The organism is Micromonospora sp. Utrum1 (genome assembly GCF_057197805.1).
Genome location: NZ_CM170071.1, coordinates 5,031,237 through 5,088,056, shown reverse-complemented (window position 1 = coordinate 5,088,056; position 56,820 = coordinate 5,031,237). Strand labels below are relative to the sequence as shown.

General features: G+C 70.2%; 51 protein-coding genes and 2 pseudogenes (1 of these 53 cut by a window edge). 28 read left to right on the top strand and 25 right to left on the bottom strand.

The features are described from left to right. Positions 1–86: 86 nt before the first annotated feature. Together AC0OLQ_RS23925 and AC0OLQ_RS23920 are read left to right on the top strand one after the other, a co-directional pair. Positions 87–239: a hypothetical protein gene (locus AC0OLQ_RS23925; RefSeq protein ID WP_484528138.1), complete on the top strand. Its 153-nt coding sequence runs from the start codon at positions 87–89 to the stop codon at positions 237–239. 777 nt (positions 240–1,016) lie between these two features. Further along, entirely contained in the window at positions 1,017–1,412 is a 396-nt protein-coding gene (locus AC0OLQ_RS23920) for a hypothetical protein (protein ID WP_484528137.1), read from the top strand. 163 nt (positions 1,413–1,575) lie between these two features. Here the strand turns inward: AC0OLQ_RS23920 and AC0OLQ_RS23915 are convergent, their stop codons facing one another. Both AC0OLQ_RS23915 and recD2 read right to left on the bottom strand, forming a co-directional pair. Next, a complete protein-coding gene (locus tag AC0OLQ_RS23915; protein WP_484528136.1) occupies positions 1,576–1,899 on the bottom strand; it encodes a hypothetical protein in 324 nt (107 codons plus the stop codon). Positions 1,900–2,459: 560 nt separating this feature from the next. Next, on the bottom strand, positions 2,460–4,679 hold the full coding sequence (gene recD2 / locus AC0OLQ_RS23910) for an SF1B family DNA helicase RecD2 (protein ID WP_484532413.1): 2,220 nt from the start codon (positions 4,677–4,679) through the stop codon (positions 2,460–2,462). Between the two features lie 160 nt (positions 4,680–4,839). Between recD2 and AC0OLQ_RS23905 the strand changes: the two genes are divergently transcribed. The 4 genes and pseudogenes from AC0OLQ_RS23905 to AC0OLQ_RS23890 all read left to right on the top strand — a co-directional run. Next, complete coding sequence (locus AC0OLQ_RS23905; protein WP_484528135.1) at positions 4,840–6,480, top strand: RecQ family ATP-dependent DNA helicase; 1,641 nt, start codon at positions 4,840–4,842, stop codon at positions 6,478–6,480. Positions 6,481–6,961: 481 nt separating this feature from the next. After that, on the top strand, positions 6,962–7,987 hold the full coding sequence (locus tag AC0OLQ_RS23900) for a hypothetical protein (RefSeq protein ID WP_484528134.1): 1,026 nt from the start codon (positions 6,962–6,964) through the stop codon (positions 7,985–7,987). Positions 7,988–8,380: 393 nt separating this feature from the next. Next, a complete protein-coding gene (locus tag AC0OLQ_RS23895; RefSeq protein WP_484528133.1) occupies positions 8,381–9,073 on the top strand; it encodes a hypothetical protein in 693 nt (230 codons plus the stop codon). Continuing rightward, a pseudogene (locus AC0OLQ_RS23890) lies at positions 9,033–9,272 on the top strand (nucleotidyl transferase AbiEii/AbiGii toxin family protein); the annotation flags it as partial. The gene AC0OLQ_RS23895 and the pseudogene AC0OLQ_RS23890, both read left to right, overlap by 41 nt. A 9-nt stretch (positions 9,273–9,281) precedes the next feature. On the opposite strand, the gene AC0OLQ_RS23885 reads toward AC0OLQ_RS23890, so the two are convergent. Then, positions 9,282–9,407, bottom strand: coding sequence for a hypothetical protein (locus AC0OLQ_RS23885; protein WP_484532532.1), 126 nt, complete (start codon positions 9,405–9,407; stop codon positions 9,282–9,284). Here AC0OLQ_RS23885 and AC0OLQ_RS23880 point away from each other — a divergent pair. Further along, positions 9,385–9,558 (top strand): annotated as a pseudogene (locus AC0OLQ_RS23880) (nucleotidyl transferase AbiEii/AbiGii toxin family protein); the annotation flags it as partial. The gene AC0OLQ_RS23885 and the pseudogene AC0OLQ_RS23880 overlap by 23 nt on opposite strands. A 205-nt stretch (positions 9,559–9,763) precedes the next feature. Here AC0OLQ_RS23880 and AC0OLQ_RS23875 read toward each other — a convergent pair. The 4 genes from AC0OLQ_RS23875 to AC0OLQ_RS23860 all read right to left on the bottom strand — a co-directional run bounded on the left by AC0OLQ_RS23875 (position 9,764) and on the right by AC0OLQ_RS23860 (position 13,783). Beyond that, on the bottom strand, positions 9,764–10,180 hold the full coding sequence (locus AC0OLQ_RS23875) for a hypothetical protein (protein ID WP_484532531.1): 417 nt from the start codon (positions 10,178–10,180) through the stop codon (positions 9,764–9,766). 537 nt (positions 10,181–10,717) lie between these two features. Continuing rightward, positions 10,718–11,320 carry a cysteine hydrolase family protein gene (locus tag AC0OLQ_RS23870; protein WP_484528132.1) on the bottom strand — a complete coding sequence of 201 codons (603 nt, stop codon included), beginning with the start codon at positions 11,318–11,320 and terminating at the stop codon, positions 10,718–10,720. A gap of 11 nt (positions 11,321–11,331) precedes the next feature. After that, positions 11,332–13,419, bottom strand: a complete 2,088-nt coding sequence (locus AC0OLQ_RS23865) for an amylo-alpha-1,6-glucosidase (RefSeq protein WP_484528131.1) — start codon at positions 13,417–13,419, stop codon at positions 11,332–11,334. Next, a complete protein-coding gene (locus tag AC0OLQ_RS23860; RefSeq protein WP_484528130.1) occupies positions 13,412–13,783 on the bottom strand; it encodes an SCP2 sterol-binding domain-containing protein in 372 nt (123 codons plus the stop codon). The genes AC0OLQ_RS23865 and AC0OLQ_RS23860 overlap by 8 nt, the downstream gene beginning before the upstream one ends. A 172-nt stretch (positions 13,784–13,955) precedes the next feature. Here AC0OLQ_RS23860 and AC0OLQ_RS23855 point away from each other — a divergent pair, with 172 nt between their 5' ends. Then, positions 13,956–14,078 carry a hypothetical protein gene (locus tag AC0OLQ_RS23855; protein WP_484528129.1) on the top strand — a complete coding sequence of 41 codons (123 nt, stop codon included), beginning with the start codon at positions 13,956–13,958 and terminating at the stop codon, positions 14,076–14,078. 43 nt (positions 14,079–14,121) lie between these two features. Here the strand turns inward: AC0OLQ_RS23855 and AC0OLQ_RS23850 are convergent, their stop codons facing one another. After that, positions 14,122–14,298 (bottom strand): hypothetical protein, encoded by a 177-nt coding sequence (locus AC0OLQ_RS23850; RefSeq protein WP_484528128.1) that lies wholly within the window; start codon positions 14,296–14,298, stop codon positions 14,122–14,124. After that, entirely contained in the window at positions 14,292–15,056 is a 765-nt protein-coding gene (locus AC0OLQ_RS23845) for a hypothetical protein (RefSeq protein ID WP_484528127.1), read from the bottom strand. Before AC0OLQ_RS23845 ends, AC0OLQ_RS23850 begins: the two co-directional genes overlap by 7 nt. 114 nt (positions 15,057–15,170) lie before the next feature. Here AC0OLQ_RS23845 and AC0OLQ_RS23840 point away from each other — a divergent pair, with 114 nt between their 5' ends. The 7 genes from AC0OLQ_RS23840 to AC0OLQ_RS23810 all read left to right on the top strand — a co-directional run bounded on the left by AC0OLQ_RS23840 (position 15,171) and on the right by AC0OLQ_RS23810 (position 20,403). Further along, positions 15,171–15,293 carry a hypothetical protein gene (locus AC0OLQ_RS23840; RefSeq protein ID WP_484528126.1) on the top strand — a complete coding sequence of 41 codons (123 nt, stop codon included), beginning with the start codon at positions 15,171–15,173 and terminating at the stop codon, positions 15,291–15,293. Positions 15,294–15,371: 78 nt separating this feature from the next. Beyond that, positions 15,372–15,635: a hypothetical protein gene (locus AC0OLQ_RS23835; protein ID WP_484528125.1), complete on the top strand. Its 264-nt coding sequence runs from the start codon at positions 15,372–15,374 to the stop codon at positions 15,633–15,635. 645 nt (positions 15,636–16,280) lie between these two features. After that, a complete protein-coding gene (locus tag AC0OLQ_RS23830; RefSeq protein ID WP_484528124.1) occupies positions 16,281–17,027 on the top strand; it encodes a DUF2306 domain-containing protein in 747 nt (248 codons plus the stop codon). A 53-nt stretch (positions 17,028–17,080) separates the two neighbouring features. Further along, positions 17,081–17,734 (top strand): GntR family transcriptional regulator, encoded by a 654-nt coding sequence (locus AC0OLQ_RS23825; protein ID WP_484528123.1) that lies wholly within the window; start codon positions 17,081–17,083, stop codon positions 17,732–17,734. A gap of 28 nt (positions 17,735–17,762) precedes the next feature. Further along, positions 17,763–18,467, top strand: a complete 705-nt coding sequence (locus AC0OLQ_RS23820) for a 4-carboxy-4-hydroxy-2-oxoadipate aldolase/oxaloacetate decarboxylase (protein ID WP_484528122.1) — start codon at positions 17,763–17,765, stop codon at positions 18,465–18,467. Further along, on the top strand, positions 18,464–19,543 hold the full coding sequence (locus tag AC0OLQ_RS23815) for a 4-oxalomesaconate tautomerase (RefSeq protein ID WP_484528121.1): 1,080 nt from the start codon (positions 18,464–18,466) through the stop codon (positions 19,541–19,543). The genes AC0OLQ_RS23820 and AC0OLQ_RS23815 overlap by 4 nt, the downstream gene beginning before the upstream one ends. Before the next feature lie 47 nt (positions 19,544–19,590). Then, entirely contained in the window at positions 19,591–20,403 is an 813-nt protein-coding gene (locus tag AC0OLQ_RS23810) for a DUF1932 domain-containing protein (protein WP_484528120.1), read from the top strand. 40 nt (positions 20,404–20,443) lie between these two features. Here AC0OLQ_RS23810 and AC0OLQ_RS23805 read toward each other — a convergent pair whose 3' ends face one another. Beyond that, positions 20,444–21,100, bottom strand: a complete 657-nt coding sequence (locus AC0OLQ_RS23805; protein WP_357336352.1) for a GntR family transcriptional regulator — start codon at positions 21,098–21,100, stop codon at positions 20,444–20,446. A gap of 230 nt (positions 21,101–21,330) precedes the next feature. Between AC0OLQ_RS23805 and AC0OLQ_RS23800 the strand changes: the two genes are divergently transcribed. The 7 genes from AC0OLQ_RS23800 (at position 21,331) to AC0OLQ_RS23770 (ending at position 30,020) form a co-directional block, all read left to right on the top strand. Continuing rightward, entirely contained in the window at positions 21,331–22,350 is a 1,020-nt protein-coding gene (locus tag AC0OLQ_RS23800; RefSeq protein WP_484528119.1) for an amidohydrolase family protein, read from the top strand. 19 nt (positions 22,351–22,369) lie between these two features. Then, positions 22,370–23,104: a GntR family transcriptional regulator gene (locus AC0OLQ_RS23795; RefSeq protein WP_484528118.1), complete on the top strand. Its 735-nt coding sequence runs from the start codon at positions 22,370–22,372 to the stop codon at positions 23,102–23,104. Positions 23,105–23,188: 84 nt separating this feature from the next. Beyond that, positions 23,189–24,124, top strand: coding sequence for a DUF6282 family protein (locus AC0OLQ_RS23790; protein WP_484528117.1), 936 nt, complete (start codon positions 23,189–23,191; stop codon positions 24,122–24,124). Further along, entirely contained in the window at positions 24,121–24,891 is a 771-nt protein-coding gene (locus tag AC0OLQ_RS23785; protein WP_484528116.1) for an ABC transporter ATP-binding protein, read from the top strand. The genes AC0OLQ_RS23790 and AC0OLQ_RS23785 overlap by 4 nt, the downstream gene beginning before the upstream one ends. Next, positions 24,888–25,745, top strand: a complete 858-nt coding sequence (locus AC0OLQ_RS23780; RefSeq protein ID WP_484528115.1) for an ABC transporter permease — start codon at positions 24,888–24,890, stop codon at positions 25,743–25,745. Before AC0OLQ_RS23785 ends, AC0OLQ_RS23780 begins: the two co-directional genes overlap by 4 nt. 66 nt (positions 25,746–25,811) lie before the next feature. Continuing rightward, positions 25,812–26,876 (top strand): ABC transporter substrate-binding protein, encoded by a 1,065-nt coding sequence (locus tag AC0OLQ_RS23775; protein ID WP_484528114.1) that lies wholly within the window; start codon positions 25,812–25,814, stop codon positions 26,874–26,876. A 225-nt stretch (positions 26,877–27,101) separates the two neighbouring features. After that, entirely contained in the window at positions 27,102–30,020 is a 2,919-nt protein-coding gene (locus AC0OLQ_RS23770; protein WP_484528113.1) for an FAD-binding and (Fe-S)-binding domain-containing protein, read from the top strand. A 621-nt stretch (positions 30,021–30,641) separates the two neighbouring features. On the opposite strand, the gene AC0OLQ_RS23765 is transcribed toward AC0OLQ_RS23770, so the two are convergent. Further along, complete coding sequence (locus AC0OLQ_RS23765; RefSeq protein ID WP_484528112.1) at positions 30,642–31,274, bottom strand: HAD-IA family hydrolase; 633 nt, start codon at positions 31,272–31,274, stop codon at positions 30,642–30,644. Positions 31,275–31,329: 55 nt separating this feature from the next. Between AC0OLQ_RS23765 and AC0OLQ_RS23760 the strand changes: the two genes are divergently transcribed. From AC0OLQ_RS23760 to AC0OLQ_RS23750, 3 genes are all read left to right on the top strand, one after another. Then, positions 31,330–32,544, top strand: coding sequence for an ROK family transcriptional regulator (locus AC0OLQ_RS23760; protein ID WP_484528111.1), 1,215 nt, complete (start codon positions 31,330–31,332; stop codon positions 32,542–32,544). An 828-nt stretch (positions 32,545–33,372) separates the two neighbouring features. Then, on the top strand, positions 33,373–33,891 hold the full coding sequence (locus tag AC0OLQ_RS23755; RefSeq protein ID WP_484528110.1) for a hypothetical protein: 519 nt from the start codon (positions 33,373–33,375) through the stop codon (positions 33,889–33,891). Positions 33,892–34,096: 205 nt separating this feature from the next. Continuing rightward, complete coding sequence (locus AC0OLQ_RS23750; RefSeq protein ID WP_484528109.1) at positions 34,097–35,074, top strand: hypothetical protein; 978 nt, start codon at positions 34,097–34,099, stop codon at positions 35,072–35,074. Between the two features lie 659 nt (positions 35,075–35,733). Here the strand turns inward: AC0OLQ_RS23750 and AC0OLQ_RS23745 are convergent. The 3 genes from AC0OLQ_RS23745 to AC0OLQ_RS23735 all read right to left on the bottom strand — a co-directional run bounded on the left by AC0OLQ_RS23745 (position 35,734) and on the right by AC0OLQ_RS23735 (position 38,302). Then, positions 35,734–37,194 (bottom strand): S8 family serine peptidase, encoded by a 1,461-nt coding sequence (locus tag AC0OLQ_RS23745; RefSeq protein ID WP_484528108.1) that lies wholly within the window; start codon positions 37,192–37,194, stop codon positions 35,734–35,736. A gap of 536 nt (positions 37,195–37,730) precedes the next feature. Further along, entirely contained in the window at positions 37,731–38,048 is a 318-nt protein-coding gene (locus AC0OLQ_RS23740) for a hypothetical protein (RefSeq protein WP_484528107.1), read from the bottom strand. Continuing rightward, positions 38,042–38,302, bottom strand: a complete 261-nt coding sequence (locus AC0OLQ_RS23735; RefSeq protein WP_484528106.1) for a hypothetical protein — start codon at positions 38,300–38,302, stop codon at positions 38,042–38,044. Before AC0OLQ_RS23735 ends, AC0OLQ_RS23740 begins: the two co-directional genes overlap by 7 nt. 206 nt (positions 38,303–38,508) lie before the next feature. On the opposite strand from AC0OLQ_RS23735, the gene AC0OLQ_RS23730 reads away from it, so the two are divergent. Both AC0OLQ_RS23730 and AC0OLQ_RS23725 read left to right on the top strand, forming a co-directional pair. Beyond that, positions 38,509–38,712 carry a cold-shock protein gene (locus AC0OLQ_RS23730; protein ID WP_007074326.1) on the top strand — a complete coding sequence of 68 codons (204 nt, stop codon included), beginning with the start codon at positions 38,509–38,511 and terminating at the stop codon, positions 38,710–38,712. A 237-nt stretch (positions 38,713–38,949) separates the two neighbouring features. Then, positions 38,950–39,231 (top strand): hypothetical protein, encoded by a 282-nt coding sequence (locus AC0OLQ_RS23725; RefSeq protein WP_484528105.1) that lies wholly within the window; start codon positions 38,950–38,952, stop codon positions 39,229–39,231. A gap of 314 nt (positions 39,232–39,545) precedes the next feature. On the opposite strand, the gene AC0OLQ_RS23720 is transcribed toward AC0OLQ_RS23725, so the two are convergent. From AC0OLQ_RS23720 to AC0OLQ_RS23680, 9 genes are all read right to left on the bottom strand, one after another. After that, on the bottom strand, positions 39,546–40,763 hold the full coding sequence (locus AC0OLQ_RS23720) for a TIGR02679 family protein (protein WP_484528104.1): 1,218 nt from the start codon (positions 40,761–40,763) through the stop codon (positions 39,546–39,548). A gap of 47 nt (positions 40,764–40,810) precedes the next feature. Next, positions 40,811–44,944, bottom strand: a complete 4,134-nt coding sequence (locus AC0OLQ_RS23715) for a TIGR02680 family protein (RefSeq protein ID WP_484528103.1) — start codon at positions 44,942–44,944, stop codon at positions 40,811–40,813. A gap of 16 nt (positions 44,945–44,960) precedes the next feature. Next, a complete protein-coding gene (locus AC0OLQ_RS23710) occupies positions 44,961–46,352 on the bottom strand; it encodes a TIGR02678 family protein (protein WP_484528102.1) in 1,392 nt (463 codons plus the stop codon). Beyond that, the gene (locus tag AC0OLQ_RS23705) at positions 46,349–47,917 is read right to left on the bottom strand and encodes a TIGR02677 family protein (protein WP_484528101.1); all 1,569 of its coding nucleotides are present in this window, start codon (positions 47,915–47,917) and stop codon (positions 46,349–46,351) included. The genes AC0OLQ_RS23710 and AC0OLQ_RS23705 overlap by 4 nt, the downstream gene beginning before the upstream one ends. 273 nt (positions 47,918–48,190) lie before the next feature. Further along, positions 48,191–48,748: a hypothetical protein gene (locus AC0OLQ_RS23700; RefSeq protein ID WP_484528100.1), complete on the bottom strand. Its 558-nt coding sequence runs from the start codon at positions 48,746–48,748 to the stop codon at positions 48,191–48,193. A 775-nt stretch (positions 48,749–49,523) separates the two neighbouring features. After that, the gene (locus AC0OLQ_RS23695) at positions 49,524–50,387 is read right to left on the bottom strand and encodes a hypothetical protein (protein ID WP_484528099.1); all 864 of its coding nucleotides are present in this window, start codon (positions 50,385–50,387) and stop codon (positions 49,524–49,526) included. Beyond that, complete coding sequence (gene shbA / locus AC0OLQ_RS23690) at positions 50,384–50,962, bottom strand: RNA polymerase sigma factor ShbA (RefSeq protein WP_484528098.1); 579 nt, start codon at positions 50,960–50,962, stop codon at positions 50,384–50,386. The genes AC0OLQ_RS23695 and shbA overlap by 4 nt, the downstream gene beginning before the upstream one ends. A 457-nt stretch (positions 50,963–51,419) precedes the next feature. Continuing rightward, positions 51,420–52,640, bottom strand: coding sequence for a M23 family metallopeptidase (locus tag AC0OLQ_RS23685; protein WP_484528097.1), 1,221 nt, complete (start codon positions 52,638–52,640; stop codon positions 51,420–51,422). A gap of 38 nt (positions 52,641–52,678) precedes the next feature. Further along, positions 52,679–53,362, bottom strand: coding sequence for a hypothetical protein (locus tag AC0OLQ_RS23680; protein ID WP_484528096.1), 684 nt, complete (start codon positions 53,360–53,362; stop codon positions 52,679–52,681). A 499-nt stretch (positions 53,363–53,861) separates the two neighbouring features. Here AC0OLQ_RS23680 and AC0OLQ_RS23675 point away from each other — a divergent pair, with 499 nt between their 5' ends. Beyond that, positions 53,862–54,365 carry a hypothetical protein gene (locus tag AC0OLQ_RS23675; protein ID WP_484528095.1) on the top strand — a complete coding sequence of 168 codons (504 nt, stop codon included), beginning with the start codon at positions 53,862–53,864 and terminating at the stop codon, positions 54,363–54,365. Between the two features lie 260 nt (positions 54,366–54,625). Here the strand turns inward: AC0OLQ_RS23675 and AC0OLQ_RS23670 are convergent, their stop codons facing one another. Together AC0OLQ_RS23670 and AC0OLQ_RS23665 are read right to left on the bottom strand one after the other, a co-directional pair. Then, positions 54,626–56,311 (bottom strand): ABC transporter ATP-binding protein, encoded by a 1,686-nt coding sequence (locus AC0OLQ_RS23670; RefSeq protein WP_484532412.1) that lies wholly within the window; start codon positions 56,309–56,311, stop codon positions 54,626–54,628. Between the two features lie 41 nt (positions 56,312–56,352). Next, positions 56,353–56,820 carry the end of an ABC transporter ATP-binding protein gene (locus AC0OLQ_RS23665; protein ID WP_484528094.1) on the bottom strand. It continues 1,356 nt past the right edge of the window, so only the last 468 of its 1,824 coding nucleotides appear in the window; its start codon lies off the right edge, out of view — the gene reads right to left on this strand; the stop codon is at positions 56,353–56,355.

Genomic DNA, 56,820 nt, shown 5'->3' with positions numbered 1-56,820 from the left:
GCTGCCCGGCCCGCCGGGGGTCTGGGCGATGTGTTCGTCCAGCACCGACAGGGCCAGGTTGGCCAGCAGCCGCTGATCGGCTGTGCTTGCCGGAGGTCGACGAGAAGGCGCTGGTCGGACTCAAATTCAACGCCGCCGTGCCGACACGGCTTGCCACGGCGACCCTGGCAGCCCGACTGGCGGACCTGGACCGGGCGGCCATGGTGCTGGGCGAGCCGACCCGATTCCTGGTTGCCTGAGCTGTTTCGCCCCGGGTTGACCCAGCCCGGGCGAATGTCGGCACAGCACGACCGGTCACCGGCGCCAGTGGCATGGCAGGACGGCGGTCCAACCCTTACCGCTGAGGTGGATCAGTAGCTATATCGAGTTCATGGACTCGGCTGGCCCGCCGCAGTAGGCGTTCGACGGACGCGCGTGCCGTTGTGGGGCTGATGGTTCCGCTGTTCGACGGAGCGCGCGGGGCCGCGGCGGCGGCGACAATCGCGGTACGCCCTCTCACTGGAGATGCCGTGCCGCAGATGCCCGGTCCGCCTGAGCCCTCAGCGCAACAGCCGCCTGGACCCGATGGACTGTCGGCCGTAGAGCCCTCACTGGTACCAGCCGTGGCCGCAGGGACCCCATCTCGAAATGCAAGGGTGGGCCTCGTCCTGCTGGTGGTGGTCGTGGGTGGGCTGTTCATGTGTTGCGTAGGTGGAACGGGCCTGGCCACTCTTGGTCTGATCATCGGCGACCCCACGCTCCCTCGCCCTGCTCCGGCCAGCCCTGCTACCGAACCGGCACCCTCACCGAGCGCCCGCACGCCGGAGCCCGCCTCCACCTCCACTGTGCGTACCTCACCTACCGCTACGGCTACCACGCCCCCGGCAGCGGCAACTCGCGAAGCGAGGCCTGAACATCCCGCAGCTGCCTACGAAGTCTTTGAACGACGAGACGTCGGCGCCGGCTCCGGAGCTCGTCGTCTCGCCCTCCGGGTGGAACTACGCGTCTATCCCGTTACCGGCCGGCAGGTCACTGACGTGGCGTCGCAGATTGTTGAGAGCCATCGAGGTCAGGGATGGCAGGCGCTGTCGATCGTGGTCACCTATGACCGGCGTGAGGTCGTGCCGAGCTACGCGGTCTACGAATGGGCGCCAGAGGGGCGCTGGTCGGACGCCGCCAAGGGAGACGCCGCGTCCTGGCGAGGCTACCGGCTCAATCAAACCGTCGTCCGGGACAAGCTGACGCAGCCCAACACCTGCAAGGTCCCGACGGAGCAGGCATACGTGCTCAACACTGAGTTGAACCAGGCAACCGAGAGCGACGTCGAAATCAATGAGGAAGCGGTACTGACGGAGATCGCCAAACGGCACAACATCCCGACCAGCCGCGCCGAGGAATTAGTTTTGAGCGTCGAGGACTGGACGATGTGCTGAGCCGCTGGGCGCGACACGCAGCAGCGGATGTCGGAACCGCAACATACTTGTCATTACGTTCGGCCCGTGTTCCCTGTAAAGCCCGGAGCGTGCCGACTTCGCCAGTCTGCTGGCCAGGGTTGCCGCCGCTGCCCGCCAGCGCGCCCCGTCCCCAGGGAGGTCCTCAGGCACGCAGCCCCTCTCCAGTTGCGCTGATCGCCTTCTCGAACCAGGCTGCGGTGTTCTCTGTCGAGCGAGTCCAGACCGCGACGCACTGCACCACGCGACCGTGGTGCAGGCAGCGGTAGCGGTGGGGGAAGGGCGTGCCGTCAGGAAGTTTCATGGTGGCGGTCACCGCTCGGCCGGGCACGCCGACCGCGGCCGGCTGGTCGGCAGCGGCCTGCCCGTCGGTCACCTGGCCCGCCTCTACGTCCCGGTCGCAGGTCTCCAACAGATCGAATAGTTGCCGTACGGCCTCGGCCGCCACCGGGTCGGTCGGGTAGACCACGGTCTCCTGGGTGACCTCAACGAACTCCTCGACGCGGTGCCGTCTGGAGTGCCGAAGACGTGCGCCACTGCGACCAGGCGTCGGCTCAGCAGGGGTCGCGGTCGGCCGCAGGCCACCCCGTCGGAGTCGAGCTTTTCGTCCTTGCAGGCGGGCTTTTCGGCCAGTCCGGCCAGGCGCTGGGTGGCGGCGTACCGGTCTCGTAGCTTTCGGGCGGCGCCGCCATCGGTGGGCGCGGGAGCGACCAGGGCCGTGGCGGGCGGTGTCGGCGTCGATTCGCCTGTGGCGGGCGCCGGGTCGCAGGCGGCGGTTGGGGCGAGCCCGGCGAGGAGAGCCACCGAAGCGGCGAGACGTCGGGCCATGGCGGCGAGCATAGGTGGCGGCCAACTTCCGCCTCTCGCCGCCTCCACACAAGGCCAACAACGGCGAAACCACGGTCGGGTGGCGTCAGGAACACGTGCCGGTCGGCGGTGGCCAAAGCCGGCGGGGCGCTCGGCGTTCCGTCGCCCACAACTCTTGTGACCCCCGGCCGCGCCCTGCTCAACCGATCCCACCGGCAGGTGTCACAGGCGGGTGAGTCGGTGGTCAAGGGCAGTGTGGCGGCGTCCGGCGCTGACGGTGCGGATCGCGGCGGCGAGGGCTCGGCGGGAGCCGACGAGCACCACCAGTTGTTTGGCGCGGGTGACGGCGGTGTAGAGCAGGTTCCGTTGCAGCATCATCCACGCGCTGGTCGTCAGGGGGATGACCACCGCGGGGTATTCCGAGCCCTGAGAGCGGTGGATGGTCATGGCGTAGGCGTGCGCCAGCTCGTCGAGTTCGTCGAAGTCGTAGTCGATGCTCTCGTCCTCGTCAGTGCGCACCGTGAGGGTCTGCTCCTCCGTGGAGAGGGCGGTGACGATGCCGAGGGTGCCGTTGAAGACGCCGGCCTGACCCTTGTCGTAGTTGTTGCGGATCTGGGTGACCTTGTCGCCGATGCGGAACACCCGCCCGCCCATCCGCCGCTCCGGCTGCCCTTCGCGGTGCGGGGTCAGATGCTGCTGCAGCAGGGTGTTGAGGGCTCCGGCTCCGGCGGGGCCGCGGTGCATGGGGGTGAGGACCTGCACGTCCCGGCGCGGATCGAGGCCGAAGCGCGCCGGGATGCGGGCGCAGGCGACGTCAACGGTGAGGGCGGCGGTGGCGTCGGTGTCGTCGCAGGCGAACAGGTAGAAGTCCGACAGGCCTTGAAGCAGGGGCGGGCGGCCGGCGTTGATGCGGTGGGCGTTGGTGACGACGCCGGACTGGGCGGCCTGGCGGAAGATCTGCGTCAGCCGCACCCGCGGCACAGCCGCGGCGGCGAGCAGGTCGCGCAGGACCTCCCCGGCACCGACGGAGGGGAGTTGATCGACGTCGCCGACCAGGAGCAGGTGCGCGCCGGGTGGGACGGCTTTGACGAGCTTGTTGGCCAGGATCAGGTCGAGCATGGAGGCCTCGTCGACGACGAGCAGGTCCACGTCCAGAGGATGGTCCCGGTCGTAGGAGGTGTCCCCGCCGGGACGTAGTTGCAGCAGGCGGTGCACGGTGGCGGCGGGATGTCCGGTGAGCTCGGACAGGCGCTTGGCGGCGCGGCCGGTCGGGGCGACAAGGGTGACCTTGGCCTTCTTGGCGGCGGCGAGCTCGACGATCGAGCGGACCGTGAAGCTCTTGCCGCAGCCCGGCCCGCCCGTCAGCACCGCCACCTTCGACGTCAGCGCCAGGCGGACGGCCTGTTCCTGCTCCGGGGCCAGGTCGGCGCCGGTGCGCGCCTTCAACCAGGCCAGGGCCTTGCCCCAGTCGACGTTCGTGAAGTGGGGCAGGCGGTCGGGCTTGTCGTTGAGCAGGCGCAACAGAGAGCCGGCGAGGGACTGCTCGGCGCGGTGGAACGGCACCAGGTACACCGCCTGCACCGGCTCCCCGTCGGAGCCCGGTAGGACCTCGCGGACGACGCCCTCGTCAGCGGCGAGGTCGTCGAGGCAATGGGCCACGAGGTCGCCGGGCACGTCGAGGATCTTCGCGGCGTCGGCGACGAGCTGCTCAGCCGGCAGATAGCAGTGGCCGTTGTCCGTGGCCTCGGACAGGGTGTACTGCAGGCCGGCCATGACCCGCTGGGCACTGTCGTGGGGGATACCGACGGCCTGGGCGATGGTGTCGGCGGTCTTGAACCCAATGCCCCACACGTCCGCGGCCAGCCGATACGGCTCCTTCGTGACCACGTCGATGGACGCGTCGCCGTACTGCTTGAAGATCCGCACCGCAAGCGACGTCGACACCCCGACGCCTTGCAGGAAGACCATCACCTCCTTGATGGCCTTCTGCTCCTCCCACGCCGCGGTGATCTTCGCCGTGCGCTTCGGCCCCAGCCCGGGCACCTCCACCAGCCGAGCAGGCTCATCCTCGATCACCCGCAACGTGTCCAAGCCGAAGTGAGCCACAATGCGTTCGGCGAAGACCGGGCCGATGCCCTTGACCAGACCCGAGCCGAGATAGCGCTGGATGCCCTGGATCGTCGCCGGCAACACGGTGGTGTAGGAGTCGACCTCGAACTGGCGGCCGTACTTCGGATGTGACGACCACCGCCCGGACAGGCGCAGGCTCTCCCCGGGCTGCGCGCCCAACAGCGCACCCACCACCGTCAGCAGATCGGTGCTCCGGTCGGTAGCCACGCGGGCGACGGTGTAGCCGGTCTCCTCGTTGACATAGGTCAACCGCTCCAGCACCGCCTCCAGCACAGCCAGCGGCGGACGGGCAGAGGCGGTCACGGCGACTATCGTGCCGCCTCGCGATGGGCAGCTGCCACCCGGTTCGCCGCTGGCGGCCCGCATGCCCTCGCCAAACGCAGGCGAGGTGGCACGCTCGCCGAGGACGAGACGTACAACGGACCCTGGGATGACCCAGGCCCGTGTGTGTGATTGGTTAGCATGCCCGGTGATGATCTTTCTTCTTCGCTCCGTGCGGCTACGCCGCGCCGCCCGTAGGCGCTTCGGCTGGCAGAAGCTGCGCCCCACCCAGATGCGCGCGATGCGCACGCTACTGGCCGGCCGCGACGCGCTGGTCGTGCTGCCCACCGGCGGCGGGAAGTCTGCTGTGTATCAGGTTCCCGCCACGCTGCTGCCCGGCCCGACGGTGGTGATCTCACCGCTGCTGGCATTGCAGCAGGACCAAATCGCCAACCTCAACGAGCGGGGCGATCCGGCGCTGCGGGCGGTTCGGATCAGCTCCGCGGAGAGCCCGAGCAAGCAGGAGGCGGCGCTGGCCGAGCTGCGCTCGGGTGCCGCGAAGTTCCTATTCATCACGCCGGAGCAGCTCAGTTCGCCGCAGCGGCTGGCCGAGGTCCGCGCGCTGCGCCCGGCGCTGGTGGCGGTAGACGAGGCGCACTGCATCTCGTCGTGGGGGCACGATTTCCGCCCCGACTACCTGACGATCGGCCACCTCATCCGTGACCTCGGCCGCCCGCCCATCGTGGCGCTGACCGCCACGGCATCGCCGCCGGTGCAGGACGCCATCATCGCGCGGCTCGGCATGCGCAAGCCGCGGCTGGTGCTCTCCGGACTGGACCGACCGAATCTTTTTGTGGCGGCGTTGCACTGCCCCAGTGAGGATTACCGCTGGCGCAGACTGCTCACCCTGCTCAGGCAGGCCGATTCACCCGGCATCGTGTACGTGCCGACCCGCCGTGGCGCCGAGGAACTCGCGCAACGGCTGTCCGATGCGGGTTATCCCGCGCAGGCCTACCACGGGGGCATGGCCGCCGGGGTGCGTCAGCGCCGCCACGAGGACTTCCTCGCCGACCGGGTACCGATCATGGTCGCCACGTCGGCGTTCGGCATGGGCATCGACAAGCAGAACATCCGCTGGGTGGCACATGTGGCGCTGCCCGACTCACCCGACAGCTACCTGCAGGAGATCGGGCGGGCAGGGCGCGACGGTGAGCCGGCCCGGGCGTTGCTGCTCTACCGCGCCGAGGACGTCGCCCTGCAACGCTTCTTCGCTGGCGGTGCGCCCGACCTGCAAGAGCTGCGCGCGGTCGCCGCCGCCCTGCATACCGGCCCGATGACGCGCACGGCGCTGGCGAAGGCCACCGGCCTGAGCCCGCGCAAGATCGCCAGCCACATCAGCCTGTTCGAGCAGGCCGGTGCGGTGGCGACGGGCTCCAGGGGTGAGCTCAGAGTCGTTCCGTATGCGCCTCTACCGGATCAGGCGGCTCGGGAGGCGCTGGCGGAGTACGCCCGCTATCAGGCCGGGCAGCGTTCCCGCACCGACATGATGCGGCGCTTCGCCGAGAGCCGGGGCTGCCGGATGCAGTCGCTGCTGGGCTACTTCGGTGAGCAGGTGAGCCACCCCTGCGGGCACTGCGACAACTGCCACGGCGGCAGCTCCGAGACGCTCCCCGACAACGGGCCGTACCCACTGCACAGCACCGTACGGCACCCCAAATGGGGATCAGGCATGGTCCTCGGATACGAGAAAGACCGGATGACCGTGCTCTTCGACGATGTCGGCTACAAGACCCTGTCAGTCTCCGTCGTGCAGGCGCAAGGCCTGCTGGCACTCGAGGCGAATCGCCGCTGACCGGCTAACCTTCTCGCCCGCCGCCGATGCTGCAGTCATCAGTACGTGAAGTAGGTGCCCTGCCGCAGTATCGGCATCGTGCGCACAACGCCTGGCGGGGATCGCGGCCAGCAGCGGGTGCAGTGGGAAGCCCAGGCGCTGTTCGGCCTTGGCGATCCCGATGGCGAGACAGTGGTGCGGGCAGGGCGCCCGGAAGCTGTAGCGCCGGTGCGTCCTCGCGAGCCCGGTGGGTGAGGCGCGCCAGCAGCCGTGGGTAATTCGTCACGGTGGCAGATCATGTCGTGGCGGTCCAACAGCTCCTCGCGGGAATCTGCCGGCTCACCCTCGCGGGGTTCGTTGCGTTCGTGACTGGCTGTGCTGTGTCTGTCAGTCACGCTGGTCATGCCCTGGAGCCGATTCACGCTCGCGCATCCACCGCTGTGGGCGGCGTCAAGACCGGCAGGGGAGGCCGAAGCCTGGCGGGTCCGTAGACTGCCGCGCCATGGGAGAGATCGTCACGCTCGGCGAAGTCCGGTGCCCGTCTGGCCAACTGGTCATCATCGACGGGGGAATGCTCGGCATGTGGTCCGGAAGCAGACCTCCGAACGAGCTGGATCCGCGCGGTCTTGGGATCGAGGATCCCGACCTGCTGGCTGAGGTTGCCGGGGCAGCGGACTACATGGTGGTCGGCCCGGACGCCGAGCGCGCGGGGGCGTCGTTCCAGGTTCGGCCCGGGCGGTATCACTACGACATTCCCGCCTCGCGTCGCGACGACTGGGTGGATCGGTTCGCCGGTCACTGCCGGGAACACGGGTGGACGGCTGCGTTAGAGCGCTCCGAGACACAGGTGCCGCACCGGGAGCGGGCCCGCCGGTGTGCGGTCGAACGCCAGCCGGGGTTCAGAGTCTTCGGTCTGCCCGCGGTGGCGGTGGACGGTCTTCCCTGCAAGGCCGTCATGGTGGAAGCGGAACGCTCGGACGGGCCGTGGGATGGCTGGTCCCAGATGATTCTTCGGGTAGGTGACGCGCCGGTTGCATCCACGGTCGACGTGGGCGTGGTCGGTGTCGACGCGGCCCGGCTGGCCTTCGCCGACGGGGACGCCCTCGATCTGTGGCGCCACGAGGAGCCGTTGGACGGCCTCGCCGATGTGGCGTTCTGGGGTGTCGACGCGCCGGCGGCGGCGCAGGAATTCACCGCTGCGCCGCTGACCACGCCGGGTGATGAGGGCAGCTACGGCTGGACGGACCTGCCGATCCGTTCCGCCGTCCGACGAGCGATGACGGTGCAGGCGTGGCGGGACGCCGAGCCCGGCCGGGGGTTGGCGGTGGACTTCCGGCCGCACTCCCACCACTGGCAGGTGATGCGCCAGGTACGGGCCAGCGAAACGGAGAGCGGCGCCCTGCGCCTCGGCGACGCGCAGATCTTCTTCGCCATGACCAGCTGGGGCGATGGGATATTCCCGGTCCAGGTCGACCGCGATGCTGCCGGCCACCTGCTCGCAGTCCGGATCACCCTCGCCGAGAGCTGAACCGCGCCAACCACAGCGCTGCCGCTGCGAAGCTTACACCAGCCAGCGATCCCGCATGGCATGGTGTATGGGACTGAATCCTGGTCGCAGCCGTCACGTACCGTGGCGGCGTGTCCGAAGCGGGTCTCACAAACGATGTCAGCGGGGACTTCGAGGTCCACATCACCGCCCACCAGCGGGACGCCGGCAAGCTGGCGGACTTCGCCGAGGAGCACGGGCTGAAGTACACCCATGTGCTGCTGGACCGGGGCCACACAGCGTCCCAGCCGATGCTGACCTTCGTGGGGTCGGGCTCTTTGAAACAGCAGCGTGATGCTGCCGAGCGGTGGAGGAAACGGCTGCGGGCGGCCGGTCTGCCCAGTGCCCGGATGAAGATCGAGGCTGCGCCGTGGTGTGCCGGTCACCGACGAGGAGGCGGTCGCACAACCTGCCGGCCGGTACTTCGAGCACCATGTCAAGCTTCTGCTTCCCGCAGGGGTTCCTAGGCAGGTGGCGGTGACCGCGGTGGCCGAGCGGCACGGCGCGCGGTTGTCCCGCAACGCCCGGCGCACACGCGGTGACGGGCGCCAGGAGCGGTTCGTCACTCAGCGGCGCCACCGGGTCGGGCGCGATGCCGCCCGGGCTCGGCTCGACGCCCTCGTCGCGGCCCTGCGGGACTCCGGCTGGGAGATCCTCGCCGTCGAGCAGGAGTACGTCGTGTTCGACGACCGGATCGAGCTCGACGCGGGCTGGCTGGCCCAGTCCGGGCCGGACGTATGGCATCTGGCCAGGGAGGAGAAGATGCGCTCGGCATCCGCCGGCACCCCTGGCTACCCCAACACCTACCAGCCACTGCCCGCCCAGCCCGGCGTACGGCAGCGGGCCGCGTTCGACCCCGCCCTGAAGCAGTACGACAACGCCTACCGTGCCGGTGAACCAGTGTTCTCCGATCCCGATACCGGTCGACGGTGGCTTACCGCCCGTCGTGCCGCGATGCGACACATGATCACCGTCATCGCTGACACACCCTGGGCTGGCCATCTGGTCCTGCCGGGGCAGCGTCACGATGTCCGCGTGGTTCGGAGCCGCCGCCCGGGAGCCCGGTGACGTCGACTTCGTCGTGACCCCATTCTCGATGGGCATCCACAGCGAGGAGGCGAAGGCCATGCTCGCCGGCATCCTGGCCGCCCTGCGTGACCGGCCAGGCGCCGGCCTCGACCCCGACCGCGTGGAGACGACCGGCATCTGGACCTACGAACGCGCCGACGGACGGCGCCTGGTCCTCCCATTCACCACCGACGAAGGGCTGACCGCATCAGTCCAGGCCGACTTCGTCTTCAACGAACACCTTCCCCTGGAACCGCACCACGATCCGGCTCGACGGCGTCGACCGCCCCGTGCGGGCAGCGAGTGCCGAGATGTCGCTGGCGTGGAAACTCATGTGGCTCGCCACAGACATGTACCCGCAGGGCAAGGACCTCTACGACGCTGTTCTGCTCGCCGAGCACACCACAGTGAGCCTCCGACTCGTACGGGACCTGCTCCGGCCAGAATTGGGTGCCGAAGCCGACGATTTCACCGCCGAATCCGTGCTCGCCTGGGACGTCGACTGGGACAACTTCATCGACGAGTACCCCGACATCCCCAGCGACGCCGAGACCTCGCTTCCTCACCCTCGCCTGCGCCATCATCTGCTGGCGACGACTCCAACGCTCAAAGAGTCAGGAGCTCTTAGAGGCAGAGACCAGCACGTCGCTGACGCGGCTGAGGGAACTTTTTGCACCCTGGCTCCGGCACCTAGGCAGCAACGACCGGCCGATGAGACCCCACGGCCTTTGCGGTCTGTCTCGGCGCGGCGAAGCCGTTCGCGCGGTGCGCGGCGTGCCGCATCCAGGTACGCCGGCGCGGCCCCCACCCGGCTGGCACCACCAGCCGCACATCCTCGATCGGGAAACCCGCCGTCCGCTGCGCCTCCTCGGCGACCCGACGTAACGTCGCCGCGATGAGGTCCAGCGCCTCGACCTCGGTGCCTGCGACGGTCAGATGCTGTTCGGGAGACCGGCGGGGCGCCGGAATGAACCGGCCCGGTTGCGCGGCGGCGCCCTGCCAGGCCCGCTGGCCTGTCAGCAGGGTTCCTTCGGCAGCCAGAAACACCGCGCTGGGCAGCGCTGGTTGGCCGTCGAACATCAGCGGCGCGACCTGCCGTCGGGCCATGCCACCATCGCCACGGTGCTGGCGCTGCCGCAGTCGATCGCCAGGCGCGCCACCGCCAAACAATGGCAGGGCTGATGCGCCTGGGAGGTCTCGGGGTCATTTCCTGGCGGTGGTCCGGCAAGCTTCGCCGCGAGGCGGCGTCGACCACGACGTGCCGGCCTAGTCGAGCATGATTCACCGCCTGGGTCCCTGCTGGCTGTGCAGCGCCATCACCCTCCTGCCTGCCCACCGCGAGGCGCTTCTACTACTGGTCGCAGTCGAGGCGGCGCGGCGCCAGAATGGGACCGCGGCGATCCTTCGCTGACCGCTACGCCCGCGGCGAGATCGGCGAACAGGAGTACCAACAGCGTTTGGCAACCCTTCACGGCCACACATGACCGGCGCGCCACTCGGCCTCTACGTCATGGGCAACGTCGCGCGAGCTGACGAGGGTTTTGATGCGGGTCCGGGCCGATCGGGTAACCTAGCGAAGATCATGGCGGTTACCGCCTGTCGCGAGCGAGGCCGGGGCCGTTTGGGCTTCGTCAGGCAGTGGGGTTAGCCCGCCAGGCTGCGGATGACGTCGTCGGTGGTGGCGACTTGGCCGAGTTGGCCGAGCGTCGCCAGGCTTGCCTGGTGCGCGTCGTCGGTCGCCCCGGTGCACGCGTCGGAGACGATCAGCGTGCGGTATCCGTGGTTGATCGCCTCGAACGCGGTGCCGGTCACGGATAGGTTGGTGGCCACACCCGTGAACAGGATCGTGTTCACGCCCCTGAGGCGCAGGATCGTGTCCAGTTCGGTGCCGAAGAAGCCGGTGAGCCGGACGTGGGTGATGACGACGTCGCCGTCCTGGGGGGCGATCTCGTCGATGATCCGGGTCTTCGGCGTGCCTTCGAGGAACGCCTGCTTCTGGCGGATGAGCGCGAAGCTTGGGGTGTTGGGGATGAGGTCGGGGTAGCCGGGCCGGTGGGCGACACGCGTGTAGGCGACCAGGCCGCCGCGGGATCGCAGGGCATCGGCGACCTGCGCCGCGTGCGTCGCGACGCGGTGCCGGGTGACCTGTTCGGCGAAGAACGGGCCGAATATCCCGTCGGGGCTGACGACCTCGTGCTGCCAGTGGACGCCCAGGACGGCGGTGCACGCCGGGTCGATCTCCTGCATTGTCCCTCCCGTCATGGGGCGGAGAGCTGTTGCGGCCCCGGCTGGTACCCGCGTCGGTCGGTGGCCGCCGGTCCTCGGCCGTAGGCGTCGAGGCGCCCCCACCGGCCGGGGATGTCCAGCAGCGCCACGAAGTCGAGATTAGCGGGCAGGGCCGGCCTGATCACCAGATCGTCGCCGACCGGCCGGAGGTCGAGCATTGCTCGCAGCAGCAGGAGCGGGGCACCGGCGGACCATGCCTGGGGGCTGCAGGCCGTGGGGTAGTTGACGGGAAATCGGGTTTCTGTGCGGGCGGTGCCGGCGAACGCCTCGGGCAGCCGGCCGTCGTAGAAGGCCGCCGCGTCGAGGATCCCGGCCGCGATCCGGGCTGCCTCGTCGGCGTACCCGTAGCGCCGCAGCCCCCAGGCGATGAACGAGTTGTCGAAGGGCCAGATGGTGCCCACGTGGTACCCGATCGGGTTGTAGCGGGCTTCGCTGTCGGCCAAGGTGCGGACGCCCCAGCCGCTGAAGAGCGCGGGTGACATCAGGTGCCGCATTACGGCCGTGGCCTTCTGCTCCTCGAGGATGCCGCTCCACAGCAGGTGGCCCATGTTCGACGACAGGGCATCCACCTGGCGGCCGTCGCCGTCGAGGGCGAGGGCGATGTACTCGCCGTCGGTGACCCAGAAGTCGCGGTTGAAGCGTTGCTTGAGGTCGGCGGCTTCCCGCTCCAGCCGGTCGGCGTACGCGGGGTCGTTCCAGACGGTGCGGGCGAGGCGGGCGGTGCGCATTTTCGCGTCGTACGCGTAGCCCTGCAGCTCGCAGGTGGCGCGGGGGAAGGTTGGCAGCCGGCCGTCGCGGTAGGAGATGCCGTCCCAGGAGTCCTTCCAGCACTGGTTCTCCAGCCCGTTCTTGGTGTTGCGGCGCTGGTAGGAGATGTAGCCGGTGCCGGTCAGGTCGGCGTAGTGGTTGATCCAGTCTATCGCCGCGCGAGCTTCCTGCTCCACCGAGCGGACGAGGTCGGTGTCGCCGGTCCACCGTTCGTACTCGTCGAGCAGCACGAGGAACAGCGGGGTGGCGTCCGCGCTGCCGAAGTAGGGGCTGTGCGGGGTCTCCTCGAAGACGCTCATCTCGCCGTAGCGCATCTCGTGCAGGATCCGGCCGGGTTCCTCCTCCCGGAAGTCGTCGACCCGGCTGCCCTGGCGAAACGCAAGTACCCGCAGCGTGGTGGCGGCAAGCTCGGGTGCGATCGGCAACGCCTGGAAGCTGGTGAGGATGCTGTCCCGGCCGAACAGGCTCATGAACCAGGGCAGGCCGGCCGCCGGCACACTCTTGTCGTCGGCGAGGAACGGGCTGAACCGCAGCGCGGCCAGGTCCATGAGGCTCTGCCGGTACGTGATGCGCAGTGGATCCCAGCCGCACTCCAGGCGTGGTGCCTGGTTCAACCATTCCCGGAGATCGCGCTGCTTGTCCCGGCCCGTTCGTGCTGCCCGCCCGGGGATCGTGAGCCTCTCCAGCCCTCGCGGCATGGGAAGGTCCGGCAGGGCGCTGAGTCGGGCAGACCATCGGCTGTGCGGCTCGATGTGAACCTCGAGTGTCAAGCCGTTATCGTCCACCGCCGCCGGCGCGGACACAGAAACGATCGTTTCCCGCCGGAAACGCTCCCGTTCGTAGCCGAGCACCAGTTGCCCGTCGTCGACCCGCCGGTAGTGCCGGCCCTTCTTCCGCGCCGTCGCGTCCTTGACTTCGAAAAGGTCAGCGAAGTCGGCGTCCGCCTCAACTCTGAGGGTCAGGTCGACCGGTCGCCGGTCATTATTAATGACGATCAGTTCCTCGTGCAGGCCCGTGTCCAGGGTGTGCCTTCGACGCACCGCCAGGGTGCTGTTGACGTAGACGTCCTGGCCGCCCGGGACCAGGTAGAAACGGTTCTCGAAGTAATGGACGTCGTCGATGGACAGGGTGCTCAGCCGCTCCCCGTTGATTGTCAGCACCCACTTCGACAACAAACGGGTGTCGTGCGCGAAAAGGCCGTGCGGGGCGTCCGGTGACGAAACGATGTCGCCCGTCCGATCGCAAACCATGAAGGTGGTTCCGTCGAGGATGCCGACCTGGTCCTCACTCATGGCCACCTCCTCGACTCTCGCGTCCTGCCGAAGCAGGCGGCGGCGGAAACAACCTCCGGACGGTCGCGAATAGTCGTGGGCTGCCCTCCACGGTCGCCTCCCCGCGCAGCACGCTGGTCAGGAAGTACGCCTCCCCGCTCGCGATCCGGTCGAACATGGCCCGATCCGCCCGGACGACCGCGTCCCCGCCCGTCTCCTGCTCCGACACCGTGATGTCGCCGTTGGCGATGGAGACCAGCCAATGGTCGACCTGCCCGTCCTGGCTGATGTCGAACCGAACACTGCCCTCGTGGATGGCCGTCAGCCGGCGATCGTGCCCCCGCTGCGCAAGGCCCCGGAAGAAATCCTGGGTGACGTCAGCCATCGTGTCCCCTCCTCAGAGCCCACGATGCCCCTGACACCCGGCCCCCGCCTCACCCTGAAAAGGTTAAGTTCGCTAGCCAGTTGCCCTGCCAGCGTTTGCCGTCCGCCCCGATCTGCGCCTGCCCGCGGATGGGCGGCTTCGTGCAGCGGCCAACCTACTAGCGTGAGACTCGATGGATCCTCTGCAGGCAACGCTGCTCTTTGCCGCCGGTCTGCTCACGGGCGCCTTCAACGCGGTCGCCGGCGGCGGCTTTCTGATCGGATTCTTCGCACCCTTGTCACTCACAGAGCTATAGCTCGAACTCGGTACGGGGCTACGGCCAGCCGCCCGGCGCGTGGTCATATTGCGATGATGCGCACGCCTCCCGTCGGGCCCGGATACTGGCCAGGCTCCTCGGTCAACAGGGTGTAGTGGTTGTCGACGGCAGCGAGCAGCGCGCTTGCCGTGTCGAGGCGGCCCACCCGCTGGTAGGTGACGGAAAGAGACTTCCACTTCAGCGGATCGACCGTCAGCACCGCCGCGGCCGGATGGTTGACCAGCCGGTCGAACGGTTGGTGTCGACGACTGAGCGGGAGGCCTCAGCCAGGCACATCAGGGGCAGCCCAAAGAGGCAGCCCTCATCGGCGACCTCGGCGACCACTTCCCCTACGGCGAGCGAGCCTCTGGTGAAGGCGAGGATCGTCGACGTGTCGAGGATGACGCGGATCTTGAGGTCGTTCGCCTGGCGGCTGGGGCGCCGCTGATCCGGGTGGGCGCCGGGGGTGGATGAGTGGCTCCGGGGTTTTCGCCGTCCCGGGCTCCGCCACATCGGGTATGCGGTGCTGCCATCGGGGAGAGTGAACGGTTCGTGGGGGACGTATCCGTGCCGGGCGTAGAGATCTCGCTCGGCGACGCTGGTTGCTTCCGTGTAGGTGGGAAGCAGGCCTTGGCCCATCCGGGCGTTGCTGGCGACGAGCAGGGTGGTGGCCCGCTGGCGGCGGTGGATGGTCGGTGCGACCGCGAAAAACGCCAGGTGGTTGTGGGGGCCAGCGGGTCGGTGTTTGTGCAGGATGTCGTCGAGGCACAGGAACCGGTCAAGGTAGTCACCGCAGGCGACAGCGAGCCGCTCGCCGTACCCGGGCGAGGGTGGGATGGGACCGTACCGGTGAAGCCACACGGCGGCCGCCGATCGATCCTCTAGCAGATAGGCCTCACCGAAGAGCAGAGCATGTTCGGCCCAGATCCGGATGACGGCCCGGAGCACGTCCCCCGCCCGACGGCGTTCGTCGGGCACCAGCCACACGCCAACGGGGCGGCTGGCGAACGCGTCGACGACGAGGTCGACGATGTCGGGGATGTCTCGCCACCGGGCCCGGCAGACGGGCAGGGTGTTAAATGGGGATCAGGCATGGTCCTCGGATACGAGAAAGACCGGATGACCGTGCTCTTCGGCGATGTCGGCTACAAGACCCTGTCAGTCTCCGTCGTGCGGGCGCAAGGCCTGCTGGCACTCGAGGCGAATCGCCGCTGACCGGCTAACCTCTTCGCCCGCCGCCGATGCCGCAGCCATCAGTACGTGAAGTAGGTGCCCTGCCGCAGTATCGGCATCGTGCGCAACAACGCCTGGCGGCAATCCCTGCCCGAAATCCGCCTGGCAGGGGTGGTCGACCTCATCCGTCTGCCGGCCAGAGGACCGGTGGACCCGCCGATCAGGATCGTGCTGGCCGTGGTGGTCGTGCGCCAATGTGCGGTCTGCGGCGTCCGCCCACCCCCACCCCGCTTTCACAGCGTGAGCGCGGCGGTGTCGGCAGGCGATGCCGATCAGCGAAATCTCGGATCTGCGGTGACGCCCGTTAGCGTCGAAGAGATGTAGGTAGGCATACCACCGGATGCGTTCCCGGCCCATGTCAGGCTCGTGATCGTCATCGCGGCGGACGCCGTGCACCGCCGCGTAAAACTGGCCGTCGGCATACCGTCCGATCATGTCGGTGCGGTAGCCGGGTCTGCACGCTCCTCGGCACGGCATGTACCTGAGCCAGACCCGCCGGAGCGGACTCCTCGGACTCATCGGCTACCTGCTGCTCGCCACCGGCTACCTCCACATCATGAGCACCTCCTTCGTCGCCGCTTTCGTCCTGCGAACCATCGCTGGGACGGACCCCTCCTGCGTCAAGGACGTCATCGCCGCGGCCACTGGCGGCACCCCACCGGGGACATCGGAACGCTGGGCACGCGATCCAGGTCCAGGGCCTCACGTACCTGACCGGCGGCCTCATCTTCGGCACCGCCCTGTACCGGGCACGGGTCCTCGCCCGCTGGGCGAGCGCACTTCTCGCAATCGGTGGAGTCTTCACCGTCGTGCTCTCGGTGACGCCCGACGCCTTCTTCCGGCTGCTGGCCTTCCCCAACGGCATCGCCATGATCGGCCTCGGCTACTCGCTGTGAGCACAGCCCGCAGGAACATCACCACGCAGCCCGCCGCGGTCCACAGCCCGCGGTTCACGACGGCGGGTGCGGAATGACCCAGGACACTGCCCGGGACAGATCGACCTGGCGGATTCCGCTCGGACTGGTCGCTTTCTCCACCATCCCGCTGATTGCCGGGTCGCTGTGGGTGCTCGCGGTCGCCGGCGGCCCGGAACTGTCGCCCACGAACCCACGGATCGACGCCTCACCCACGCCTCTCGTACTGCACGTGGTCGCCGCCGCGGTGTACGTCGTTGGCGGCGCGTTCCAGTTCCCCGCCCGGCTGCGCCGAGGGCATCCTGCCTGGCACCGCCGTGCCGGCCGCGTGCTCATCGGAGCCGGTCTGGTGGTCGCCGGTTCCGGGCTGTGGATGACCTTGTTCTGCCCCGACGCACCCAGTGGTTACCTCCTCTGGACCGTCCGGCTCGTCGTGGGTTCGGCGATGGCAACCAGCATCGTGCTCGGGTTCACTGCCATCCGCCGCCGCGACATCGCCGCGCACCGCGCTTGGATGGTCCGCGCCTACGCCCTCGCCGTGGCCGCTGGCACCCAGGCGTTCACCCAGGGCATCGGCGAAGGTGCCGCTCCTCCTCGGCGAGGGCGACGACCCGTTTGGGATGCTGGCCGGCTGACCGGCGGACGCTGCCACATTGAGGGCGGCAACGTGCTGCGCTACTGGCTGGGGAATTCGGCGAAGACCATGCCTCCCGATCGCACACCTTTGACGCCCGGTCCAGGCCGCCGCTGGGCGACGTTGGTGCTAGCACAGCGGGTTGCAGTTTTCCAACAGGAATGTTGACAATCCTGTTGCCGATCGCTTAGCGTCGGCGCAAGATCTGCTGGGGGAGGGCCGTGGAGAGGACCATCAGCGACGAGGCCGCCGGCCAGCAGGCCGCCCAGGCGTGGTTGCGCGAAGCAATCAAAAGCGGCGAGTTCGTCCCGGGCCAGCGGCTGATCGAGGCTGACCTGGTGAGCCTGCTCGGTGCCTCCCGCAACGCCGTCCGGCTCGCCCTGGACGCCCTGGTGGCCGAAGGGCTGGTCGAGCGGATCCCCAATCGCGGCGCCCGCGTGCGGGCGGTCTCGACCGCAGAGGCGGTGGCGATCACCGAGTGCCGCATGGCGCTTGAGGGCCTGATCGCGGCGAAGGCCGCTCAGTACGCCACGGACGCCGAGGTAGCCGAACTGTGCGCCAGGGTCGGGCGGATGCGGGAGGCCGTGCAGGCGGGTGAACTGATGCGGTATTCAGCGCTCATCCATGAGTTGCACCAGCTGATTCGTCAGGCCGCGCGCCAGCCCACGGCGGCCGCACTCATCGAGCGCCTCCAGGCGCAGATCGTCCGCCACCAGTTCCGGCTGTCGCTGCGGCCCGGGCGGCCGCAGGTCTCACTGGCCGGCCTCACGGCCGTCGTGGAGGCGATCACGGCGGGCGATCCGGAGGCAGCGGAGGCGGCGGCCCGGACCCACCTGAACAGCGTGATCGCCGCCCTGAGCGAGACGAGCGCCTGATGTTGCTACTGGAGAAGGAGACCCTCGCATGAGGACTGTTGTCGTCACCGATCCACCACGCGCCGACGTCGGCGACGCGGAGCATCTCGGCGGGTACGGTGTCGCCACCGTGCACGAGGCGCTCGGCCGCGTCGGCTACCTGGGCCCCGAGTTCCGGCCCGCGTGGCCGGGCGCGCGCATCGGTGGCACCGCCATCACCGTCCTATGCTGGCCCGGGGACAACCTGATGATCCACGTCGCGGTGGAGCAGTGCCGGCCCGGTGACGTTCTGGTGGTCGCGACCAACTCGCCCTCGACGGACGGACTGTTCGGTGAGCTGTTCGCCACCGCGCTTGCCAAGCGCGGCGTCCGTGCAGTGGTGCTCGCCAGCGGTGTGCGCGACGTCGCGGAGCTGCGGGAGATGGGCTTCCCGGCGTGGTCGCGGGCGGTCAGCGCGCAGGGCTCGGTCAAGGCCACGGCCGGCTCGGTGAACGTACCGATCGTCCTCGGAGGACAGACCGTGCACCCCGGCGACGTGATCGTCGCCGACGACGACGGCGTCATGGTCGTACCCAGGACCGACGTGCCCCGGGCGCTGGCCGCCGCCCAGGCCCGCGTGGACAAGGAGGTCGCCAGCCGCGCCGCCTTCGAGCAGGGCCAGCTGGGCCTGGACCGCTACGGGCTACGCGACAAGCTCAAGGACTTCGGCATCGAGTACGTCTCCTACGACGAGTACGTCCAGGGCGAGCGGTGAACTACGACGACACCGGAGTGCGCTGCACCATGCTGCGCGGCGGCACATCCCGTGGTCTGTACTTCGAGGCCGCTGACCTGCCGGCCGACCCGGCCGCGCGCGACGACCTGCTGCTACGGCTGATGGGCACCCCCGATCCGCGCCAGATCGACGGCCTCGGCGGCAGCACCTCGCTCACGAGCAAGGTCGCCGTCGTGAGCCGGTCGGCGCACCCGGACGCGGACGTCGACTACCTGTTCCTCCAACTCGGCGTCGACACCGCGACGGTCAGCGACCGGCAGAACTGCGGCAACATTCTGGCCGGCGTAGGGCCCTTCGCCGTCGAGCGCGGACTGGTTCCGGCCGGACCGCACGAGACCAGCGTGCGGATCCGGATGGTCAACTCCGACAGCACCGCGGTGGCCACCTTCCCGACCCCGGGTGGACGCCCCGAGTACCGTGGCGACGTTGCGATCGCCGGGGTTCCGGCCACCGCGGCGCCGATCGTTCTCGCCTTCACCGACACGGCAGGGTCAGCGACGGGCAGCCTGCTGCCGACCGGCAACGTTCGGGACTCGATCGACGGCGTCGACGTGACCTGCGTCGACAACGGCATGCCGGTGGTCGTGGCGCTGGCCGAGTCGTTCGTCCTGACCGGCCATGAGACGCACGAGCAGTTGGCTGCCGACGCCGCGCTGCTCGAGCGCATCGACGCTCTCCGTATCAAAGCCGGTGCCCTCATGGGGCTCGGGAACGTGAGCCGATCCTCCGTACCGAAGACGATGCTGGTCGCCGCCGCACGCGACGGCGGCCAGGTCTGCACCCGGTCGTTCATCCCCGTACAGCCGCACACCTCGATCGGCGTACTGGCCGCGGTCAGCGTGGTCACCGGCATGCTGTTGCCAGGCGCGGTCGGCCACGAGCTCACCGCGGACTGGCCGGCCGACCGCTCGCAGGTCGACGTGGAGCACCCGACCGGCCACCTGCTGGTGGACGTGACAGTCGACGCTGCGGCCTCCCCACCGCGGGTCGTCCGCTCAGGCGTCGTACGCACCGCCCGCAAGCTCTTCGACGGCACCGCCTTCCCCCGCGCCTGAGTCTCCCCACCCGTGATCCCTGTGTTCATCGACCATATGGAGACAGCATGCCCCCGCTGCACGAGACCGCTCACCCCGAGGCCTACACGGCCGTCCGCATCGCCGTTCTCGGTCTGGGGGAGGCCGGCTCGGAGATCGCCCGCGATCTGGTGGCCGCCGGCGCCGACGTCCGGGGCTACGACCCTAAGGTGACGCCGGCCGACGGCGTCGACCCCCGGGTCAACGAGGCCGACGCGGTGCGCGACGCCGATCTTGTGCTCAGTGTCAACAGCTCTCACGACGCGATGGAGGCGCTGCTCAACGCGTTGCCTTCGGTGCGGCCGGGGACGATCTGGGCAGACCTCAACACCGCTTCGCCGGGTCTCAAGGCGGCGCTGGCGGAGGCGGCCGGGGCGCCCATCCCGGTCGTCGACGTCGCGCTGATGGCGCCGGTACCCGGCAAGGGGCTGCGTACTCCCATGCTGGTGTCCGGCGGCGCCGCCGACCGGTACGCGGCCATCCTGTCCGGCTTCGGCGCGCAGGTGGCGATCCAGCCGGGGGCTGTGGGCGCGGCCATCTCGCGCAAGCTGCTCCGCAGCGTCTTCTACAAGGGGCTGGCCGCGGCGGTGGTGGAAGCGCTGGCCGCCGCGGAGGCAGCAGGCTGCGCGGACTGGCTGCGCGACAACATCAGCACCGAGCTGGCCGGCTTCGACCAGCGCACCATCGACAGGCTGGTCGACGGGACCCACCAGCACGCCCGCCGGCGCGCGGACGAGATGACCGCCGCCACCGAGCAGCTCGAGGAGCTGGGCGTCCCTTCGCGGATCAGTGCGGCAGCACGTGACCTGCTCATCGACCTGCGCGACAACGGCGGGCGATAGCCCGCCGACGACGGCCAGGCGAATGGTCGCCCGCCCGGCTCTACTCGGCGTCGGCCTGCTGCAGCGCCGCGATGACGCTGGCCAGGTGCGTCCGCGCGGCGACCTCCGCGTCGGCGGGTTCGCGGCGTGCGATCGCGTCGATGATCGCGAGGTGCTCCCGGAGGGAGACCTGCGGGCGACCGGCGCGCAGCGCGAGCCGGAACTGGTGTCGAACCAGCTGACCGTTGAGCCGGTCGAGCAGCCCCGAGGCCGCCGGCTGCGCCGCGTACTCGCGTACGAGGCGGTGGAGTTCCCGGTTGAGCGCCGAGTACTTCATCGGATCGCCGTCCGCCACCGCACGCTGCATCCGGTCGCCGAGATCGGTCAGTACGGCGATCTGCTCGTCGGTGACCCGCTCCGCCGCCTTGGCGGCACACAGGCCCTCGAGGACCATGCGGCACTCGGTGATCGCCACCGCCTCGGCCACGGAGACGACCCGCACGCGGGCGCCCCGGTTCGGGATGCGCTCGACCAGTCCCTCGGCGGTCAGGTCGAACAGGGCCGCGCGGAGACTGGCCCGGCTGACGTTGAACGACTCGGCGAGCTCTGCCTCCACCAGCCGCTGTCCGGGCGCGAGATCGCCGTTCATGAGCGCGGCGCGCAGTGCGTCGGCCGCCAGCCTCGTGGCGACGGCGCCCTCACGCGGAGTCTTGGCCAATCCGGACCTCCTCAGTCGCGGTTGAGTATAGGGCCTATGTGGAGACTGCTCAAAAAATTGTCGACAATCCTCTCGACAGGTATTGCGACAATGTTGCGTGGTGTTTACGCTCACAGCTACCGCGCAGCCAGTGCGAGACGTGATACGGGCCCCCGAGGCGCATCACGTCGTCATGCCCGTGAACGGTGCCGGTCCTGCCGACCGGCCCGACCCGAGGAGCCTGGAAACACGTGATCATCGACTGCCATGGCCACTACACGACCGCGCCCCAGGCGCACACGTCGTGGCGAGAGGCGCAGCGGGCGGCCTTCGATGCCGGCGAGGAGCCGCCGGCCTACCCGGGCATCTCCGATGACGAGATCCGCGAGACGATCGAGGGGAGCCAGCTGCGGCTGATGGCCGAGCGCGGGATCGACCTGACCATCTTCTCGCCGCGGGCCTCGGCGATGGGCCATCACATCGGTGACGAGGCCACCAGCAGCCGCTGGGCGCAGGTCTCCAACGACCTCATCGCACGGGTGGTCGAGTTGTACCCGGACAACTTCATCGGGGTCTGCCAGCTGCCCCAGTCGCCCGGAGCCCCCATCTCACAATCGGTAGCGGAGCTGCGGCGCTGCGTGCTGGAGTTCGGGTTCGTGGGATGCAACCTCAACCCCGACCCCAGTGGCGGCCACTGGACCTCCCCGCCGCTGACCGACCGCAGCTGGTACCCGTTCTACGAGGCGATGGTGGAGCTGCAGGTGCCGGCGATGGTGCACGTGTCGGCGGTGACCAACAGGAACTTCCACGCCACCGGTTCGCACTACCTCAACGCCGACACCACCGCCTTCATGCAGTTCCTGCAGTCGGACCTGTTCAAAGACTTCCCAGACCTGCGGTTCGTCATCCCGCACGGTGGGGGAGCAGTGCCCTACCACTGGGGCCGCTTCCGAGGACTCGCGGACATGCTCGACCGGCCCGCACTGGACGAGTCGGTCATGAACAACGTCTTCTTCGACACCTGCGTGTACCACCAGCCCGGCATCGACCTGCTCTTCAGCGTCATCGACGTCGACAACATCCTGTTCGGCTCGGAGATGGTCGGCGCGGTCCGGGGGATCGATCCGCAGACCGGCCACTACTTCGATGACACCCGCCGGTACGTGGACGCCCTGGAGCTGGCGCCGGGCGACCGCGAAAAGGTCTACGAGCGCAACGCCCGCCGGGTCTACCCACGACTGGATGCGGCGCTGAAGGCCAGGAGCCGCTGAGCTGATGGAAGGAGCAGCCGTGGACGTCGTGCCACCGCCGCAGCCGGTGCGGGCCACCATCGGCCGAGACGGCCGGGGGCGAATGGCCGCCGACGAGGCGTACGCGCGACTGCGCGACGACATCGTCAAGGGGCGGCTGATGCCCAACGAGCGGCTGGTCGAGGTCGACCTGGCCGTCGCGCTCGGGGTGGGCCGCACCGCCGTCCGCACCATGCTCGCCCGGCTGGAGCAGGAGGGGCTCGTGGTCCACGAGCCGAACCGCGGGGCCCGCGTGCGGATGGTGACCGAGGCCGAGGCCCTGGAGATCACCCAGGCGCGCGGCGCGCTCGAGGCACTCGCTGCCCGCGAGGCCGCTCTGCATGGCACGCCGGTAGAGGTCGCGTTCATGCGCGAGACGCTCACGCAGATGTCGGTCAGCCTGAAGGCGGGCGACCTGCTGGCGTACTCGGACGGCAACGCCCGGTTGCACGCGAAGATCATCGAGGCGTCCCGGCATCAGACGGCTGCTCGGCTCATCGCCGGGCTGAAGGCGCAGATGGTGCGCTTTCAGTACCGCACGGTGCTGGTTCCCGGACGGTCCGCCCGGTCCTTCGCCGAGCACACCCGGATCGTCGATGCCATCGAGATGGCTGACGCGGACGCGGCCGAGGCCGCGATGCGCTACCACCTGTCCCACGTCGCCGACACCCTGCGCGAGATGACCTCCGCCCGGGCCCAACACCGCGCGCTCTCACCCGACTTCGTCCACTTCTGAATCGCGATTCCACATCACCACAGCTCGATAAGCCACCGCAACGCGGACGTCGCGGAGCGATGTCCTGATGCCCTTGGAGGCTCCGTGACTGACCATCCCACCCCCTCGGCCCGAGCCCGCGAACTCGTCACCGGGGCGTACGACACGCACATCCACGTCGCGCCGGACGTGATGCGCCGGCGCATCGACGACGTCTCGTTGGCGCACCGGTTCGCCGAGGTCGGCCTGGCGGGCTTCGTACTGAAATCCCATTACGTGCCGACTGCCGAGCGGGCCGAAGTGGTACGTAACGCCGTACCCGGCGTGGACGTGCTCGGCGCACTGACCCTGAACGGCTCGGTCGGCGGGCTCAATCCGGTGGCGGTGGAGATCGCCGGCCGGCAGGGCGCGCGGATTGTTTGGCTGCCCACGGTGGACTGCGCCAATCAGCGGGAGTGCCAGGCCTGCGAGCCGGAGGGCGCCACCCCGCCGATGTGGGCGCAACTGCAGGCCGACCTGGCCGAGCAGGGCATCATGGCCCCGGCGATCGACGTCGTCGACGCCGACGGCGCGATCGTGCCGGCGCTGCGCGAGGTGCTGAGCGTGATCGCCAAGCACGACATGGTGCTGGCGACCGGGCACCTGTCCGGTGACGAGATCACCACCGTCGTGGACGCGGCCGCCGACCTCGGGGTGCGGCGCATCATCGTCACGCACCCGGAGTTCACCTCGCAGCGGCTGTCGGTGCAGGTGCAGCGGCACCTGGCCGAGCGTGGAGCGCTGATGGAGCGCTGCTTCACCACCCCGTACACCGGAAAGGTCAGCTGGGACACGCTGTTCGACCACATCCGCCAGGTCGGTCCCGAGCACTCGCTGCTCTCCTCCGACCTCGGCCAGCCGTTCAACCCGCCCGTGGAGGACGGCCTCGCGCTGCTGGCCGACCGCCTGCTGGAGGCCGGGTTCACCGAGGACGAGGTACACGTGATGGCAGTGACGAACACCCGCCGCGTGGCCGCGGCGCCCCCGGCGGTGACGGCATGAGCGCCGCCCCCGTCATGGAGGTGCAGGGACTGTCCAAGCACTTCCGCAAGGACGACGAGGAACTGATCGCGCTCCGCGACGTCGACCTGACCGTCGAGCAGGGCTCATTCGTGGTGCTGCTGGGGCGCAGCGGTTGCGGCAAGTCGACCCTGCTCAACCTCCTCGCCGGGCTGACCCCGCCGACCAGCGGGCAGATCACCTACCACGGCAAGCCGATGCGCGGACCCAACACGCAGGTGGGTTACCTGACCCAGCACGACACGCTGATGCCGTGGCGTGACGTCACCCGCAACGTGGAGATGCCCCGCGAGCTGCGCGGGGAGAGCAGGAAGGAACGGGCTGCGGTCGCCGCCGAACTGATCAAGCTCGTCGGCCTTTCCGGCTTCGAGCGGCACTACCCACGCGAGCTGTCCGGTGGCATGCGCCGGCGCGCCAGCCTGGCCCGCATGCTCTGTGCCGACCCGGAGACGCTGCTGCTCGACGAGCCGTTCGGAGCGCTCGACGCGCAACTGCGCACCGAGCTGCAGGGCGAACTGCTGCGGCTGTGGTCCGGCAGCGGACGCACGGTCGTCTTCGTCACCCACGACATCGAGGAGGCACTGATCCTCGCCGACCGCGTCGTGGTGCTCGGGCCGATCGGATCGATCCTGCTCGACCAGCCGGTGGACCTGCCCCGGCCGCGCGACCCCGACGACATCCGGGTCGATCCACACTTCGTCGAACTGCACCGGCGGCTGTCCGCGGCGCTGAAGGAGGGTGCGCGATGAGCGCTACCACGACCCCGGAAATGCGCTCGACCACGAGGCCCGCGGGCCCCCTCCGGGAGTCGTCCCGGCGCACCTGGCGCCAGCGGCACGGCCGTAAGACGCTGATCTGGGGATGGCGCATCGGTCTGCTCGTCGTCCTGCTGGTGGTCTGGCAGGCACTGTCGGGTCCCGTCCTCGACCCGCAGTTCGTCAGCAGCCCGAAGGGCATCGCCACCCGGCTCGGCGACTGGGTCGCCGACGGCACGCTGTGGTCCAACACCGGGATCACCGTGCAGGAGATCGTGCTCGGCTTCCTCGTCGGCGCGGTGTCCGGCGCCGCCCTGGCCTACCTGATCGCCTCCGTCCGGGTGGTATGGGACATCCTGGATCCGTTCCTGATGGCGCTCTACGCCATCCCGAAGGTCGCCCTGGCGCCGCTGTTCATCGTCTGGTTCGGCATCGGCACCGACATGAAGGTGCTGCTCGCCGCCGTCACCGTGTTCTTCCTGGTCTTCCTGAACACGGCGGCCGGCGTACACGAAGTGGACCGCGCGCTGATCGACGCCGTACGGCTGATGAACGGCACCCGCCGGGACATCGCCTTCAAGGTCGTCCTCCCCGCCTCGATGACCGGCCTGCTGACCGGGCTGCGGGTCTCCATCCCGTACGCGCTGATCGGCGCGGTCATCGGTGAGCTCGTCGCGTCCAACCGCGGCCTCGGGTACCTGATCAGCGACTCGTCCGCGAAGTTCGACACCGACGGGGTGTTCGCCACCCTCGTCGTGCTCAGCGTTATCGCCGCCATCCTGAACGCCGTCGTCAACCTCGTAGGCAAGCGGGCCAACCGCTGGAAGCCCCTGGACACCGAGGTCTGACAGCCGGTGCCCGGACCAGACGAGCAGCAGTTCCGTCACCCATCCACCTGGTCGAAAGAGTCCGCCATGTCCCGTAACAGAACATCCGTACTACGCCGCCTCGGAGCCATCGTCGCCGTCTCGGCGGCGCTGCTCGCCGCCGGCTGCGCCAACAAGGGCGGCAGCAACGAGCCGGCCACCGGCGCCGACGCCATGCGCCTGAACGTCGGGCAGATCAGCGACTCCGTCGCGTTCTTCCCGCTGTTCGTCGCCGAACAGGAGGGCTACTTCAAGGCAGAAGGGCTCACCCTGGGAGAGCGCCCCCGGCTCGGCACCGGCGCCAAGCTCGCCGCAGCGGTCCACTCCGGCAGCATCGACATCGCCGGCGGCGTGATGACCGATGCGTTCAACCTGTACAAGACCAACAACAAGGCGCGGGTGATCGGCTCCCTCGTCGACGCCTACTACGTCGACATCATCGCCGGCCCGGGGATCCCGAGCACCGGCGACTCCGCGCCGCTGACCGAGCGGATCCAGGCCCTACGCGGCAAGAAGATCGGCATGACCGGGCCGGGCAGTGGCACCGAGGCGCTGGTGAACTACCTGTTCAAGCAGGCGAACCTGAACCCCAAGACCGACGCGACCCTGGTCAACCTCGGCGCCGACGCGTCCGCCGCGATCGGTGCGCTGAAGGCCGGCCGAGTCGACGCCCTGTCGTTCTTCCAGCCGATCGGGCAGCAGGCCGCGGCCACCGGAGTCGGCCGCCTCTACATCTCGCCCGCTCGCGGTGACGTCCCTGCCCTCAAGGACGTCATCCACGGTGCCCTCTTCACCACCCAGGACGTCATCGACCGCAAGGGCAAGGCAGTCGCCGCATTCCTGCGCGCCATCGCCAAGGCCGAGCAGACCATCAACGGCGACCCGGCGAAGGCCAGCGAACTGCTCCAGCAGTACCAAAAGACGATGAACGCCCAGACAGTACAGGCACTCGTGCCGGTCCTGCAGGAGGAGATCCCGGACGCCCCGACACCCACTGAGGCCAACTACAACGTCTCGGCGGACTTCCACCGGCAGACCGGCCTGGTGCCTAACACGCCCAGCTTCGCCGACATCGTCCCGTCGGAGTGGATCACCTCCGCGCTCAAGGGCTGAGAAAACAGCAGGCGCCTTCGTGTCAACCGGACCCGTTACAACGGGTCCGGTCGACACGGGCAGCCAGAACCAAGCATGCTTCCGAGTTAGCGCGGCGCGGATGTACGCGTTGATCATGCGTATGAGCAATGACCGGCCTCCCGGGGGCTTGCCGTGCACTGGACGACGGCCGTCCCTGCCTGCGGCCCGATGCACGGCCCGTATGTTGACGAATGAAGGGCACGAATGAAGCTGGTGCGTGCGCCGGGGCTCAGCGGTGACGTCGTTGCCGCCCTTCGCGAGGTAGTCGACGGGGATGTCGACGACTCCGAACGCCGCCGGGCCGAGTACTCCACGGACGCGTCGAATTACCGGGTGCCCCCACGGGTGGTGGTGGCCCCGCGCGACAGCGACGACACGCTGGCGGCCCTGGACGTGGCCCGCCGCCTCAGAGTGCCCGTCACGGCCCGCGGCGCGGGAACGTCGGTGGCGGGCAACGCGGTCGGCACCGGGATGGTGCTGGACTTCTCCCGGTACATGGACCGGATCATCGCGCTCGACCCCGATGCCCGCACCGCCGTGGTCCAACCGGGTGTGGTCATGTCCTCCCTGCAGGCCGCGGCCGCTGCCCACGGGCTTCGCTTCGGCCCGGACCCATCGACCCAGAACCGGGCGACGCTGGGCGGGATGATCGGGAACAACGCGTGCGGCCCGCATGCTGTCGCCTACGGGCGCACGGCCGACAACGTCGTCTCACTCGATGTCGTCGACGGCGTCGGGCGGCGATTCAACGCCGGCGCAGGCACGCTGGACCCGGTCGCGGGCCTGGACGCCCTGGTGCGCGCGAACCTGGCGACGATCCGCACCACGCTGGGCCGCTTCGGCCGGCAGGTCTCCGGCTACTCCCTCGAGCACCTGCTGCCCGAGAACGGCCGCGACCTGGCCAAGATGCTCGTGGGCACCGAGGGCACCCTGGTCACGGTCCTGCAGGCCACGGTGAACCTCGTGCCCGCGCCAGCCGCCCCGGTCGTCGTCGCGCTGGCCTACCCGGACATGCCGGCGGCCGCCGACGCCGTACCCGCGCTTCTGACCCACCGGCCCCTGGCGATCGAGGGCATGGACGCCCGCCTGGTCGACGTCGTGCGCCGCCATCGCGGAGCGGGTGCGGTGCCACAGCTGCCCGCCGGTGGCGGGTGGCTGCTCGTGGAAGTCGGCGCCGAGGCCGGTGAGAGCGTCAACGACGTGCTGGCCCGGGCGCGCGCGCTGGCCGCCGACGCCGGCACCGACGCGGTGCGGGTCGTCCCCGCAGGGGCCGAGGCGACGGCGCTGTGGCGCATCCGGGCCGACGGCGCGGGCCTGGGCGGGCAGACCCCGAGCGGGGCACCGGCGTGGCCGGGCTGGGAGGACGCTGCCGTCCCACCCGATCGGCTGGGGGACTACCTACGCGACTTCACCGCCCTGATGGCAGACCGCGGCGTAGACGGGCTCTTGTACGGGCACTTCGGGGACGGGTGCGTGCACGTGCGCCTGGACCTACCGCTGGAGACGCCGGCCGGGATCGGGCCCTCCCGAGCGTTCCTCGAAGCGTCCGCGGACCTCGTCGCGTCCTACGGCGGGTCACTCTCCGGCGAGCACGGAGACGGGCGGGCTCGTTCGGAGCTGCTGACGCGCATGTATACCCCTGAGGTGATCGGCCTGTTCGGCCAGGTAAAAGCCCTGTTCGACCCGGAGAACGCGCTGAACCCGGGGATCGTGGTGGACCCGCGGCCGCTGGACGCGGACCTGCGCCGGCCTTCCGCGCGCCCGACCTCGGCCCTACGGGGGTTCGCATTCGCCGAGGACGGCGGCGACTTCACCACCGCGGTCCACCGCTGCACCGGGGTGGGCAAATGCCGGGCCGACAACTCCGGCGCGGGCGGCTTCATGTGCCCCAGCTACCAGGCCACCCGCGACGAGAAGGACGTCACCCGCGGGCGCGCGCGGGTGCTGCAGGAACTGACCAATGGCTCGCTGGTCACCGCCTGGGACTCCCCAGCGGTGCTCGAATCCCTCGACCTGTGCCTGTCATGCAAAGCGTGCTCGACGGACTGCCCCACCGGCACCGACATGGCTCGCTACAAGTCCGAGGTCCTCCACCGCGCCTACACAGGCAAAATACGCCCGCGCAACCACTACACCCTCGGCCAGCTGCCCCGCTGGTCCTCCCTGGTCACCAAGGTCCCGGCCCTGGCCAGGCTGGCCAACACAGTGCTCAGGATCCGCCCGATCGCGAGGTCGGTGCTCACCGCAGGCGGGATGGACCCACGCCGGCAGATGGTCACCTTCGCCGAGGAACGCTTCTCCGCCTGGTTCAGAAAGCACGGCCGCGCGGCCATGCACGATAGCGCGTTGCCCGCCGCCGGGTCCGCATCGTCCTCTCCGCCGCGGCCGGTGGTGCTGTGGGCGGACACGTTCTCCGACACGCTCGACCCCGCTGGGGCACGGGCCACCGCCACCGTGCTGCAGGAGGCCGGGTACACCGTGATCGTGCCCGAGGAGTACGCCTGCTGCGGGCTGACCTGGATCTCCACCGGCCAGCTCGACGGGGCGAAGAAGCGACTGACCCACCTGCTCTCCGTCCTGGCGCCCTACGCCGCCGACGGGATCCCCATCGTGGGCGTCGAACCCTCGTGCACCGCCGTCCTGCGCTCAGACATGGTCGACCTCCTCCCGGATGACCCTCGCGCCCCGATAGTCGCAGCCAGCACCCATACCCTCGCCGAGCTGCTCACCGCCCCCGCACCGCTAGGCCCTGGGCCCAGCTGGACACCGCCGTCGCTGGCAGGCGTCGAGGTCGTCGCGCAGCCGCACTGCCACCACCACTCGGTCATGGGCTGGGAAGCCGACGCCGCCCTGCTGGCCCGGGCGGGCGCATCCGTGACCCGGCTGGCCGGGTGCTGCGGCCTGGCCGGCAACTTCGGCATGGAGGCCGGCCATTACGACACCTCCGTCGCCGTCGCCGAGAATGCCCTGCTGCCCGCCCTGCGCAATGCCGGGCCGGGCACCGTGTACCTCGCGGACGGCTTCTCCTGCCGCACCCAGGCCGACCAGCTCGCCGGCCGCCAGGGCGTCCACCTCGCCGAACTCCTCGCCCGCGACAACTACGGCTCTACGGCAGCTGCTTGACGGGCTCCGGTGGCGGGCTCGGGGCAGCTCGTCCTGACGGGACGCGTGCTATGTCAGCGCGGCGCCATATCATCTCCGCAGCGATCGGGGTGCGCCAAGCCGGGACGGTGGTGCTCAAGTGTGCAGCGGCGCGGCGGGTGGGAGAGCGCTCTTCTGCCTCGCGGCGCTCGCTACACAGCGTTACACCACGTGGTGCCTCCGACGCACGGATCTGCCGATGACAGTACGTCCGATCTTGTTGCCGCAGAGCAATGGCCGGCCGATGGATTACCCGCATAATACCGATGACAGGACGGATTACCACGCCTGTGCAAGGTAGAGAGTCCGGCCAAGCCGCGAATGTGACTGACCCCAAAAGCGTCGGTCAGCCGAACCCCTCCGCGTAATCGACGACCCGTCCCACTGAGGTGCCAGCTGGTCGCCCGGCGAGGCATTCGACACGACCGGTGATGTGTTTTGACTCGGGGTCGGTGCAGCGAAGCGGAGATCAGCGCTTTCAAAGGCGCGCGGGGTACCGCTGAACGCGAGGTCCCTGGCTTCAGATTCTGCTTTCTCGCTGAACCGTCTATCAGGGACCTCGCCACATCTCGACCCCCGACACGTGAAGATCCTTATGCCAGCTTATGCCCTGGGGCTACGCGCTTCTGTCAGCAGGTGCGCCAGCCGGGTCAGGTCCACCAGGCGAAGATCGGCGTCGACGCACTTGAGGCCGGCCGTTATCGCGCCCGCTGCGCGTCCGGCCTCGACCCCGACGGCGGCGTCCTCGACGACGAGGCAATTCGCGGGCGGTACGTCGAGCAGCCGGGCGGCGTGCAGGTAGCCCTGCGGATCGGGCTTGCCGGCACTGACGTCGTCGACCGTGACCAGCACCGGCGGGTCGATGCCGGCGGCGGCCAGTCGCGCCTTGGCCAGCCGGGTGTCGGCGCTGGTTACGACCGCCCACGGTAGGTCCAACCTTGCCAGGGTCGCCAGCAGGTCCCGCGCGCCTCGGGTCGGGGTGACGTCGGCGAGATCGTCGTACTGCAGCGCCAACTGCCGCGCGGCCGCCATGCTGACTTGCGTGTCGTCGAGCGCCGGCAGCAACCGTCGCACAGTGCGGTCGGCCGGGCTGCCGTGGGCAATCGCCAGGGCCGCGGCCGGATCGACGCCGTACTCGCCGGCCCACACCCGCCACGCCCGCTCGACCGCGGCGTCGGAGTCCACCAGCGTGCCATCCATGTCCAGCAGGACCGCGTACACCGTCGACAGGTCCATGACCAACCTCCTCGCTTATACTCGTGACACGAGGATAAGGTGGTGGTCCCCTCCCATGGCAAGCACTACCCGACAAAGCGCCGACGCGGCCAGATGGCACACCGTCTCGCAGGTACTCGCCGTGCTGGCCCGTCACCCCGGGGTCACCCGCGTGGAGATGGCCCGCGAGCTGGCGCTAGCCAGCGGCCTGGCCACCGAGATCACCGCCCGGATGCGCGAGCTGCGGCTACTGACCGAGGTGCCGGCCCCGGTCCGTGGGCGCGGCCGGCCCACCACCGTGCTACAGCCGCATCCCGAGGGTCCGGTCGTGCTCGCCGTCGACGTGCGTCAAGGGGAGTGGCGGGAAGCCGTCGTCGCCGTCGACGGGCAGCCGTACGAGTTGCGGCGCCACCCGCACCGAAGCGGCCGACCGGCGACGGTCCTCGGGGCGGTGCACAAGACGGTCGATCACGCCCAGATCCGGTACGGCGGACGGCTCCGGGCGGTGTCCCTGGCCGTCGCCGCCACCATTCATGACCAGCACCTCGTCCAAGCCTCCACTCTTGGCTGGGGGCCGGTCGACCTCGACACCCTTACCAGCGGCACGTCCCTGCCACTGCTGATCGGCAACGACGCCACCCTTGCCGCAGCCGCGGAGGCGCGTACCGGAGCGGCAACCGCCGCCGGCACCGCGCTACACCTCATCGTCGAGGCGGGCATCGGCGGTGCGCTCACTATCGACGGTCGACCCGTCACCGGCGCTCACGGCGGCGCCGGAGAGTACGGACACCTGCCGTTCGGCGACCGCGAGCTGCGCTGCCCGTGCGGCGCCCGTGGTTGCTGGGAGCTTGAGGTCGACGGCCGCGCGCTCGCCCGCCACCTCGGCGAACCGGGCCCGACCGACCCCCACAATTACACCCGCGACGTCCTCGACCGCGCCGGTCACGACACCCGGGCGCGGGAGGCGGTCACCACCGTCGCGCGAACCCTCGCTGCTGGCATCGCCGGCCTGGTCAACATCCACGATCCCGACCTGATCACCCTCGGCGGCCTCGGTCCCGCCCTGCGCGACACCGCCCGGGTGGCCTTCCAGAACGCCTACACCGAGGGCCTCATGACCTCGCACCGCACCCAGCCGCCCCCGGTCGTTGACGCCACCCATGGCGACGACGGGCCGCTGCACGGCGCCGCGATCATCGGCCTCGACTACATCACCAGCGAAGCGGCCCTCGCCAACTGGGCCACCAGCAGCCGCGGCCTACGGCCGGATCCCGGGTCCGCCCAGCGGTGACGAGACGTTCGCAATGAGTTTGGACAATTAGTTATTTCGCTTCTCGTCTCGTACCCCAGCCACACCCATTCCTGCAGCACCAAGGCGGCAGGTGCAGCCGTAAAATCGAGACCTGATCGAGCGCCGATCAGGCAGGCTTTACGTAAGCATCAGAGGAGCCGACAGCGCTACCTAGGGCGCGGCAGCAGTGGAGGTTCAGGAACTGCTCCAGCCTGCTGTCCTCATCACCATCCAATAGGCGACCAAGACACATCGATTCTCGTATGACGGTCCGCATGGCTCGGCGCATGATCACGTGCCCTGATCTGCCGCCGTCCGTGCGCGAACACTGATCGCGAGTGGTTACGCTCGGTAGCTGGCTTCTGGGTCGAGCAAAAATCCTGATCTGCCGAGAAGCGGACGCCTGTTCCGCCGGAGACGCCGATACGGCGACGCCTCATTCCGAGAGGCACCGCCAGAAGCTTCACCGCAGCTGCCAGACGCGAAAGAGGCGGGTTGTGAACCATCGAACATCAACCCGAGTTCGGCCGGCTGGGAGAGATCGACCCCTGGCGGTAAGGATGGCGGGCAGCGGATGACCGGCGACCATGGTCAATGTGCTGACCTGCCGGCCAGAGGCGGAAGCCGACATGCACGCGCGACGCGTGGCCCGGATCGTCGACGCATACCACGACTCGCTGAGGACCGGTCATGCTGGGAAGTGCGCGGGGCTGACCCAGAAGCGCGGTTCGTTCTCCCTCCCCTGGGGGACGGTGCTAGCTCCCGTGGTGGATTCCGGGTCAGGTCTGGTCTACGAGCATGGCTTCAGGCCCAGAACGAGGGAGAGCCATGCAAAAGTCAACGACAAGTCGGGACTCGACGGCCGCGCCGCGCTGGGCGGTGTGGGCGGCCTATGCCGTGCCGCTCTGCGTGTTGCCATCGACGATCTGGCGCGCTACCGCCGCAATTGACGGCACGGTCAGCATGGCGAACGGGGGCTGGTACCTCCTCCTGCTCTCCGGCCTGTCCATGGGGCTCGCGCTGCTCACCCTCGGCCTCGTCCACCACTGGGGTGAGCGAATCCCCGGCTGGGTGCCCGGCGTCGGTGGTCGGACCATTCCAGCCCGGGCGGCCGCGGTCCCCGCGCTGGTCGGGGCTTCGCTGGTCATCGGACTGTGCCTGTACGCCGTGCTCAACATGACTTTTCACTTTGTCGATCGGGGACCGGTGTTGGTCGGGCAGCACGATGTCGAGCGGACCCGGCCCGGGCCGGGGATCGTGTCACTCTACGTCCCGCTGCTGGCGTGGGGGCCGCTCGTTCTCGCGGTCGCGGCCAACTACTGGCGCCGGCGCACGCTGGCCCGATGATCGCCCGTCGCCACCGGGTCGCGTCCCGACAGCGGCGTAACACCCACTGGTCCCACCGGCCTTGACAAGTTTCGGCCCGGGACGGCAATTGTCCTCGGCTGTAATTGGTCTGAGTCTCACTCAGCGCTCTCACACTGTTGCCCGGCAATGCTTATCGCAATCACTGAAGTCTGCGGATCCGCAGCGTCGACCATCCGGGGGTGCGATGAAGGCGCGGCGAATCGCTGGTTATGCGGCGTTCGGTGCGGCGTTGACCTACACGTTGCTGAAGGTTGCCTGGATCGCCGGAAGTTCGGTCGGCATCAGCGAGATGCGCGGACTGTCCCGTGCTGACTGGATGGCCGGCAACATCAGTACCGCCGGCCTCGGCATCGTGGGGGCGATCGTGGCGCTGGCCACGGTACGTTCCTGGGGAATGCGCATCCCACTTTGGCTGATCGCTGGGCCGATGTGGGTCGGCGCCGGGCTGCTCGCTCCGTTCATCGTCCTCATGCCGGCGGCTGCGGTATTCGTGGCTGCCGGTTGGTGGGCACCCCCGGCCACGGCTGCAGATGGCACTGAACCGACGCTCGAGCCGTGGACCTTCGTCATCGTCTACGGCAGCTTCATCGTGCTGGGCGCCGGACTCGCGGTCGCCTTCCCGGTCTACGCGTGGGCCCGGTTCCGCACTGCTCTGCTGGGCACCGTGGGGCAGGCGCCGGCGGGTTCAACGCACCTGGCGCAGGTTCCGTTGGCGTGGGCAGCCGCAGTATTGGCCACCGGCCTGGCCGGCCTGCGGCTGTCCTGGGCGTTCGGCGCTACCGTCGGGCTGCACCCCGGGCCGCGGGACGTCTGGCTGCGGCTCGGCGACGTTGTGGCGGCGATGCAGATCTTGTGCGCTGTCCTGGGCGTACTCGTGCTCGTCCACAGATGGGGCAAGGAGCGGCGGTTCACGCTGCCCCTGATCGCGACGTGGCTCGGTGCCGGCGGCATGGTCGGCACCGGTTTCCTCAGCATGCCCACCATCCTGTCCGGCGATCAGTGGGCGCCCACCGGCCAAACCTTCGCCGCCCACGCAACCGGCACGTTCCTCACCTGCGTAGCCGGGGGGCTGATCAGCCTCGTGGCGCTATTCCTGCTGGTCGAACGTAGTGCCGCGGCAGCCGAGAACACGGCCGCACGGGCGCCGGCCGCAGCCGGGTAGCCGGACCGTTGCCACACCATCGGCGGCGCCAGCCACCCGCTGCTGCCGCCATGTCGGCCGGCAGCCCTGAGGCGCCGGATGGCCGGGGGTCTCCAACCCTCAACCTCCGTCGAACGCCGGTGCTCTGCCTGTTGAGTGACGGCCACCGACCTCGTGTCGGACGACGTCCGAGATCTCTGGGCGACGGCATCCGGATCTGCCGCGATCCGAGGGTTACGGGTTGTGACCGCTTGCGTCCGGAGGGACGTCCGGACATGTCGATGAGCGGGGGTGGCCTTGGTGGCCCGGGCCTGCCAATCTTTTTCGCTGCTGTTTGGATGGTGGTAACTGAGGCGGCCTACTCGGCTGAACCAGTACAGTGCCCGTCGGCGCACTCCGACTCCAGGACCACGGCGGCGATGAAGCGTGCACCCTGCCGATGGCGGGCAGGTGCTGACGCGTCGCTCGGTGTAAAGGGCAGCCGGGCCGCCCTGACCCGGAGGACGGGGCTGTCCGTCGCGGACGCCCGGTCCCCACAAGGCTCCCGGTATTCAGGGGAGCAGGCCCAGCGCTCGAAGTGTTGCCTGTCCTCGGACGCCATCGGGATGACCTTCTCCTGTTGTCAGGCGCTCCGGCGCCTCGTCGGCGCCTCGCTACTGCGCCTTTGAGCTGATCGGCCGTCAGGCAGGTGTCGCCCCCAGCAGGGCCGCCGAGGCGTACGCGTCGACGAGGCCGGTTCCCTTGTCGACTGCGGTGGTGTAGGGCCCGACGGTCTGGTAGGCAGCGCCGTCCGTGAACTTGTACGCCGTGGCCTTGAGCGCGTCCTCGACCTGGGCCGGGGTCGCGTTCGGTGCGACCTGGAACAGTTGGGTGACGATGCCCACGACATGCGGGGTTGCCATGGAGGTACCGCTGATCGTGTTGAACGTGCCGAGGTCCAGGGGCCCGGGGCCGTTGTGCGGGTCCAGACCGGTCGAGCAGATCAGCAGGTATGGCCGGCAGGCCGAGGTGATGTTCGATCCGGGTGCCGAGACGTCCGGGTAGGTCTCCGGGTGTCCCGCCGCCCCGCGGCTGGAGAACGTGGACACGGTACCGTCGCGGGTGCCGGTGCCATGGTCGTCGTAGGAGGCGACCATGAGGATGCCCGGAGTGGGGTCCTGACCCGGAGGGTTGGTGGCGCTGTTGTCCGGGCCGTCATTGCCGGCCGCCCAGACGGTGACGACACCCTCGGCGGCCAGCGCCCGTTGCAACTTGGTTGTCGCCGAGTTCGGATCGAATGCCCCGCCGCCACTGGGGCCGTACGAGTTGTTGCTCACCTTGATCGGTGGGCAGCCCGCGCACGGGTTCAGGTGATGGTCGAGCACCCAGTTCAGCGCGCTGTCCGCGCCGAAGATGCTCAGTCCCGCGCCGACCGACAGGCTGATCAGCGTGGCGTCAGGGGCCGCGCCGTGCAGCCGGGTGCCGTCGGTGAGCGTCGTGTCCCGCCCGGCGACGATCCCCGCGACGTGCGTGCCGTGCCCACCGGCCGACAGCGTGTCGGTGTCGTTGGCCGCGGTCAGGTCGAGGAAGCACGAGTCGTTGGGTAGCGGAAGCAGCAGACCCAGGTCGGTGAGCGGGCCGCAGATGTTTTTCAGATTGAGCCTCACTGCGCTGGTACCGTCCGTGTTGCGGAAGAACGGGTGCGTGCCGTCCACGCCTGTGTCGATGATCGCCGCCGACACACCGCGGCCGTCGACCGGCCGTCCCTGTCCGTCGCGCAGCTCAGCGCGCGCCTGCTCGCCTCGGGTAGCGACGTTCGAGGTCGACAGGTATGGCCGCAGCGGCTGGTCACCTTCGACGTACGTGACACCGGCATGACCGCGAACGGCCGCGATCTGCTCGGCGGTGCCGCGCGCAACCGCGACGCCGATCTTGTTCCAGGTTGTGAGGAGTTTGAGGCCGGTGTCGGCGGCCGCCTGCCGGGCGGCGTCGATGCTCGTACCGTGCACAAACACCGGGATCGTGCCGGAGGCTGTCGTCAGCGTCCGCGTAAGGGAACTGGACATCGGGGCGAGTGGGTTGCTCGCCTGCGCCGGTGCGACCGGCGCGACGAGCGCGGCGGCAAGGACGCCGGCGATCAGGGGAGGGGCGGTTCGAAGCATGAGGGCACTCCTCTGGGAGCGTGTGTAACGCCTATCTATGTCTTACATCGGCGATCACCAAACTTTTGCAACACGGGTACGTCCTAAGGGCGCGAATGCGTACGGAGGCACCCGCTCGCACTGCAGCCGCCAGGGGTGCCGATCCACGCACATTTATTGATGATCGTCGCGCTGTCCACTTTCAACTGGCGGTGATGTTGCGGGTTAGCGCAAGTCGATCGGTGTGCGGGGTCGTGGTCTTAACACGACCTGGAATGTCCGAGGTCCGATCTGCGGCGGGGGCGCGCAGGGGCTCGGGCACCAAATCAGCCACCGTCAGTTATCACGATCTCGGCCCGACTCGGACAGCGATCGCCCTTGAAGCCGATGACCGGATCGAGACCGCGGGCCTCGGACCTCCGAGATCAATCGTTGAACGTCGTTATGGACCTGGCATGTTCGGCCGTACCTGGTTGGGCGCGTTGACCCGTACGCCGACACATGGCCGCCAGCTCACTCGGGCCTGCCGATCGGCACTACCTTCGGCGGCGAGGAGTCTACGTCCGGTCGTATCTGAGGCCCTGTTGCTCGAAGCGCTGTCGCACCTCGGCTGCGTGCTCGGTGGCCATTTGCATGTCGGCACGGGACGCCTTCAGCAGCTCCACCATCGGTCCGCTGACGCCGGTTGGGTCAGCCATCGCCACGCCGGCCTGGATGCCGAGCAGCCGTGGGTCCGTGGTCACCTCGTGCACCGCGGCGATCGCCTCGGCGCGGGGCGCGTGCCGATCGGCGCCATTGCCGTACCGTCCGGCGACCCCGGACAGCGCGGCCAGTACCAGCCGCTGCTCTTGCGGCAGGCTCCCCACCTTCACCACCGTTCGACCGTACCTGCACCCGAACCGGCATTCACGAGGTTGCCGGCCGCGCCGGCCAGCACGGCGCACCCTTCGGTGGGCGCCGCCAGGCTGCTCCTGGTGGGCAGTGGCAGGTAGGTGCGGCGGCGGTCGCCCTCGGACCGGCCACGGACCACGAGGCCGGCGTCGATGAGGACCTTGACGTGGTGGGCGACCAGGTTGGTGCGCATGCCCAGGTCACGCGGCGTGGCAAGCAGACGAGTGGCCAGGTCCACTCACCGCCATGGGATCGACGACGGATCATGTGCTACGGTAGTCGAGTTGCAGTTTTGATTTCCGTAGACGTTTTCCGGCGCCTGATGGGGCATCTGAAACCCATCCAGGCGCCTTTCGTTTTTCGTGTCGTTTCGACGCGGGTGATCAACGCGGCGGCGTAAGGGTCCGCACAGTGCGGTCTCTGACAGCCTGCGAAGGAGCAGACATGACTACAGGTACCGTGAAGTGGTTCAACGCCGACAAGGGCTTCGGCTTCATCAGCCCGGACGGCGGCGGCGCCGACGTCTTCGCCCACTTCTCCGCGATCTCGGCGAGCGGCTTCCGCAGCCTCGACGAGAATCAGAAGGTGGAGTTCGACATCACCCAGGGCCAGAAGGGGCCGCAGGCGGAGAACATCCGCCCGCTTTGATCCACATTCTGTGAACGGCGGCCCGACTGGTTCAGCGGGCCGCCGTTCGGCGTTCCATGCGCGTACCACGGCATCGCGAAAATCGTCTGATCGGCAGAAGGCCGGCCATCTCGGTGTGGAGCCAACTCGGCGTTGCCCCCGTGTTCTAGCACACCATGGTCGGACTCGGCGCCTTACCTCCTGTCAGACAGCCGGGACCCGGGGTGCACGGCGTTACATCCTGAAGGGTTGATGACTATGACGACGACCTACTCGGGTCCTGCGAGGCTGATCCTGGTCGACGGCACCTGCATCTCCGGCATGGCTTCCCTCAGTACCAACCAGCGCGGAGGACTCAACGGCTGGGGCGGCACGTTCCGTCCGGACGAGATCACGACAGACCTTCGCAACGCAGTCCAAGGGCTGCAATTGGAGCTGCCCTACAATCGGGTGGGGACAGTCGCCGTCACCGGCATACGCAAGCTACTCGCCACGCAGGTGTTGGTGTCGTTGGCAGGCCGCGGACCCGCACCATTCTGATCGTGCGCCGCACGGCCGCCGCTACATCGCGCCGCGACGCGGTCACTCTGCTCTGAGACGTCCGACTCGTGTCGCAGGTCGGGGCCGAGCGCGAAGGGCGTCGTGCTCCGTTGATCAGCACGACGCGGGTGTCGGCCAGCGCGGCATCGACCTGCGCGGTGGCGCGGCGGGGGATCAGGCGCGGTGTGGGCATCCATCATGACAACCAGCGCGTTTTCGATCTGCGGCAGCTCCATGTTCCTTTTGCGGGTCCTTGGTGTTCGATCTGTGGCCGTCGAGCGAACCGACGGAACGCTGTCGCCACCGCCGGACCGTCACCTGGCTCCGGCAGCACGCAGGTCGGCGAGAAGCTGGTCGAGCAGGCGTTCCTCCATCACCGCTCGGCCGGCCCGCCGCATCGACTCGCCCAGCGACTCGTCCCACGGGGTCCGGGTGGGCGTTCCGATCAGGGCCGTGCCGGTGCCCGCCGCCGGCAGGTAGTCGGCGGCTGTCATCCGCCACGGAACCGCATTCGGATACCGCTGGAGAGCCGCTGCCGTCAGTCGTACGCCGGTCCAGTCGAAGTCGTTTCGCCACCGGATCACCGCCCTGGACGCGGCGCGTAGCAGCGTGTGGACGGCGACCGACGGCACCCCTTCGGTGCAGATCAGCGGCGGAGCCTGGGCCCCGAGCGCGGCGGTGGCCGCGCGTAGCACGGCGGGGTTCTCGCAGACGTGGACCTCGTCGCCGGTCACGGTCAGCGGTGCAAGGCGTAGCTGGTGCAGGGTGACCCGCATCGGCACGCCCGCCTGGGCTGCCTCGGTCAGCCACCGCCCGACCAGGCCGCCGGTGGCCGGCACGTTGAGCACCAGCACCTGACTGGCGAGGTCGTCCGGGACCAGCCCGACCGATTCCCACAACGCCCGATCCTGCTCGCCGTCGGCCGGTAGCGCCGTCTGTTGCCACGCGGCGACGGCACGGAGGACGAGCCCACGCAGCGGCCCTTCGGTGAGGGCCTTCGTGTCGTCCAGCACCCGGTCGGCGAAGACCGGCATCGGTTCCTCGGCCGCGGGCAGCGCGTCCAGGACCCGGACGACGTCCTGGAACGGCAGCCCGGTTCGCACAACGCGGGTCAGGGTGCCGTCCCGGCGCAAGCTGTCGAGCCATTCGGCGTACCAGGCGGTGCCGGCGTGCCGGCCGTCGTTGGCCAGGGCGAGGACGGCGTCGCGGGCCACCGCCTCGCGTTTCAGGTCGGCCGGCCGGTTGCGCAGCGGCGCCGTCACGGTGAGCAGGTCGGCCAGGCCCACTCCGTGCGCCGCCCGCAGGTGCTCGTCGACCTCGGTGAGTCGGACGCTGAGTCGCGCCGCTGCGGCGGAGCGGTGGGTGCCGGTGATGCCGATGATCACGACACGTTCGTCGTCGGTGGGGGCGGCCAACGTCACGATGGCGTCGAGGCGGCCGCCGGTGCGTTCCAGGCTGCGCCGGGCGGCCGCCAGCAACCGCCGCCAGCCAGGTTGCTCGACCAGTTCCGCCGAAGCGTCGTGTCCAGCCAACCGTCCCCGACCGACCAGGCCTGGCGGCGGATCGTCACGCCCGCTGGTCATTCGTCGGCGACGTCGAGCAGGGCGCCGGCCCGGTCGGGTTCTCTGCGACCGTCCGGGGCGCGGCGGGTCTCCGGGGAGCCGAGCGCGCGAGCCAGCGTTCCGTCGAAGTCGGCGATGTTGGTCGAGCCGTCCCAGACCAGCAGCACGGTGGATACGGCGTGTTCCACGGCAGAGTGGGACAGGTCGTAGTGGGCGGCGCCGCTGACCGCCGGGTGGGTGGCCCAGAGGTCGTAACCGGTCATGAACAGGTCCAGGTCGAACTGTTTCGCCAGAGCCATCAGTTCCCCTCGGCCGGTGTCGTCCACGCCGGCGAACGCCTCGTCGAGGCCGAGCAGCCGGGGTGCGTCCGGCCGTGCCGAGCCGAACAGCGCGTTGGCGGCGGCGAAGAGCGGCAGGTGCAGGGAGACCGACTGCTCGCCGCCGGAGAGCTGGCTGTGCCGGGCCCGGGTCAGCGCCTCCGTGCCGCCACCGGGCCGGTGCAGAGTGAACGCGAACGTTCGCCACTGCCGGTAGTCGAGGACGTCACCGAGCAGCTCCCGGTACGGCCGCTCCGGCGCTGCGGCCCGCGCCGTCTTGATCCGGGCGGCGAAGTGCCGGCGCATCGTGGTGAGCTGGGCCGGCCCGAGCCGGGCCGGGTCGCGTTCGAGCAGCTTGCAGACGTCGCGTTGCTCGGCGTCGAGGTCGTCGGCGAGCCGCCAGCCGACACCGACGGTGAGCCCGGAGGACATCCGACGGGCCCGCATCTGGCTGTCCATTGCCGCCACCAGGTCGCGGGCCTCGATGGTCCGGTAGTGGATCTGCCGGGCTAGCTGCCCGAGCAGGGCGTCCTCCAACACCCGCTGCTCGGAGTCGGTCAGCAGTTGCTCCTGGTCGCGGCGCTCCCGGGCTATCCGGTCCGCGAAGTGGGCAACCGGGGTCAGGCCCTGCTCGTCGGCGACCCGGACCACGATCACCCCGTCGTCGGTGTCCCACTCGGGCCGGTGGTCCAGGCCGGCTGCGGGCAGTTGTGCCTGCAGCTCGGTCAGCGCCGTGGTGAGCCGGGTGGCGCTCTGCTTGAGTGACGTCTCGGTGGGGCTCAACTCCCGGGTGGCGGCGAGGATCGCCTCGTGCAGCGCCGCCACCTGCGGATCCAGCTCGTCGCCCGGGGTCTGCGCCGGCCAGCGCAGGTCGGTGGGACAGCGCAGCAGGCCCAGCAGGTCCGGCTGGGCGTACGGGCGCAGCCGCTGGGCGTCGCGCTGCGCCTCGGCGACAGCGGCGGTCACGGTCTGCTCGCCCAGCTCCACCCGGGTCAGGGCGGCGGCCCGCCGTTCCCGGGCAGCACCGAGCTGGGTGCGGGCCTGCTCGACGGTCTCCTCCGCCTCGGTGATCGCGTCGGCGGTCCGAGCCACGTCGGTCAGCACCCGTTCCGCGTCGGCGCCCACGCTGTCGCGCAGCGTCCGGTACGCCTCCGCCTTGTCCCGGTGCCGGCAGCGGGCTGTGTGCGCGGTGTCCTGTGCGGCGGTGAGCCGGTCGACGGCCTCGTCGTGCCGCTGCCGTGCCTGGTCCTCCTGCTCGGCGGCGCGCGCGGCGGCTGGCCGCGCGCTCTCCAGGCGTACGCCCCGTTTCTCGAAGCGGTCCACCGCCCCGGCGGTGTCGTCGAGCCGGTCCACCGGCAGCGACCGCTCCGCAGTCGTCCGCCGCAGGGCGGCCGCCGCGGCGGCCCGCTCGGCCAGGGTCTGGTCGAGCCGCGCGGCGGCGGAGGCGCTGGCCTCCTGCCGGGCACGCAGCGTCGCGGCCGCCCGATCCAGCTCCCGCAGCGCGGTGTGGACCGGTGCGGGTGCCGGCAACTGCGCGGCGGCCGCGTCCACGGCCGTCAGCAGCGTCTCGACAGAGGTGCGGTCGCGGTCCACCGCGCCGAGGTCGGCGTCGACGGTCGCCAGCCGCCGATCGCACTCGGCGACCCGGGCGGTGCGGCGGGATGCCCGGGCGGTCGCGCCCATGTACTCGCAGGAGGTCTTGGCGAACCGGCCGAGGGTGACGCCCTGGGCGTATCGGCCGTCGACCCCGACCGTCACCGGCGCGGCGCCCACCTCCGTGGATGTCGGGTCGGCCAGTGCCACCGAGGCGAGGACCTCGGTGATCCGACCGGTGGGGACGTCGTCCTGTTCCTCGGGGATCAGCACGTCGGCGAGGGTGGTTCCGGTCGGTCGGCGGTGCGGCGGGAGCGGCAGCAGGTAGCCGTCCAGGTCGTCGCCGTCCAGCGCGGTCGCCGCGGTGTCGGGGTCCGGGTGCAGCCAGGCGTCCAGCAGCCCGGCGGCGTGCAGGGCCGCCTCGATGGCCGCCGCGTCGGCCCCGCTCACCCGGTCGGCGAATCGGACCAGTCGCCACAGCGGCGCGCCGGGTCGGCCGGCACGCGTCGCCGGCCGGGTCACCGGGACGGGCGGGGCGTCGTCGTGCTCGGCGGCGATCCGGTCCCGTTCGGCGGCCACCTCGGCGCGCCGGTCGGCCAGCGCCGCGCGGTGCGCCGCCAGCGCCGCGAGCCGATCTCGCCACCTAGTCACCGCTGGGGCGGTGGCCTGCGCGTACACCTCCCGCAAGGTCTGCGCGCCCGGCTCGCCGGTGGTGTCCACGGCGGCGGCCAGCGCAGCGGTCAGCTCCGGAACCGCGACGTCGGCCAGCAGCCCGGCGTTGCCCTGCGCCCACTGTCCGAGCCGGGCGCGCAGCCGCTCGCGGGCCTGCCTGACGGTGTCCTCGGCGTTCCGCTCGGCCTGCTCGGCGTCGAATGCGGCGGCCGTGGCGCCGGCCGCGTCGGCGGCGGCCCGGGAGTGGTCGCGTTCGGCCTGGTCGTGCCGTGCCACCTGTTCGCGGACGGCACGCACGTCGTCGCGGCGCGCGGCGGCCCGTGCGGTGATCCGGGCCGCCAGGTCGTCCGGGGCGGCGTCGTCGGCGCTCCAGGTGATCCCGGCCGTCTCGGCGTCGAGCAGGAGTTCGGCGGCGAGCCGGTCGGCCACCGCCCGGGCGTCGCGGGTCGCCACCATCGCCCGTTCCCATTCGGTACGCCGCCGGGCCGCCGCCGCCTCCTCGGCGGCGACGGCTTCGCCGGCCCGTTCGGCGGCCTCGGCCAGGTCGTGCACGTGCCGTTCCAGGTCGGCGAGCTGCTCGTGGGACTGGTATGCCGCCGAGGCCTTCAGGCTGTCCAGGTGGGCGCGGAGCCGTCCGGGCTCGCCCTCGACGGCCCGCAGCCGCGTGCCGGCCGCGGACTCCGCCTCGGCCGCCTCGTCGGCCGCGCGGCGCGCCTCGGCCAGTGCGGCCGACCGGGTGGCGACCGCGTCGCGTCGGGTGGTCAGGGCGTCGGCGGCCGCCCGGGCGTGGGTGCGCAGGTAGGTCGAGTAGACCGTCAGAAATCCGGCCGTGGCACCGTCCGCCGCCACCAGCCCTTCGAGGGTACGGGCGACCGCCTCCATGTCGTCGAACGAACGGGCGGCCTCCACCAGCAGGTGTTCCTCGACCGGACGCAGCCCCCGTTGCAGGGTGCGGGACAACTCGACCGGGTTGAGGTCCTTGGCCAGCTGCGGCTTGCGCAGGGTCAGCACCAGATCCAGCAGCTGCTCGTAGCGGGCCGGACCGAGGCCGAACAGCCGGGCATCGACGAGGTGCCGGTAGTCCTCCGCCGAGTCCCGCACCGCGTCGGCGCCCAACCGGTCGATCAGGTCGCGGCGGTTCAGCGGCCGGTCGTCGGCGTCCAGCAGGGAGAAGTCCACCCCCACCCGGCCGTCGACCACGAAGTGCCAGCGGGTCACCCGGTCAACGTGCCGGTGCGCCCGCAACCCGATGCCGACCGTCACGTACTGCTCGCCGTCGCCGAACTCCATCCACACGTACGCGTGGGTGACCTCCTGCCCCCGGTAGAGCAGGTTCGACTTCATCGTCCGGTCCTCGCTGGCGAACGGGTTCAGCCGGCGCGGTTCGATCCGACCGTCGAGGACGAACGGGAACAGCACCTCCAGCGCCTTGGTCTTGCCGGAGCCGTTCGGCCCGCGCAACACCAGCCACCCGTCGACGAAGCAGAACTCCTCGTCGCGGTAGTCCCACAGGTTGATGATCCCGGCCCGGGTCGGGGCGAACCGGCGGACGGCACGGTGCTCGATCACGATCACTTTCCTGAGGTCAGAAGAGGGTTTCGGTCGTGGCGCGGGGCTTGACTGCGGCGACGGTGTGGCGGTAACGGCCGACCAGCGGTCGGACGAGCACCCCGCCCGGCACGGCGGTGACCGCGCCGAACCGTTCCAGCAGCGTCACCGCTTCGGCGCGCAGCCGGTCCGGGTCGGCGTGCCACTGGGCCCCGAAGGCCGACCCGTACCGCTGCAGGATCTCGCCGACGGCGGTACGCAGGAAACCGTCGGTGACGAACGGCAACCGGCCGGCGCCGTCGGTCTCGTCAATGCCGCCCTCGTCGCCGGCGGTCCACGCCTCGCTCAGGCCGATGTCGTCGAGGCGCACCAGGGTGGCTGTGGGCAGGCCGGCGTCAATCTGACCCACCAGCGCCTGCTGCCGACCGTTCACGTCCGGCGGGGCGAGCCGCTTGACCCGACGGCCGTCGGGGTCCGTCACGCGGTCGGCCATCTCCACCGCGAGCAGCACTGCGGCCTGCGCCACCGACCCGGTGCCCGGAAACCGCTCCCCGGTGAACCCGGCGGTGTCCACCAGCAGCACCCCCTCGGCCCGCCGCTCCACCCGCAGACCGGTCAACCGGGCCAGGTCGCCGGCGAGCGCCGAGCCGCGCAGGTGGTTGGCGACCACCGGATCGACGTCGGAGTGGTAAACGACCGGCGACTCCACCACCGCCCGCCGGGCCGCCTGAGCCGCCTGCCGGCGCTCGGCGTTGCCGCTGCTGGTCATCGCCCGGTCGAGCAGCGCCGAAACCGAGTCGACGTGCTGCAACACCCGGGTTGGCCGGAACAGCGCGAACACCACGTCCCGCGCGACGTCGTACAGCGCCTCACCGGCCCCGGGGTCGCTGGCCCAGGCGGCGCTGGAGCCGTCGGCCAGCCGGAGCACGCCACGCTCCTCCAACCAGCCGACCGCGTCCACGAACGCCCGCCGATCCGGACCGTGGTCCGGATCTAGCCCCAGGCCGGTGATCCGGTTCGCGTCACCGGCCACCGAGTCGGCCAACTCGCTGAGGGTGATCTGGATCCCGGCACGACCCAGCACCGCCAGGCACAACGCCAGGTACGCGTAGCGCTGCCGGTCGAACGGGCGCCCGGTGCGGGAAACCGCCGGCTGGGTGCCGTCGAGATGGTCCTTCGCCCGTACCAGCCGGGCCGTGGAACCGTGCAGCTCCAGCCGGTACCCGAACGCCTCGGCGAGATCCCGGCGCAGCGCGGCGGCGAACCGCCGCACCCGGGGCAGCGCCCGCTCGTCGGGCCAGGTCGCCGTGATCAGCGGGTGACGCAGGATCAGCCGGACCGCCCGCTGGTAGTCCGCCAACTCCAACTCCGGGACGTCAACGGCGAAGCGGTGGACCGCCGGCCGCAGCGCACCCGGTTCCGCGGTCACGCCGGCACCAGCTCGGGACGGCGGACCACGGTGTGCTGCGCGGTGGTCACCGTCAGCGCGTACCCGTCCAGATGCAGCCGGCCCTCGGCGGTGCGCACCGTGCTGAACCGTCCCGGAGTCGGGGTGAGGGTCAGTCGGACACCGTGCGCGGCGGCTGCCAGCGGCACCGCGGCGGCGCCACCGATCCGGGCGGCCAGCGCGATGTCGAGCAGGCGCAGCAGGACCTGGGTCTGCGAGGTGTCCAACCGGCCGTCGGTGCCCCCCTCGGCGGCCAGCGCCGTCGCCGCGTCGGCCAACCGGCGCTCGCGGGCGAGCTGGTCGCCGCGCAGCCGGTGCCGACGGTCGTCGACCCGGTCCAGCCGGGCCGGCCGTCCCCGACCCTGCCCCGGTGCCCGGCCGGTGGCCACCAGGGTGCGGGACAGCTCCACCGCCGGCGCCTCCCACCACGACAGCCGGCTCGCGATCGCCTCCGGATCCGGGTGGGCCACCCCGATGTGGCGAGGAGCGCCGAGGCCGAACACGACGTCGAACAGGGCGTGCGCGGCCTCCTGGGTGCCGGTGTGGGTGAACCACGCGGCCAGGTGCCGCAGCTGCGACTCCCGGCTCACCCCACCACGGCGAGCCTCGGTGACCCGGCGCAACAGGGCGAGGACGTCACCGATCGCGGCGATGGTGGCGTCCGACAGCCGATCCGCCTCGCTGAGCTGCTCCGGACCCGGCGGCGCCAGCCAGGACCGCAGCCCCGCCCAGCGCCGCCGCCAGTCCTCCAGCCGCTGCACCGGGGTGTGGAACAGCCGCTCGTCGGCCTCGGCGGCCGCCTCGATCAGCCGGTCCAGCCCGGTCGCCTCCACCGTGTGCACCGCCGCGCGCAGCCGGGGGGTGTACCGCTGCAACTCGTCGTGGAAGTCTCGCAGGTGAGCCAGCAGCGCGTCCTTGTGTGCGAGGAACGCCTCCGGCCGCACGTCGTTGGTCCGTCCCAGGTCGCCGAGCATGTGGTAGAAGCGGGCGGCCCGCTCGGCGATGTCGGCCAGCGCCCGGTCCAGCCGGTCGAACTTGCGGTACACCTCCTCGGCGTCACCGGCCTCGTTGGCCACCGCGAGCGCGTTCAGGTCGGCCAGGAGATCGGCGAAGACCAGCCGGGACAGCGTCGAGTCGTCCATGCTCGCCGACAACACCGCCTCCACCGCCCGGTGGGCCCGATACCCCGCCTCGGTGAACTGGTACACCGAGTGCCGGTTGCGGTACTCCGCCAGCGTCGTGGCCCGGGAACCGTCCTGTCCCCGGTCGAGCACCCCCCAGTCCACCAGGGCGTCGAGCAGCCGCGGCAGGTCCACCTGCGCCGGATCCGGGCAGTCCGCGTTCGCCTCGTGCAGCGCTGCCAGCGCCGCGGCCACGTCAGAGGTGTGCAGCACGACGTGGTAGCTGGACCGCGCCGAGTCGAAGGCCCGCAGCAGCCACAGGTAGGCGAACCGGTTCTCCGCCGTGACGTAACCGAACAGTCGCATCCGGTCGTCCAGCCCGAAGTCGTCCAGGCCGAACGTGGGCCTCGACGGTTGCTCGCTCATCGTTTGCCTCCCGCCGGACAGCAACAGCCACCCACCCTACCCAGCCGGCCCCGATGGCGGCGAGGCGCGGGGCACCAGCGGTCGCCGAGGTCATTCAGAGCCTGCCTCAAGGGCTACTTCCTCTGGAGGCTGACAGGGGAACGCCGGCTGAGCTGAATATCGAAGTGTCCCTGCGTCGGTGGCTTGCCTGCATCACGCGAGGCTTGGCAGGAGACTGCTGGTCCACAGCTTGACCGGCAGAGGTGGTGGCGCGATGGGCTTGAGCGTTGGACGTCACTCGCGGGTCAGCCCCGGCGGCAGCGCGTCTTCGTCGGGTCGGATCCGGCGGGCGTTAGCCACAGGGTCGCCTTGAAGGGTGCGGATCAGCGGTTCCGGGCCGCCGACGCAGGTCCAGGTGTCGTCCCAGAGTGCGGAGACCAGCCATGATCGGTCGGCGGGGAAGAACAGGTCGGGTAGCGACCCGCGGCCGTGGCGCATGTGACCGGTCCGCCAGGTGAGGGCTTGCTCGGGGCCGGCCTCGACCAGCACGTATGGCCAGTTCCAGTAAAGCGACACCCTGGGGGCACGGGGGAAGACGACGTCGTGGGCGCCGGTGTCGAGGTAAGCCAGCCACCACGGCTGGTCGGCGGTGTGCGTGCTGAGGTCATCGACCAGGGCGTGCTCGTAGGCGGCGGCGGTGACGTCGTCGGCCTGGTACGTGGTGGCGTAGGCGTCGAAGATGGCCGGGATGGCGGTGGTGATCGAGATACCGGCAGTGGTGTGACCGGCGATCCAGTCCACATCGTCAGCGGCGCCGATGCGCCAACTCCGCCCGTCCTTGCTGACCTGCACACCGCTATTCAAGCCGCTGCAGTGCCGGTTGGCTTGGGAACAGGGCTGGTCGCTGGACGGCCGGTGACCTCCGTCACGAGCGCCTACTAACGGGAAGCCACGCCTGGGAGCCACCGGGGCGACCCGCTCCGGACGAGCCGGGACCGGTCCAGTTGCCGAGAGCGCGGCGACCAGGGCGACGCGGACGTTGCCGAACGACTGCGGAGCGGTCTTGGGAATCTACGGACCAGATGGCGGCAGCGGCACTGCATCAGTCCTCATTTAGTTCTAGGAGGGCGGACCGCGACCACCGACCCTGAGAGATGCCAAGACGGATTTCCGCAGGCCAGGCGGGGTTAGGGCAGATAGACCGAGGTGGGCAGCTTGATCTCGTAACGCGCAGGTCACACCACCCGCGTCCTACGCCGATCGGGCCCTTCTATCAGTTTCGGCACGCAGATCTCCAGCGGTAGCTGACCGCCGTCCGTTCCGCCCCGCCGCGTCAACCCGGGTAGTCCAGTCCGATCTACACCCAGCGAACATCGCCGCGCGGATCGGCAAATCCGAACGCACCGTCTGCCGCTACTGATCGCAACCGGCCACGAACGGCACATTCCAAGCCAACGGGCACATCGACAGCCTCCGCCGCTGACACCCGGCCGCCCCTGCTTGACACCCATGGCTGCATCCGCTGCCAGGTCCCCGCCTGCGACCCGCTCGCGAGAGGAAAACGGGCCACGACCGACGGTCCAACCGGTGGTGTCGGAGGCGCCCATCGGGGATGCCAGGGAGCCGGTCAGCCGAGCAGATCTCCGGTGGGCAGCGGCAGCAGTACCGATGGGGCCGGCGCCGGCGGCAGGGGAAGCTCGGGCACCGGCGACAAGGGTCTGGAGCGGAAGCTGGATGAGGGGGCAGGTGCGGCCGGACGCCGCGCCGAGGTGGTCGTTCCCGGCGCCCAGCTGCGGGCTGCGTGGGGACCACTGGCCGTCGAGGCGACCGGCGACGGCGTCGGGATGATCGCGCACCGGGGCAAGGTGGGGCAACCGGCCTGAGCGGTCAGGTCGTCCAGGACGGCGTCGATGTCCGCGCGCAGGCGGGCGGCCTCGGCCGTGTCGGTGATCCGGGTCAGATCCTGCAGGGCCTGATCGATCAATTGCCGGGCCTGCTCGAACCGTCGCGCCGCGACGGCGGCGCGGGCGCGGGCGATCGTGCGCTCGGTATCGCGTACCTCCGCTAGCTCGGGATGCAGGACCTTGGTCAGCGGCCAGAGCGGACTGTTCGGCCCGGCGTTGCGACTGCCGACCCCCAGCGCAGTCACCAGCACGAGGGCTGTGGCCACAGCGACGGCCAGCCGCAGGACCCGCCGCATGAACGGCCGCGACGGGGCCGAGGCGAGGAAATGCCCGGAGGTGGTATCGGCCCGAACCCGGTCGACCGGATGGTGGACGTCCGTCCGACCGTATAGGCCATGGGCGCCCGCCACGTCGGCGTTCTCCTCGTCGGCGCTGAGGTCGGCGCGCCATGCGGCCAGCATCGCGGTCAGGCCGTCGACGTCGGCCTCCCATCCGCCGCCTCCTCCGAGCACGTCGAGGAGCAGGTCGTCGTAGGCGACGGTGGTGAGGTCCGGCTCCTCGCCACCGTCGGGCCAGTGCTCACTCATGCCGCCACCTCGTCGAGTCCGTCGCCGGCAAGAGCACGGAGTCGGGCGAGGGCTCGGGACTGGGCCACACGTACGGCCGGTGCCGACATGCCGAGGATCGCGCCGACCTCCTCAGCGCTGAGACCGACCGCCACCCGCAGCGTGATGATCTCCCGTTGCACGTGGGGGAGGCGGTGCAGCAGCACAAAGAGCCGACGGGCCAGATCCGTCGCGACAGCCTGTTCCTCCGGCCCCGGCGCGGCGTCCGGTCGCTCCAGTGAGGTGTCGGTGATAGCGACGGCGGAGCCCCGCACCGCCGCCCGTTGGGCGTCGGCAACCTTGTGCGCGGCGACAGCGAAGACGAACGCCGAGAACGGCCTTCCCTGCTCCCGATAGCGGGGAAGGGCCTTCAGCACCGCCAGGCACACCTCCTGCGCGACGTCGTCGGCCGTGGTGTGCACCCCGCCGATGCGGCCCAGCCGGGCCCGGCAGTAGCGGACGAGCCGTGGTCGCAGGTCGGCGAGCAGGGCCGCGGCCGCAGTTCGGTCGCCCGCGGCGGCCCGGCGGACGAGCTCTGGCTCGATCGCTGTGGTCATGGGATGCGAGACACCTTTGTTACCGGCAGGTTAACCGCACGCTATCGAGACGTATGCCTCTTTGCCTAGCCCACGTTGCGCCGCGGAACGGGAGACCCAAAAAAGTTGTTGCGTGAGGGCGTGCCGCCGCGAGGTCAGGTAGCAATCAGGTGAGAGAGGGTCGGTGGTCGTCAAAGTCGCCGTGCAGGAGCTGACTAAAGTCCTTCGGTGGCCAACCGGTTTGGTCGGACGACAACCTTGCCCTGCCGGCTGGTGAGGTCTCCGTGCTGATGGGTCCGTCCGGCGCCGGCAAGTCGGTGTTTCCGAAGACGCGGTGGCCTTCGCGCTCGTCGGAACGGCCGAGCGCGTCAGGACTGCGTACTGGCTCGGCCGGCGCCGCGCCAGATCCTCCACGGTTTCTTCGGTGGCCCTGGCCCCCGGCCGACGCCCTCGCGTCCCGTCCAGGGGATGGTGCGGCTCAGATCCAAGGTAGAGGGTCGACTGGGCGGCCGCCGAGACGTACCTCGAAGTGCAGGTGGGGACCTGTGGAGGCGCCGGTCGATCCGACCAGTCCGATGACCTGGCCGGCGCGGATGCGCTGACCGGGCGACACCATCAGTTTGGACTGATGGCCGTAGCACGTGGACAGGCGCTGCCCGTCAGCCCTGCCGTGATCGATGCAGGTGTAGTTGCCATAGCCGCCGTACCAGCCGGCGCGCGACACACGGCCGTCCGCGGCCGCGAGGATCGGGGTACCAATCGGGGCGGCGAGATCCACGCCCGGGTGCAACTGCCACACGTGGTAGTACGGGTCGAGCCGGGTGCCGTACTTGCTGGTGAGCCGGCCCGATAGTGGACGCCCGAGCCGGCCCTCACCGACCGTGGCGACGGTGCGGGCCGGTGCCGCCACGGCGGGCACCGCGCGGACGCGACGGTTGATCTCCTGCCGAAGCCGCGCCTCCTCCGTCCGGCGACGGATGAGTTCGGCCTGGCCGGAGGTGATCGCGCCGGACAGGGCGACAGCGCGACCGGTGGGGGTGTCCACCACATCCGGAGAGTCCGCCACGGCGAAGGGCGAGGCATCCGCATCCCCGCCGGCGGTCAGGGACGTCAGCAGTTGCAGCACTGGGTCCGGCTCGCGCTGCACTCTGGTGAGGTCATCGCGGGTCCGGGCGAGAATGTTTTCCAGGTACTGGATCCGGTGCTGGACGTCGCTGAGCGCGGCGACCTGGCGGGCCTGTGGGGTGACGGCGGCGTCCACCGGCGGCTGCGGATACAGGTCGGCGCCGGGGTCGCCAGCGATGAGGGCAGGGGCCGATCCGCGGCTCACGATCGGCCCGTCGTTGCTGGGCGGAGCCGAGACGCCCACCCGCGGTAGCTTGCCGGCCGTCGGCGGAATAATCGCGGGTGGCGCAGGCGGTCGGGTCGACGCAGTGGCCGACGGGACGGGCGGCGGCTTCACCGACGGCGGCTTGATGGGCGGCAGCGTCACCTTCGGCGGTTTAACCGGTGGCAGCGACACGGTCAGCGACGGGCTCGGCAGGGGCGGCAGGGTCGGCAGGGTCGGCAGGGGTCCCTGCGCTGATGAGCTTTGTGCCCCGGCGGTCGCCGCCCCGGCGGTCAGGCACAAGGATGTCACCACCAGCGTCGCCCCGGCGACGGTCGCCAGCGTGGCCTGCCTCCACCACCGTTCGCCCATGACGTACTCCCGCCGTCGACCGCGTTGCCGTCCCTCTGCTACATCGGATCCCGCTGCCTGGTCGTAACAGCCCGCCCGGGGGGCGGCAGGCCGTGACGCCGCCGCAGCCGTCGACGCGTCAGCAGAATGCCCGCCGCGACCACGCCGACCACCACCGCCGCCGCAACGGCCGGCACCCGCAGCGACCCTCCGGGCGGCCGGACCTCACTCGCCACGGCCGGCGACTCCAACGCTGGATCTGGGGCCGCGGCCGTGGCCGCCGAGCCCGGCAGCAGATAGGCGTTGCTGGCGATTTGGGGAACGGCCGCAGTGGACTCCACCGAAGTGACACTGACCCGGCTGCGGACCAGCGTGCCCGGCGGAACACCCGGGCGGATCCGCCCGGTGATCGTGATCCGCGGCACCGCCGCGGCGGCACCCAGAAGCAGGTCACCAAGGTCGCAGACAACGGTACGAGGGGATGCTGCACACCGACCCGGCTCGGCTCGGGCGATGACACCATCGAGATCAGCCGTGGTGGTGAACGTAACCCGCGTCGCCGTGAGGGTGCCCCTACCGGAGATCGTGACGGTGTGGGTCACCCCCTGCCCCGGCAGCGCGCCGAACGGTGTCGACGTCAGCACCGGCGTGGCCTCCACCGCAGGGGCCGGTGGCGGCGCCGGAGCAGCCGCGGCCACGGCGCCCATCATGCCAGCCACCGACGCGGCGACAGACTCCCACATTCCCACACTGTAAGCCGACCCGCCCACGATCGCCCCCGGCCAGGTGCACCCGCCGGCAGGAAACCGAGCAGGCGGTGCACGACCACCGGCAGGGGGCCGGCAGTGCTTCAACGACACGACAGCCACGCTGGAAGCGTTGCAGATCTTCGGTCAGATGATGATCTCGCACCGCGGTCAATGCGCCCGTGGGCGCACGCCTTGCTCGTCCGGGCCGCCCGCGGGCTGACGATCATCGAGCACACCGAAGACCGCTACCGCCTCAACCGAGACCACCTGGACGTGGACCTGTGGCGCTTCCACACCGCGGTTCGGCAGGCCGTCACCGCCGTCAGCGACACCACGAGCGCCTGGCAGGCGGTGATCGACGCATATGCCGGTGACCTCGCCGCCAGCCGCACCTGGCCGAGCGGAACCGGCCCGAACCAACGCCCGGGGGAAGTGCGGCCGACCCGGAGCGCATGTGATCGCGCACCCCACACCGCCCTGTTAGCGTCAATCGGTGCCCGTCACCGTGCCGGCGTCCCCTCAACCCACCCATCGTGCCCGCCGGGTGGGCCTGGGACTGGTCTGGCTGGCAACCGCCCTGGCCGGGACAGCGGTGGTGGTGACCGGAGTGCTGGTCGCCCGGATGGACGAGATCTTCGCCTCGGCGGTGTCGCAGGGCCGCGTGATCCCCTTCACCGGCGAGGCCGGTGACCAGTCCGTGCTGCCGTTCCTGCTCGGGTGCGCCCTGACCGCCCTCTTCCTCATCACTGCGGCGCTGGGCTACCTACTCAGGGGGCGGGCCTACCACAACGAGCACATCGCAATGGTGCTTCCCGCTGCCGCGCTGATCATCGTGATAGTCCTCTGCACGCCGCTCGTCGGGCCGATCGATCTCGCGCACCAGCAGTACACCCACGACCTCTACGGGTGGTGGTACTTCCCCTTTCTCCTCGGCGCCGTGACTTGTCACCCGGGCTGTCTTCTCGCTGCGGCGGTGGTCCTGTTTCGCACGCGGTAAGCGGCGGCGGTCCAGGCAGATCAGCGCGGCGTGCGGCGTTTGTCTTCGGCGCGCTTGCGGTCCCGGTAGGCGCGGCTGACCGGGTCGGTCACGGTCCCGGCTGGAGACGATCAAAACGTAACGGGGTGTAGCCACCGACCGATGAGTTCGCGGGCTCGGACGGGTCTACCTACAGGAATGGATATGAAGAGCGAGCTTGCGGGAGATCGGGCGAGCAGGGCGCGACGGCGAGCCGGCCCGGGCGTTGCTGCACGGACCTTTCAGCTGTGCCAGGAGCGCCAGAGGGAGGCGTAGGTCCCGTCGGCCCGGACGAGTTCGTCGTGGCTGCCGAGTTCGGTGATCCGGCCGTCCTCCATCACGGCGACCCGGTCGGCGTCGTGGGCGGTGTTGAGCCGGTGCGCGATCGCGATGACGGTCCGGCCGGTGAGCACAGCCGCCAGCGCCCGCTCTGTACGCCGGGCGGTGGTCGGATCGAGCGCCGCTGTCGCCTCGTCGAGGATCAGCGTGTGCGGGTCGGCGAGCACCAGCCGAGCCAGCGCGAGCTGCTGCGCCTCGGCCGCCCCGAGTTGCCTGGCCCCGTCGCCGAGTTCCGTGTCGAGGCCGTCGGGCAACTCGGCGTACCAGTCGGCACCGACCGCGACCAGCGCGGCTCGCATCTGTTCGTCGGACGCGTCCGGCGCGGCGAAGGCGAGGTTGTCGCGCACAGAGCCGATGAAGACGTGGTGTTCCTGGGTGACCAGGGCGATCCGGCGGCGGCGCTCGGCGGGATCCAGGTCGGTGACCGGGCAGCCGCCGATGCTGACCACGCCGTGTCGCGGCGCGTCGATCCCGGCCAACAGCCGGGCCAGGGTGGACTTCCCGGCGCCCGACGGGCCGACGACGGCCAGCCGCTCGCCGGGCCGTACCTCCAGGTCAATGCCGTGCAGGACCTCATGGCCGTCGGTGTATGAGAATCGGGCGCCGCGCACGACGAGCCGCTCCCCGGGTGGCGCGGAGGCCTTGCCGGGCGGCTCCGGTGGCACCTGGCCGACGCCGAGCACGCGGGCGAATGACGCGAAGCCGCGCTGCGCCTGTTCGGTCCACTGCAGGATTCGGTCCAACGGCTCGATCGCCTGCTGAAGATAGAGCGCGGCGGCGACCACTTCACCGAGCGATACCATCCCCTTGGACAGGAAGAATCCGCCGACCAGCAGCACTGCGGCGATCGGCAACGGATAGCTGGCCTCCACCACCGTGTAGAACACTGTCCGCAGCGCGAGCGTCGCCCGTCGGGTGGCCCACACCCGGGCGATGCGCTCGGCGCCATGGACGATCCGGTCGTCGGTGAGGCGCAGCGCCTCCACGGTGCGCGCGCCCTCGGCGGTGGTCGTCAGCGTCTCGGTCAGCTCCGCGGTGGCGGCGCCCTCGGCGAGGTAGGCGGAGCTGGCCCGCCGCAGGTACCAGCGGCTCGCCGCCCAGATCGGCGGCAGCCCGGCCAGCGCGACCAGGCCGAGCATCGGGTGCAGCAGGAAGATCGCCCCGAACAGCAGCGTCAGCTGCGCCGACGCGATGACGATGGTGGGCACGACGTCGCGGACGGTCGTCCCGACGGTTGACACGTCGACCGAACTGCGGGTGGCGAGGTCCCCGGAGCCGGCCCGCTCCACGACGGAGACGGGCAGGACGAGCGTCTTGCGGATGAACTCCTCGCGCAGCCGGGCAACCGCCCGCTCCCCGAACCGGTGACCGGCGTACTGGGCGTACCGGGAGAGCAGCGCCTGCACCAGAACGCATCCGCCGATCGCCGCCGCCAAGCGGTCCACGGTGGCGACGCCCGTGCCGACGGCAACCTGGTCGACGATCCTGCCGAGCAGCCACGGCGCAGCGAGTCCGGCGATCGCGGCGGCACCATGCAACACCAGCACGACCAGGACCGCGCGCCGGTCCCGGCCGACGAGGTCCAGCATCTCCCGTCGGACGGCGGCACGGTCCGCTACTGGCAGCCGGCTCACCGCAACGCCCCCTTAGGCCCGGTGAAGTCTTCAAAGTCGAGGTCGTCGCTGCCCCGGGCCACCAACTGCCGGTAGCCCCGGTCCTGTTCGAGCAGCTCGGCGTGCGTGCCGGTGGCGACGATCCGACCCTCGCTCAGATGCGCGACCGTGTCGGCGTGCCCGAGCAGCAACGGTGACGTAGCGAGCACGATCGTGGTCCGCCCGGCCCGCGCGACGCGCAGCCGCTCGGCGATCCGCGCCTCCGTGTGCGCGTCCACCGCCGACGTCGGGTCGATGAGGATCAGCACCTCAGGTTCGGCGAGCAGCGCCCGGGCCAGCCGTACCCGTTGGCGCTGGCCGCCGGAGAGCGTGCGGGCCCGGGTGTCGATCGGGGTGCCGAGCCCGTCCGGGAGCGCCTCGGCGACGTCCTCTGCCGACGCGACACGCAGCGCCGCCGTGATCCGGTGGTCAGCGCCTCCCGTCTG

What these genes read in the sequence shown, in the direction of transcription:
- AC0OLQ_RS23905 (WP_484528135.1), top strand. Translation starts at nt 4,840, where the DNA reads ATGATCTTTCTTCTTCGCTCCGTGCGGCTACGCCGCGCCGCCCGTAGG.
- AC0OLQ_RS23900 (WP_484528134.1), top strand. Translation starts at nt 6,962, where the DNA reads ATGGGAGAGATCGTCACGCTCGGCGAAGTCCGGTGCCCGTCTGGCCAA.
- AC0OLQ_RS23885 (WP_484532532.1), bottom strand. Translation starts at nt 9,407, where the DNA reads ATGAGTTTCCACGCCAGCGACATCTCGGCACTCGCTGCCCGCACGGGG.
- AC0OLQ_RS23875 (WP_484532531.1), bottom strand. Translation starts at nt 10,180, where the DNA reads ATGGCCCGACGGCAGGTCGCGCCGCTGATGTTCGACGGCCAACCAGCG.
- AC0OLQ_RS23870 (WP_484528132.1), bottom strand. Translation starts at nt 11,320, where the DNA reads ATGCAGGAGATCGACCCGGCGTGCACCGCCGTCCTGGGCGTCCACTGG.
- AC0OLQ_RS23865 (WP_484528131.1), bottom strand. Translation starts at nt 13,419, where the DNA reads ATGAGTGAGGACCAGGTCGGCATCCTCGACGGAACCACCTTCATGGTT.
- AC0OLQ_RS23860 (WP_484528130.1), bottom strand. Translation starts at nt 13,783, where the DNA reads ATGGCTGACGTCACCCAGGATTTCTTCCGGGGCCTTGCGCAGCGGGGG.
- AC0OLQ_RS23855 (WP_484528129.1), top strand. Translation starts at nt 13,956, where the DNA reads ATGGATCCTCTGCAGGCAACGCTGCTCTTTGCCGCCGGTCTGCTCACG.
- AC0OLQ_RS23840 (WP_484528126.1), top strand. Translation starts at nt 15,171, where the DNA reads ATGGTCCTCGGATACGAGAAAGACCGGATGACCGTGCTCTTCGGCGAT.
- AC0OLQ_RS23830 (WP_484528124.1), top strand. Translation starts at nt 16,281, where the DNA reads ATGACCCAGGACACTGCCCGGGACAGATCGACCTGGCGGATTCCGCTC.
- AC0OLQ_RS23820 (WP_484528122.1), top strand. Translation starts at nt 17,763, where the DNA reads ATGAGGACTGTTGTCGTCACCGATCCACCACGCGCCGACGTCGGCGAC.
- AC0OLQ_RS23810 (WP_484528120.1), top strand. Translation starts at nt 19,591, where the DNA reads ATGCCCCCGCTGCACGAGACCGCTCACCCCGAGGCCTACACGGCCGTC.
- AC0OLQ_RS23785 (WP_484528116.1), top strand. Translation starts at nt 24,121, where the DNA reads ATGAGCGCCGCCCCCGTCATGGAGGTGCAGGGACTGTCCAAGCACTTC.
- AC0OLQ_RS23780 (WP_484528115.1), top strand. Translation starts at nt 24,888, where the DNA reads ATGAGCGCTACCACGACCCCGGAAATGCGCTCGACCACGAGGCCCGCG.
- AC0OLQ_RS23775 (WP_484528114.1), top strand. Translation starts at nt 25,812, where the DNA reads ATGTCCCGTAACAGAACATCCGTACTACGCCGCCTCGGAGCCATCGTC.
- AC0OLQ_RS23770 (WP_484528113.1), top strand. Translation starts at nt 27,102, where the DNA reads ATGAAGCTGGTGCGTGCGCCGGGGCTCAGCGGTGACGTCGTTGCCGCC.
- AC0OLQ_RS23765 (WP_484528112.1), bottom strand. Translation starts at nt 31,274, where the DNA reads ATGGACCTGTCGACGGTGTACGCGGTCCTGCTGGACATGGATGGCACG.
- AC0OLQ_RS23760 (WP_484528111.1), top strand. Translation starts at nt 31,330, where the DNA reads ATGGCAAGCACTACCCGACAAAGCGCCGACGCGGCCAGATGGCACACC.
- AC0OLQ_RS23755 (WP_484528110.1), top strand. Translation starts at nt 33,373, where the DNA reads ATGCAAAAGTCAACGACAAGTCGGGACTCGACGGCCGCGCCGCGCTGG.
- AC0OLQ_RS23750 (WP_484528109.1), top strand. Translation starts at nt 34,097, where the DNA reads ATGAAGGCGCGGCGAATCGCTGGTTATGCGGCGTTCGGTGCGGCGTTG.
- AC0OLQ_RS23745 (WP_484528108.1), bottom strand. Translation starts at nt 37,194, where the DNA reads ATGCTTCGAACCGCCCCTCCCCTGATCGCCGGCGTCCTTGCCGCCGCG.
- AC0OLQ_RS23730 (WP_007074326.1), top strand. Translation starts at nt 38,509, where the DNA reads ATGACTACAGGTACCGTGAAGTGGTTCAACGCCGACAAGGGCTTCGGC.
- AC0OLQ_RS23725 (WP_484528105.1), top strand. Translation starts at nt 38,950, where the DNA reads ATGACGACGACCTACTCGGGTCCTGCGAGGCTGATCCTGGTCGACGGC.
- AC0OLQ_RS23705 (WP_484528101.1), bottom strand. Translation starts at nt 47,917, where the DNA reads ATGAGCGAGCAACCGTCGAGGCCCACGTTCGGCCTGGACGACTTCGGG.
- AC0OLQ_RS23695 (WP_484528099.1), bottom strand. Translation starts at nt 50,387, where the DNA reads ATGAGTGAGCACTGGCCCGACGGTGGCGAGGAGCCGGACCTCACCACC.
- shbA (WP_484528098.1), bottom strand. Translation starts at nt 50,962, where the DNA reads ATGACCACAGCGATCGAGCCAGAGCTCGTCCGCCGGGCCGCCGCGGGC.
- AC0OLQ_RS23685 (WP_484528097.1), bottom strand. Translation starts at nt 52,640, where the DNA reads ATGGGCGAACGGTGGTGGAGGCAGGCCACGCTGGCGACCGTCGCCGGG.
- AC0OLQ_RS23680 (WP_484528096.1), bottom strand. Translation starts at nt 53,362, where the DNA reads ATGTGGGAGTCTGTCGCCGCGTCGGTGGCTGGCATGATGGGCGCCGTG.
- AC0OLQ_RS23670 (WP_484532412.1), bottom strand. Translation starts at nt 56,311, where the DNA reads ATGCTGGACCTCGTCGGCCGGGACCGGCGCGCGGTCCTGGTCGTGCTG.